Annotated in this window: 46 protein-coding genes and 1 tRNA gene; 19 read left to right on the top strand and 28 right to left on the bottom strand. The window is 67.0% G+C overall.

Annotation, left to right across the window (positions count from 1 at the left end; translation table 11 throughout):
• Positions 1-50 precede the first annotated feature (50 nt).
• Positions 51-662: an HAD family phosphatase gene (locus tag CS1GBM4_RS02940; RefSeq protein ID WP_244607012.1), complete on the top strand. Its 612-nt coding sequence runs from the start codon at positions 51-53 to the stop codon at positions 660-662.
• 96 nt (positions 663-758) lie between these two features.
• On the opposite strand, the gene CS1GBM4_RS02935 is transcribed toward CS1GBM4_RS02940, so the two are convergent.
• Positions 759-1910 carry a GGDEF domain-containing protein gene (locus CS1GBM4_RS02935; RefSeq protein WP_186417193.1) on the bottom strand — a complete coding sequence of 384 codons (1152 nt, stop codon included), beginning with the start codon at positions 1908-1910 and terminating at the stop codon, positions 759-761.
• A 58-nt stretch (positions 1911-1968) separates the two neighbouring features.
• Positions 1969-3774, bottom strand: a complete 1806-nt coding sequence (lepA, locus tag CS1GBM4_RS02930; protein WP_186417192.1) for a translation elongation factor 4 — start codon at positions 3772-3774, stop codon at positions 1969-1971.
• 158 nt (positions 3775-3932) lie between these two features.
• Here lepA and CS1GBM4_RS02925 point away from each other — a divergent pair, with 158 nt between their 5' ends.
• On the top strand, positions 3933-4451 hold the full coding sequence (locus CS1GBM4_RS02925) for a GNAT family N-acetyltransferase (protein ID WP_186417191.1): 519 nt from the start codon (positions 3933-3935) through the stop codon (positions 4449-4451).
• Positions 4452-4629: 178 nt separating this feature from the next.
• On the opposite strand, the gene CS1GBM4_RS02920 is transcribed toward CS1GBM4_RS02925, so the two are convergent.
• From CS1GBM4_RS02920 to fdxA, 3 genes are all read right to left on the bottom strand, one after another.
• On the bottom strand, positions 4630-4872 hold the full coding sequence (locus CS1GBM4_RS02920; protein WP_186417190.1) for a DUF3297 family protein: 243 nt from the start codon (positions 4870-4872) through the stop codon (positions 4630-4632).
• A 178-nt stretch (positions 4873-5050) separates the two neighbouring features.
• Positions 5051-5824, bottom strand: coding sequence for a ferredoxin--NADP reductase (locus CS1GBM4_RS02915; protein ID WP_186417189.1), 774 nt, complete (start codon positions 5822-5824; stop codon positions 5051-5053).
• A 59-nt stretch (positions 5825-5883) separates the two neighbouring features.
• Positions 5884-6213, bottom strand: coding sequence for a ferredoxin FdxA (fdxA, locus tag CS1GBM4_RS02910; RefSeq protein WP_186417188.1), 330 nt, complete (start codon positions 6211-6213; stop codon positions 5884-5886).
• 152 nt (positions 6214-6365) lie between these two features.
• On the opposite strand from fdxA, the gene CS1GBM4_RS02905 reads away from it, so the two are divergent.
• The 3 genes from CS1GBM4_RS02905 (at position 6366) to CS1GBM4_RS02895 (ending at position 11835) form a co-directional block, all read left to right on the top strand.
• On the top strand, positions 6366-7562 hold the full coding sequence (locus CS1GBM4_RS02905; protein ID WP_186417187.1) for an amidohydrolase family protein: 1197 nt from the start codon (positions 6366-6368) through the stop codon (positions 7560-7562).
• 242 nt (positions 7563-7804) lie between these two features.
• Positions 7805-8296: a (2Fe-2S)-binding protein gene (locus tag CS1GBM4_RS02900; protein ID WP_186417186.1), complete on the top strand. Its 492-nt coding sequence runs from the start codon at positions 7805-7807 to the stop codon at positions 8294-8296.
• A complete protein-coding gene (locus CS1GBM4_RS02895; RefSeq protein WP_186417185.1) occupies positions 8293-11835 on the top strand; it encodes a molybdopterin cofactor-binding domain-containing protein in 3543 nt (1180 codons plus the stop codon). Before CS1GBM4_RS02900 ends, CS1GBM4_RS02895 begins: the two co-directional genes overlap by 4 nt.
• A 510-nt stretch (positions 11836-12345) precedes the next feature.
• On the opposite strand, the gene CS1GBM4_RS02890 is transcribed toward CS1GBM4_RS02895, so the two are convergent.
• From CS1GBM4_RS02890 to CS1GBM4_RS02875, 4 genes are all read right to left on the bottom strand, one after another.
• Positions 12346-12930 carry an amino acid synthesis family protein gene (locus tag CS1GBM4_RS02890; protein WP_186417184.1) on the bottom strand — a complete coding sequence of 195 codons (585 nt, stop codon included), beginning with the start codon at positions 12928-12930 and terminating at the stop codon, positions 12346-12348.
• Positions 12927-13511, bottom strand: coding sequence for an amino acid synthesis family protein (locus tag CS1GBM4_RS02885; protein ID WP_186417183.1), 585 nt, complete (start codon positions 13509-13511; stop codon positions 12927-12929). The genes CS1GBM4_RS02890 and CS1GBM4_RS02885 overlap by 4 nt, the downstream gene beginning before the upstream one ends.
• Entirely contained in the window at positions 13504-14394 is an 891-nt protein-coding gene (locus tag CS1GBM4_RS02880; protein WP_186417182.1) for a UPF0280 family protein, read from the bottom strand. Before CS1GBM4_RS02880 ends, CS1GBM4_RS02885 begins: the two co-directional genes overlap by 8 nt.
• Before the next feature lie 276 nt (positions 14395-14670).
• Positions 14671-16155: a 6-hydroxynicotinate reductase gene (locus CS1GBM4_RS02875; protein WP_186417181.1), complete on the bottom strand. Its 1485-nt coding sequence runs from the start codon at positions 16153-16155 to the stop codon at positions 14671-14673.
• A gap of 364 nt (positions 16156-16519) precedes the next feature.
• Between CS1GBM4_RS02875 and nadC the strand changes: the two genes are divergently transcribed.
• Positions 16520-17353, top strand: a complete 834-nt coding sequence (gene nadC / locus CS1GBM4_RS02870; RefSeq protein WP_186417180.1) for a carboxylating nicotinate-nucleotide diphosphorylase — start codon at positions 16520-16522, stop codon at positions 17351-17353.
• A 7-nt stretch (positions 17354-17360) separates the two neighbouring features.
• Entirely contained in the window at positions 17361-19517 is a 2157-nt protein-coding gene (phnN, locus tag CS1GBM4_RS02860; RefSeq protein WP_210201518.1) for a phosphonate metabolism protein/1,5-bisphosphokinase (PRPP-forming) PhnN, read from the top strand.
• A gap of 109 nt (positions 19518-19626) precedes the next feature.
• Here phnN and CS1GBM4_RS02855 read toward each other — a convergent pair whose 3' ends face one another.
• Entirely contained in the window at positions 19627-20082 is a 456-nt protein-coding gene (locus CS1GBM4_RS02855; protein ID WP_186417179.1) for a MarR family transcriptional regulator, read from the bottom strand.
• A gap of 314 nt (positions 20083-20396) precedes the next feature.
• Here CS1GBM4_RS02855 and CS1GBM4_RS02850 point away from each other — a divergent pair, with 314 nt between their 5' ends.
• On the top strand, positions 20397-21641 hold the full coding sequence (locus tag CS1GBM4_RS02850; protein WP_186417178.1) for a Zn-dependent hydrolase: 1245 nt from the start codon (positions 20397-20399) through the stop codon (positions 21639-21641).
• Positions 21642-21731: 90 nt separating this feature from the next.
• Here the strand turns inward: CS1GBM4_RS02850 and CS1GBM4_RS02845 are convergent, their stop codons facing one another.
• The gene (locus tag CS1GBM4_RS02845) at positions 21732-22376 is read right to left on the bottom strand and encodes a TetR/AcrR family transcriptional regulator (RefSeq protein ID WP_186417177.1); all 645 of its coding nucleotides are present in this window, start codon (positions 22374-22376) and stop codon (positions 21732-21734) included.
• 119 nt (positions 22377-22495) lie between these two features.
• On the opposite strand from CS1GBM4_RS02845, the gene CS1GBM4_RS02840 reads away from it, so the two are divergent.
• The 3 genes from CS1GBM4_RS02840 to CS1GBM4_RS02830 are packed head-to-tail and all read left to right on the top strand — an operon-like array spanning position 22496 to position 25557.
• Positions 22496-23272 carry a cyclase family protein gene (locus CS1GBM4_RS02840; protein WP_186417267.1) on the top strand — a complete coding sequence of 259 codons (777 nt, stop codon included), beginning with the start codon at positions 22496-22498 and terminating at the stop codon, positions 23270-23272.
• A gap of 15 nt (positions 23273-23287) precedes the next feature.
• A complete protein-coding gene (locus CS1GBM4_RS02835) occupies positions 23288-24352 on the top strand; it encodes an SMP-30/gluconolactonase/LRE family protein (protein ID WP_186417176.1) in 1065 nt (354 codons plus the stop codon).
• Positions 24349-25557, top strand: coding sequence for an ABC transporter substrate-binding protein (locus CS1GBM4_RS02830; RefSeq protein WP_186417175.1), 1209 nt, complete (start codon positions 24349-24351; stop codon positions 25555-25557). The genes CS1GBM4_RS02835 and CS1GBM4_RS02830 overlap by 4 nt, the downstream gene beginning before the upstream one ends.
• Before the next feature lie 128 nt (positions 25558-25685).
• Here the strand turns inward: CS1GBM4_RS02830 and CS1GBM4_RS02825 are convergent, their stop codons facing one another.
• The 9 genes from CS1GBM4_RS02825 to CS1GBM4_RS02785 form a co-directional block, all read right to left on the bottom strand.
• Positions 25686-26930 (bottom strand): DUF1236 domain-containing protein, encoded by a 1245-nt coding sequence (locus tag CS1GBM4_RS02825; protein ID WP_186417174.1) that lies wholly within the window; start codon positions 26928-26930, stop codon positions 25686-25688.
• 602 nt (positions 26931-27532) lie between these two features.
• Positions 27533-28288: a restriction endonuclease gene (locus tag CS1GBM4_RS02820; protein ID WP_186417173.1), complete on the bottom strand. Its 756-nt coding sequence runs from the start codon at positions 28286-28288 to the stop codon at positions 27533-27535.
• A 17-nt stretch (positions 28289-28305) separates the two neighbouring features.
• Positions 28306-30159, bottom strand: a complete 1854-nt coding sequence (locus CS1GBM4_RS02815; protein ID WP_186417172.1) for a response regulator receiver domain — start codon at positions 30157-30159, stop codon at positions 28306-28308.
• Positions 30149-33136: an ATP-binding protein gene (locus tag CS1GBM4_RS02810; RefSeq protein WP_186417171.1), complete on the bottom strand. Its 2988-nt coding sequence runs from the start codon at positions 33134-33136 to the stop codon at positions 30149-30151. The genes CS1GBM4_RS02815 and CS1GBM4_RS02810 overlap by 11 nt, the downstream gene beginning before the upstream one ends.
• On the bottom strand, positions 33133-34251 hold the full coding sequence (locus CS1GBM4_RS02805; protein ID WP_244607011.1) for a DNA cytosine methyltransferase: 1119 nt from the start codon (positions 34249-34251) through the stop codon (positions 33133-33135). The genes CS1GBM4_RS02810 and CS1GBM4_RS02805 overlap by 4 nt, the downstream gene beginning before the upstream one ends.
• Positions 34252-34564: 313 nt before the next feature.
• Positions 34565-35020 (bottom strand): DNA mismatch endonuclease Vsr, encoded by a 456-nt coding sequence (vsr, locus tag CS1GBM4_RS02800; protein ID WP_186417170.1) that lies wholly within the window; start codon positions 35018-35020, stop codon positions 34565-34567.
• A gap of 60 nt (positions 35021-35080) precedes the next feature.
• Entirely contained in the window at positions 35081-35635 is a 555-nt protein-coding gene (locus tag CS1GBM4_RS02795; protein ID WP_186417169.1) for a recombinase family protein, read from the bottom strand.
• A gap of 161 nt (positions 35636-35796) precedes the next feature.
• Complete coding sequence (locus CS1GBM4_RS02790; protein WP_186417168.1) at positions 35797-37533, bottom strand: DUF3427 domain-containing protein; 1737 nt, start codon at positions 37531-37533, stop codon at positions 35797-35799.
• Positions 37534-38195: 662 nt separating this feature from the next.
• On the bottom strand, positions 38196-38768 hold the full coding sequence (locus tag CS1GBM4_RS02785) for a hypothetical protein (protein WP_186417167.1): 573 nt from the start codon (positions 38766-38768) through the stop codon (positions 38196-38198).
• Positions 38769-39089: 321 nt separating this feature from the next.
• Between CS1GBM4_RS02785 and CS1GBM4_RS02780 the strand changes: the two genes are divergently transcribed.
• From CS1GBM4_RS02780 to CS1GBM4_RS02770, 3 genes are all read left to right on the top strand, one after another.
• Positions 39090-39422, top strand: a complete 333-nt coding sequence (locus tag CS1GBM4_RS02780) for a helix-turn-helix transcriptional regulator (protein WP_186417166.1) — start codon at positions 39090-39092, stop codon at positions 39420-39422.
• A 148-nt stretch (positions 39423-39570) separates the two neighbouring features.
• Positions 39571-39978 carry a helix-turn-helix transcriptional regulator gene (locus tag CS1GBM4_RS02775; RefSeq protein WP_186417165.1) on the top strand — a complete coding sequence of 136 codons (408 nt, stop codon included), beginning with the start codon at positions 39571-39573 and terminating at the stop codon, positions 39976-39978.
• Between the two features lie 454 nt (positions 39979-40432).
• Complete coding sequence (locus CS1GBM4_RS02770) at positions 40433-41965, top strand: reverse transcriptase domain-containing protein (protein WP_186417164.1); 1533 nt, start codon at positions 40433-40435, stop codon at positions 41963-41965.
• On the opposite strand, the gene CS1GBM4_RS02765 is transcribed toward CS1GBM4_RS02770, so the two are convergent.
• The 3 genes from CS1GBM4_RS02765 to CS1GBM4_RS02755 all read right to left on the bottom strand — a co-directional run bounded on the left by CS1GBM4_RS02765 (position 41962) and on the right by CS1GBM4_RS02755 (position 44420).
• A complete protein-coding gene (locus CS1GBM4_RS02765; protein ID WP_186417163.1) occupies positions 41962-43668 on the bottom strand; it encodes a DUF6538 domain-containing protein in 1707 nt (568 codons plus the stop codon). The genes CS1GBM4_RS02770 and CS1GBM4_RS02765 overlap by 4 nt on opposite strands.
• 101 nt (positions 43669-43769) lie before the next feature.
• Positions 43770-43845: transfer RNA gene (locus tag CS1GBM4_RS02760), tRNA-Ala, on the bottom strand.
• Positions 43846-44024: 179 nt separating this feature from the next.
• Positions 44025-44420, bottom strand: coding sequence for a TIGR02300 family protein (locus CS1GBM4_RS02755; RefSeq protein WP_186417162.1), 396 nt, complete (start codon positions 44418-44420; stop codon positions 44025-44027).
• A gap of 288 nt (positions 44421-44708) precedes the next feature.
• On the opposite strand from CS1GBM4_RS02755, the gene cmk reads away from it, so the two are divergent.
• Entirely contained in the window at positions 44709-45335 is a 627-nt protein-coding gene (gene cmk / locus CS1GBM4_RS02750) for a (d)CMP kinase (protein WP_186417265.1), read from the top strand.
• Between the two features lie 249 nt (positions 45336-45584).
• Entirely contained in the window at positions 45585-46397 is an 813-nt protein-coding gene (locus CS1GBM4_RS02745; RefSeq protein WP_186417161.1) for a DUF1194 domain-containing protein, read from the top strand.
• 9 nt (positions 46398-46406) lie between these two features.
• On the opposite strand, the gene CS1GBM4_RS02740 is transcribed toward CS1GBM4_RS02745, so the two are convergent.
• Both CS1GBM4_RS02740 and CS1GBM4_RS02735 read right to left on the bottom strand, forming a co-directional pair.
• Positions 46407-47603: a multidrug effflux MFS transporter gene (locus tag CS1GBM4_RS02740; protein ID WP_186417160.1), complete on the bottom strand. Its 1197-nt coding sequence runs from the start codon at positions 47601-47603 to the stop codon at positions 46407-46409.
• Positions 47604-47814: 211 nt separating this feature from the next.
• The gene (locus tag CS1GBM4_RS02735) at positions 47815-49227 is read right to left on the bottom strand and encodes a sodium:proton antiporter (protein WP_186417159.1); all 1413 of its coding nucleotides are present in this window, start codon (positions 49225-49227) and stop codon (positions 47815-47817) included.
• A gap of 298 nt (positions 49228-49525) precedes the next feature.
• Between CS1GBM4_RS02735 and CS1GBM4_RS02730 the strand changes: the two genes are divergently transcribed.
• Together CS1GBM4_RS02730 and hrpB are read left to right on the top strand one after the other, a co-directional pair.
• Complete coding sequence (locus tag CS1GBM4_RS02730; RefSeq protein ID WP_186417158.1) at positions 49526-50314, top strand: class II glutamine amidotransferase; 789 nt, start codon at positions 49526-49528, stop codon at positions 50312-50314.
• Between the two features lie 140 nt (positions 50315-50454).
• On the top strand, positions 50455-52953 hold the full coding sequence (hrpB, locus tag CS1GBM4_RS02725) for an ATP-dependent helicase HrpB (RefSeq protein ID WP_186417157.1): 2499 nt from the start codon (positions 50455-50457) through the stop codon (positions 52951-52953).
• Between the two features lie 101 nt (positions 52954-53054).
• Here hrpB and CS1GBM4_RS02720 read toward each other — a convergent pair whose 3' ends face one another.
• A complete protein-coding gene (locus tag CS1GBM4_RS02720) occupies positions 53055-55202 on the bottom strand; it encodes a penicillin-binding protein 1A (RefSeq protein ID WP_186417156.1) in 2148 nt (715 codons plus the stop codon).
• Positions 55203-55512: 310 nt separating this feature from the next.
• Between CS1GBM4_RS02720 and CS1GBM4_RS02715 the strand changes: the two genes are divergently transcribed.
• Positions 55513-55908: a DoxX family protein gene (locus CS1GBM4_RS02715; RefSeq protein ID WP_186417155.1), complete on the top strand. Its 396-nt coding sequence runs from the start codon at positions 55513-55515 to the stop codon at positions 55906-55908.
• Positions 55909-56088: 180 nt separating this feature from the next.
• Here the strand turns inward: CS1GBM4_RS02715 and trxA are convergent, their stop codons facing one another.
• Positions 56089-56409 carry a thioredoxin gene (trxA, locus tag CS1GBM4_RS02710; protein ID WP_186417154.1) on the bottom strand — a complete coding sequence of 107 codons (321 nt, stop codon included), beginning with the start codon at positions 56407-56409 and terminating at the stop codon, positions 56089-56091.
• A gap of 88 nt (positions 56410-56497) precedes the next feature.
• Positions 56498-57134, bottom strand: a 637-nt coding sequence (locus CS1GBM4_RS02705; RefSeq protein ID WP_186417153.1) for a PD-(D/E)XK nuclease family protein, incomplete at its 5' end; no start/stop codon positions are given.

Here is a 57134-nt window from a genome sequence, read left to right as displayed (position 1 = left end):
GACGTGAGTCGCGTCGGCCGGGTCGCAGCAGAGGAATGGAGAAGCCTGTCTTGCCCGAGAATCGCAAGGTCGTGTTCGATGTCGGCAATGTCCTGCTGCGCTGGGACCCTTTCCATCTCTACCGGTCGCTCATTCCCGACGAGGCGAAGCGCGACTGGTTCCTGAAGAACGTCTGCACCGCCGCCTGGAACATCGAGCAGGATCGCGGCCGGCCATGGGCGGAGGCGGTGGCGATCCTGGTCGCGGCGCATCCCGAATGGGAAGCCGAGATCCGCGCCTATGACGAGCGCTGGCACGAGACGGTGCCGGCGACGATCGAGGACAGCGTCGCGACTCTGGCGGAGCTCAAGGCGAGGGGCGAGCAGGTCTTCGCCATCACCAATTTCTCGCGCGAGAAATGGGCGGAATGCCTGATCCGCTTCCCCTTCCTGCAGAGCTTCGACGGGGTGATCGTCTCGGCGCATGAGCGGCTGCTCAAGCCGGATCCAGCGATCTACCAGGTGCTGCTGCGGCGTTACGGACTCGCGGCGCAGGACTGCATCTTCGTCGACGACAGCGCCAGGAACGTCGACGCCGCGCGCTCCGTCGGCATGGAGGCCGTCCATTTCGTCGAGCCGATCGACCTCAGGGCGCAGCTGCGGGCGCTCGGCGCGAATCTCTAGAGACCGTTTTACCGATCAGATTGATTCAATCTGATCGGATCCGGCTCCAAGAGCGCATCCGGGCCGCGGCGTCGGCCCGGTCGCTCGGACCATGCTTCAGGCGGCGCGCCGGTCCGACGGTCCGTTCGGAGGGCCGTCGGCGACGCTCGCCCAGGCCCAGCGGCCACCCCCCGCCTGCTTGGCGGCGTAGAGGGCGCGGTCGACCTGCTCGACCAGCGAGAGGCCATCGCGGGCGTCGCCGCCATCGACCAGGAGAATGCCGGCACTGGCGCCGATGGTGACCGAGAACTCGTCGAGATCGAAGGGCTTGGCGAGGCTCGCCACGGCGCGCCGGGCGAGCAGCATCGCGGCATCGGCCTCGGCCTGCGGCGTGCCGAAGGGCAGCAGCAGCATGAACTCGTCGCCGCCCAGCCGCGCCGGGAAGCCGCCGGCGCGCGTCAGCGTCCGCAGCCGGCCGGCGACCTGGCGCAGCACCTCGTCGCCGGCGTGGTGCCCGCACTGATCGTTCACGGGCTTGAAGCGGTCGAGATCGACGGCGACGAGCGCAAAACCGTTCGCGGCGTCCCGCAGCCGGTCGAGCTCGGCGAGGAAGGCGGCGCGGTTGGGCAGGCCGGTCAGGAAATCGTGATGCGCCTGGTGGGCGAGCGCCCGCTTGGCGTCCAGCCGCTCGATGAAGGCCGTGCTGAGATGGCGCGAGGCCTCCCGCATCGTCACCCAGAAGAACAGCAGCATCGCGGCGCCGACCCGGTAGGGCAGCTCGGGCCGCATGAAGCCGGCGACGACGATCGGCGCCAGCAGGCAGGCGCCGGTGAGCAGCACGATCCAGGGACGGACCGCGGCGCGCGAGACCATGCCGACGCAGAAGGACATGGCGAGGCCGAAGGCGATCCAGGCGCCGGGGCCGTCGCCGAGCTGCAGGGCACGGAAGGACAGCGCCCCCAGCGCCACGGCGAACAGGCTGGAGCAGAGCCCATAGGCCCGCTCCCACGCGATCACGGCCTCGTCGGACAACGCCTGTCCACGCGGAAAGCGACGCAATTTCAGCAGCCGCACACCCGCCGTGAGCGCGATCAGGAGGCTGATCGCGGCATAGCCGGGGTCGCCGCTCGCCGCTGCGAGCACGACCGCGCCGATCACCGAGGTCAAGGTGATCGCTGCGACCTGCGGAAAGGCCGTATAGAGCAGGCCGACGAGCTCGCGCCGCGTGCTCGGGTGAAGCGGATCGGGCTTTGCGCGCGGCCGAAGCATGCCGGGCAGCCTAGCCGACAATGGCTAACGCACGGTAACGAGCCCGACGCGCTTTCGCTCAGCTGTCCATCTTGAGGGCGGCGATGAAGGCTTCCTGCGGGATCTCGACCTTGCCGAACTGCCGCATCTTCTTCTTGCCTTCCTTCTGCTTCTCCAGAAGCTTGCGCTTGCGGGTGGCGTCGCCGCCATAGCATTTGGCGGTGACGTCCTTGCGCAGCGCCCGGATCGTCTCGCGGGCGATGATCTTGCCGCCGATCGCGGCCTGGACGGGAATCTGGAACATGTGCGGCGGGATCAGCTCCTTGAGCTTCTCGCACATGGCGCGGCCGCGCGCCTCGGCCCTGGTGCGGTGGACCAGCATGGAGAGCGCGTCGACCGGCTCGGCATTGACCAGGATCGACATGCGCACGAGGTCGCCCTCGCGATAATCGGTGATCTGGTAGTCGAAGGAAGCGTAGCCCTTCGAAATCGATTTCAGCCTGTCGTAGAAATCGAACACCACCTCGTTGAGCGGCAGGTCGTAGACGACCTTGGCGCGCGAGCCGACATAGCCGAGATCGATCTGCAATCCGCGGCGGTCCTGGCAGAGCTTCAGCACCGAGCCGAGATAGTCGTCCGGCGTGAAGATGGTGGCGCGAATCCAGGGCTCCTCGATCGCCTCGATCTTCATCACATCCGGCATGTCGGCCGGGTTGTGCAGTTCGAGCACGGTGCCGTCGCGCAAGCGCAGATGGTAGACGACCGACGGCGCGGTCGAGATCAGGTTGAGGTTGAACTCGCGCTCCAGCCGCTCCTGGATGATCTCGAGATGCAGCAGGCCGAGGAAGCCGCAGCGGAAGCCGAAGCCGAGCGCGGCCGAGGTCTCCATCTCGTAGGAGAAGCTGGCGTCGTTGAGGCGCAGCTTCGCCATGGCGCCGCGCAGCAGCTCGAAATCGGCGGCGTCGACCGGGAAGATGCCGCAGAACACCACAGGCTGCACCGGCTTGAAGCCCGGCAGCGGCTCGGCGATCGGCTTCCTGTCGTCGGTGATGGTGTCGCCGACGGCGGTGTCGGCGACCTCCTTGATCGAGGCGGTGAAGAAGCCGACCTCGCCGGGGCCGAGCTCCTTGACCTCGAGCATCTTCGGCTTGAACACGCCGACGCGATCGACGCCGTAGCTGGCGTTGGCGCGCATCATGCGGATGGTCATGCCCTTCTTCAGCACGCCGTCGATGATGCGCACGAGCACGACGACGCCGAGATAGGCGTCGTACCAGGAATCGACCAGCATCGCCTTGAGCGGCGCCTCGGCATCGCCCTTCGGCGCCGGCAGCTTCGCGACGATCGCTTCGAGCACGCCCTCGATGTTGAGGCCGGTCTTGGCCGAGATCGGCACGGCCTCGGAGGCGTCCAGGCCGATCACGTCCTCGATCTGCTGCTTGATCCGCTCGGGATCGGCGGCCGGCAGGTCGATCTTGTTGAGGACCGTGACGATCTCGTGATTGGCGTCGAGCGCCTGGTAGACATTGGCGAGCGTCTGCGCCTCCACCCCCTGCGAGGCGTCGACGACGAGCAGCGAGCCCTCGCAGGCCGCCAGCGAGCGCGAGACCTCGTAGGCGAAGTCGACGTGCCCGGGCGTGTCCATCAGGTTCAGGATGTAGTCCTTGCCGTCCTTGGCGCGGTAGTCGAGCCGGACGGTCTGCGCCTTGATGGTGATGCCGCGCTCCTTCTCGATATCCATCGAGTCGAGGATCTGGTCGCTCATGTCGCGCGCGGCGACCGTGCCGGTCTGCTGGATCAGCCGGTCGGCGAGGGTCGACTTGCCGTGGTCGATATGCGCCACGATCGAGAAGTTGCGGATATTGTCGAAGCTGCGGGTGCTCATGCGCGCGCCATAGCAGTGCGCGCCCCCTGCGCCAAGGGTGTGGTGGCATCGCCGCGCGAGACCGCGCCACCGCTATCCACTATGATGGAATAAATCTTGCTTAATGGAACGGACCGCCAGAGCGGCGATCGGGAGACTGAGCGATGACGGAGACGGGCATGACGGCGATCGAACGGCTCGACGGCGAGGAAGCGAGGGCTGCGATCCCGGCCCTGACGGAGATCCTGCGCGACGCCGTGGCCAACGGCGCTTCGGTCGGCTTCATGGACTGGAACAGCGCCGCCGATCTCGAGCGCTTCTGGCGCGACGTCGCAGCGGAGGTCGCTGCCGGGCGCATCCTGCTCTTCATCGCCCGCGACCGGAGCGGCATCGTCGGCACGGCGCAGCTCCATCCGGTCGGCAAGCCGAACCAGCCGCACCGGGCCGAGATCGCCAAGGTGCTGGTGCATTCGCGGGCCCGGCGGCGCGGCATCGGCGAAGCGCTGATGCGCGCGGCGGAGGCCGCCGCGCTGGCGCTGGGGCGCGACCTCCTCGTGCTGGACACCGACGAGGCGGGGGCGGCGCGGCGCCTCTACAATCGCCTGGGCTGGACCGAGCTCGGCACCATCCCGCGCTATGCGCTGATGCCGGACGGGCGCGACTGCGGCTCGACCTTCTTCTACAAGCAGCTGGGTTAGCGGCCGCGGCCGCACCGTCTTTCCGGGGCGCCGCGCAGCGGCGAGCCCGGAATCCATGAACACGACAGGCCGAAGATGATCCCCCGCGCACTCCGCCCTCCAATGAAGCCGGCGTCGCGTTCATGGAATCCGGGCTCAGGCCTACGGCCTGCCCGGGAATGACGATGGGGATGCCTCCTCACTCGGCATTGCGGAAATAGGGCTCGACCGTGCCCTTGAGCTTCACCGTCATCGGATTGCCGTGGCGGTCCTTGGCATTGCCGGCGGTGAGGCGGACCCAGCCCTCGCTGACGCAGTATTCCTCGACATTGGTCTTGTCGACGCCCTTGAAGCGGACACCGATGTCCTTCGCCAGCAGCTCCTCGTTGTAATAGGGGCTGTTCGGATTGGCGGAGAGCCGGTCTGGCAGGGTGTCGGTCATGGCACTGCTCGTCGCTTGCGGTGATGTGCCGGACAGGTAGCAGGCCGCGATGCGTTCGGCAAAGCTCAACGCCGTCATCGCGAGCGCAGCGAAGCGATCCAGGCGGGGCTCGCCCGACGGCCCCTGGACTGCTTCGTCGCTACGCTCCTCGCACTGACGGAAAGCGCAGTCTTACGCCTCAGCGCTCGACGAAGGCCTTTTCGATGACGTAGTCGCCGGGCTCGCCCTGGTTGCCCTCCGCGAGACCGCGCTCGTCGAAGATCCGCTTGAGGTCGACCAGCATCTGCGGGCTGCCGCAGAGCATGAAACGGTCTCCCTCGGCATCGAACGGCGCGAGGTCGAGATCGCTGAAGAGCTGGCCCGAGGTGATCAGGTCGGTGATGCGGCCGCGATTGCGGAAGGGCTCGCGCGTCACGGTCGGGTAGTAGACGAGCTGGTTGCGGATCATCTCGCCGAGGAATTCGTCGTTCGGCAGGTCCTTGGTGATGCGCTCGCCATAGGCGAGCTCGGCGACCTGGCGGCAGCCATGCACGAGCACGACCTTCTCGTAGCGCTCATAGGTCTCGGGATCGCGGATCAGCGACAGGAAGGGCGCCAGCCCCGTGCCGGTGCCGAGCAGGAACAGCCGCCTGCCGTCCTTGAGGTTGTCGAGCACCAGCGTGCCCGTCGCCTTCTTGCCGATGATGATCGGGTCGCCGACCTGGAGATTCTGCAGGCGCGAGGTGAGCGGGCCGTCAGGAACCTTGATCGAGAAGAACTCGAGGTTCTCGTCGTAATTGGTGCTGACCACGCTGTAGGCGCGCAGGAGCGGCTTCTCGCCGACCTTGATCCCGATCATGGTGAACTGGCCGTTCTTGAAGCGGAAGCTCTGATCGCGGGTCGTCGTGAAGCTGAAGAGCGTATCGGTCCAGTGATGGACGGAGAGCACGCGCTCTTCGTAGAAATTGCTCATCTCGTCGATCCTCAGATAGTCTAGCGAAAAGTAGATTATCGGATGCCGGCCGCCAGATATCACAATGCCGGGCGTTCGGAAAGCAGGGCGATCTTGTCCGGTATTCCCTTCCAATCGTCGGCATCGGCCGGCGGCTCGCCCTTCCGGGTGATGTTCGGCCAGAGCGGCGCCAGGCGCGCATTCAGCACCAGCCAGGGCTCTGCCCCGTCGGCGCCGTCGGCGACGATCGCCTCGGCCGGGCATTCGGGCTCGCAGACGCCGCAGTCGATGCACTCGTCCGGATGGATGACCAGCATGTTCTCGCCCTCATAGAAGCAGTCGACCGGGCAGACCTCGACGCAATCCATGTATTTGCAGCGGATGCAGGCGCTCGTGACGGCGTAAGGCATGCGCGATCCTCGCTGCTTGACAGCCGGGTTCGGACAAGGCAGAAATTCATTCGTATACAAACGATATGGCGCTTCCCGCCACGCTTGTCAATCGGGCTTGCGGCGATGAGGATGGCGGCGGATTTCCAGCAACGGGCGACAGGGCGGATACGATGGCTGAACAGCAGGCGGCGACGGTCAGCAGCACCCACAAGCTGGTGGTGAAGAATATCGGCCTGATGCTCTCCGGCGACATCGAGCGCCCGATCCTGGACGCCGACACCCTCGTCGCGATCGGCGGCCGGATCGCCGCTGTCGGCCGTTTCAAGGATCTCGACGCCGAAGGCGCTGGCACCGTCATCGACGCCAACGGCACGGTGCTCTCGCCCGGGCTGATCGACAGCCATGTCCACCCGGTCGCCGGCGACTGGACGCCGCGCCAGAACCAGCTCGGCTGGATCGACTCGACCATGCATGGCGGCGTCACCACCATGATCTCGGCCGGCGAGGTGCACACGCCCGGCCGGCCCAAGGACATTGTCGGGCTGAAGGCGATGGCCATCTACGCGCAGCGCGCCTTCACCGCCTTCCGCCCCGGCGGGGTCAAGATCCATGCCGGCGCGCCGGTGATCGAGCCCGGCATGGTCGAGCAGGACTTCAAGGACCTCGCCGACGCCGGCGTGAAGCTGCTCGGCGAGGTCGGCCTGGGCGGGGTCAAGGACGGGGCGCGGGCGAAGGAGATGGTGGCCTGGGCGCGGAAATACGGCATCCAGTCGACCATCCACACCGGCGGCCCCTCGATCCCGGGCTCCGGGCTGATCGGCGCCGACGTGGTGCTGGAGGCCGACACCGACGTGGTCGGCCACATCAATGGCGGCCACACCGCTCTGCCGGACAAGGAGATCCGCTGCATCTGCGAAGGCTGCAAGCGCGGGCTCGAACTGGTCCATAACGGCAATGAGCGCGCCGCGCTCTACACGCTGCGCGTCGCCCGCGAGATGGGCGAGCTGCAGCGCGTCATCCTGGGGACGGACGGGCCGGCCGGCTCCGGCGTGCAGCCGCTCGGCATCATCCGCATGGTCTCGATGCTGTCCTCGCTCGGCGACGTCCCGGCGGAGATCGCCTTCTGCTTCGCCACCGGCAACACCGCCCGCATGCGCAGCCTCGATTGCGGGCTGATCGAGGTCGGCCGCTCAGCCGACTTCGTCTTCATGGACAAGGCCCAGCATTCCGCCGGGACGAACTTCCTCGACTCGATCCAGCTCGGCGACCTGCCGGGCATCGGCATGATCGTGATCGACGGCATCGTGCGCAGCGGCATCAGCCGCAACACGCCGCCGGCGGAGAAGCTTCCGTCGGTCCAGCACTGAACCTGGCCTAGCCGTCATTCCCGGGCGGAGCGCAGCGCAGTCCCGGGAATCTCAGGACGAGAAGCCGCAGGCTGGAGCCCCACCGGCCCGTCATGCTCGGGTCAAGCCCGAGCATGACGGGCACTTGGAAATCCCGCTTGCGGCGCGCTCCGGTTTGTCACTATTCTCATTCGTATACGAACGATCTCGGTGGCCGTGACGATCAGCACGATCAGACGCGCTTCGCCCTGCCTGGGCGAGCCATGAGGACGACGAAGCGCTTTACGCTTCGCGTCAACGGCGCGAGCCATGAGGTCGAGGGCGAAGCCCGGACGCCGCTGCTGTTCTTCCTGCGCAACGACCTTTCGCTCAACAGCCCGAAATTCGGCTGCGGCCTCGGCGAATGCGGCGCCTGCACGGTGCTGGTCGACGGACAGCCGGCGCGCGCCTGCGCCCTGCCGGTCAGGCTGGCGGAAGGACGCGACATCGTCACGCTGGAGGGGCTGGGCAGCGTCGAAGCGCCGCACCCGCTGCAGCAGGCCTTCATCGACGCGCAGGCGGCGCAGTGCGGCTATTGCATCTCCGGCATGGTGATGGCGGCGAAGGCCTTCCTCGACGCCAGGCCCGACCCGAGCGAGGCGGAGGTGCGCGAGGCGCTGCGGCACAATCTCTGCCGTTGCGGCACCCATGTCGAGATCGTCAGGGCGGTGCTGCTCGCAGCCGAGCGCAGGCGGCGGGACATGGCGGCGCCATGAGCGAGCCGCTCTCACGCAAAACGCTGCTGAAGCGCGCCGGGGTCATCGCCGTGGTGGCGCCGCGCAAGGGCGCGGCCGCCGACGCCACATCCGAGGACGGGCTCGATCTGCATGTCTGCCTGACGGCGGAAGGCCGCGTCCTCGCCTTCAGCGGCCATGTCGACCTCGGCACCGGCATCCGCACCGCGCTGGCGCAGATGGTGGCGGAGGAGCTCGATTTTCCCTTCGGCGCCGTCGAGATGGTGCTCGGCGACACCGCCGATACGCCGGACCAGGGCCCGACCATCGCCAGCGAGACGATCCAGGTCACCTCGGTCGCGATGCGGATCGCGGCGACGCAGATCCGGGCCAGGCTGATCGCGCTCGCGGCCGCGGCGCTGAGCTGCGACGAGGACGAGCTCGCGCTCGAGGACGGCGTGATCGCGCGCAAGGGCGAGACCGCCCCCGCGATCGGGCTCGCGACGCTGCTCGCCAACGAACGCATCCTGCTGCCGCTGGCGGAGAGCGCCGAGTTCAAGCAGGCGGAGCGGCACAGACTGGTCGGCCGCTCGGTCGCCCGGGTCGACATCCCGGCCAAGGTCACCGGCAGCTTCGCCTACGTCCATGATGTCCGCGTTCCCGGCATGCTGCACGGACGGGTGGTCCGCCCGCCCTATGCCGGCATGGACGCCGGCGATTTCGTCGGCAGGAGCTTGCTCGGCGTCGAGCGCGATTCGATCGCAGACGTGCCCGGCATCCGCGCGATCGTGGTCGAGGGCGATTTCATCGGCATCGTCGCCGAGCGCGAGGAGCAGGCGGCGGAAGCTGCGCTGAAGCTCAAGACGCAATGGCGCGCGTTCACGCCGCCAGACCTCTCCGATCTCGGCCAGGCGCTGCGCGCGCACCCCTCGACGCCGCGCCTGCTCGCCGAGGAGGGCGATGTCGACGGCGCGCTGGAGAGCCTGGAGAGGCGGCTCGACCGAACTTATGTCTGGCCCTACCACATGCACGGCTCGCTCGGCCCGTCCTGCGCCGTCGCCGATGTGCGCGAGGACGGCATCACCGTCTGGACCGGCAGCCAGAACCCCTATCCGCTGCAGAGCGATCTCGCCGTGCTGACCGGCCTGCCGAAGGAGCGGATCGACGTGATCCGCTTCGAGGCCGCGGGCTGCTATGGCCGCAACTGCGCCGACGACGTCGTCGCCGACGCCGTGCTGCTCTCGCGCGCGGTCGGTGCGCCGGTCCGCGTCCAGCTCACCCGAGAGCAGGAGCATCTCTGGGAGCCGAAGGGCGCGGCCCAGCTGATCGAGATCAAGGGCGGGCTCGGGCCGGGCGGCGCGCTGAAAGCCTACGATTTCCACACCTGGTACCCGTCCAACGCCGCGCCGACCCTGGCGCTGCTGCTGACCGGGCGCGTCCCGAACCAGCCGGCGACGCTCAGAATGGGCGACCGCACCGCGGTGCCGTCCTACACTTACGAAAACATGCGGCTGACGGCCTATGACATGCCGCCGATCGTGCGGGCGTCCTGGCTGCGCGGCGTCTCGGCGATGCCGAACGTGTTCGCCCATGAGAGCTATATCGACGAGCTCGCGCACGAGGCCGGGGTCGATCCGGTCGAATTCCGCCTGCGCCACATCAATGACGAGCGCGCCGCCGAGCTGGTGCGGGCGACGGCCGAGCGGGCGAACTGGCAGCCGCATGTCGGCCCGCGCATGGAGCAGGACGGCGAAATGCTGCGCGGCCGCGGCTTCGCCCAGGCGCGCTATGTCCATGGCAGCTGGCCGGGGGTCGGCGCGGCCTGGGCGGCCTGGGTCGCCGATGTCGCGGTCAACCGCACGACGGGGGAGGTCACGGTCAGCCGGGTCACCGTCGGCCAGGACACCGGCATGATGGTCAACCCCGCCGGGGTGACGCACCAGATCCACGGCAATGTGCTGCAATCGACCAGCCGGGTGCTGCGCGAGGAGGTGACCTTCTCGCAGACGACCGCCGTCGCCAGCCGCGACTGGGGCTCCTATCCGGTGCTGACCTTCCCGGAACTGCCCGCGATCGACGTCATGCTGATGGACCGCCAGCATCTGCCGCCGATGGGCGCGGGCGAGTCGGCTTCCGTTCCCAGCGCGGCCGCCATCGTGAACGCCGTCTTTGATGCGACCGGGGTGCGCTTCCGCGAATTGCCGCTGACGCCGGAGCGGGTGCTCGCCGGCCTCAACGGCACCGCGCTGCCGAAACCGCCGGCCCGCGAGCCGGCAAGACGCCTGCCCTGGTGGAGCAGGCTCGGCGCGGCCCTGGCTGGCGCCGCGAGCTTCGCCGCGGTCTCGCTCGCGATCGCACCTTCGATCGCGCCCGTCGCCCGGCCGGACCCCTCGGCCTGGTCGGCGGCGACGATCGAGCGCGGCCGGCAGCTGGCGGCGCTCGGCGCCTGCGCCAGCTGCCACACGGCCAGGAACGGCGTGCCCTATGCCGGCGGCCTCGCCCTGGAGACGCCGTTCGGCACGGTGACGACCACCAACATCACGCCCGATCCGGAGACCGGCATCGGCGGCTGGTCCTATGCCGCCTTCGAACGGGCGATGCGCGCCGGGCTGAACCGCGACGGCCGCCATCTCTATCCGGCCTTCCCCTATCCGAGCTTCGCCAGGGCGAGCGAGGCCGACCTGCAGGCACTCTACGCCTTCCTGATGTCGCAGCCGGCGGTGCGCCGCGAGAACGAGCCGAGCCGGCTGACCTTCCCCTTCAACCTGCGCCCGCTGATGGCCGGCTGGAACCTGCTGTTCAACCGCGGGAGCGTGCCGACGCCCGAGCCCACGCGCTCGGCCCAATGGAATCGCGGGCGCTATCTGGTCGACGGGCTCGGCCATTGCGGCGCCTGCCATACGCCCCGCAACGCGCTCGGCGCCGAAAAGGGCGGCAGCGCCTATCTCGCCGGGGGCGAGGCGGAGGGCTGGGAGGCGCCGGCGCTCGCCGGGCGCGCGGCCGGCCCGATGCCCTGGAGCGAGGCCGGGCTCTACGCCTATCTGCGCAACGGCAGCTCGCCTCGTCACGGCAACGCTTCCGGGCCGATGGCGTCGGTGATCGCCGAGCTGAAGGAGTTGCCCGACGCCGATATCCGGGCGATGGCCGTCTACCTGGCCTCGCTGAGCGAACAGCTGCCGGAGGCCGACGCCGCCGGGCGGGCGATGCGCATCGACGCGATGACGGCCTCCGCCGCCAACCCGGCGACGTCGGCGATCGCGCGCCTCTACGAGGGCGCCTGCGCCGCCTGCCACGAGACCGGCCGTGCCGTCCCGCTCGTCAATGCGGGCCCGGCGCTCGGCCTGTCGACGAAGCTGCACGCGGCGCGGCCGACCAACCTCGTCAACATGCTGCTCGAAGGCGGCCAGCACGGCATCGGCTCGATGCCCTCCTTCGCGACGGCCCTCGACGACCGGCAGCTCGCCGAGCTGACGGCCTATCTGCGCGGGCGCTTCGCGCCGGAGAAGCCGGCCTGGGAGGGGATCGAGGCGGCGGTGGCTAGAGCCCGTTCCGATCGGCGTGCACCGCAAGCTGATCGGTAAAACGGTCTCCAAGCTAAAAGTGAGAGACGGATTCACCGGTCAGATTGATCCAATCTGATCGGATCCGGCTCTAGAGCGCGGAAGGCTGCACGGTAGGGCGCGGACTCGCAACGCAGAATCCCTCTCCCGGATGGGAGAGGGGCAGGGGTGAGGGACCGCCGCGGATTGTTGGGGCGAAGCGGCTGCCGCTGCGCATTCTGCGCGTAGGCAGGCCCTCATCCTTGCCCTTCTTCCACACGGACTCCTCTGCGAAAGCTGGAAAGGCGCTGGAAGCCCCTCCCCCTGGTGGGGAGGGGTAGGGGTGGGGGGCGCAAAGCCAGAGCGAATTGGACGCCAATCGTGCCGTTTCGCTGCTGCAATTCGCCGGTCACCCCGTCATTCGCCCCCCATCCCCATACCCTTCCCCGCAAGGGGGAAGGGCGGAGCTCGAGCGAGCCGTGTTTCGCAGAGGAATCCACACGGGAGAAGGATTCCCCGCGCCTTCTCGTCATGGTCGGAGCAATAAGAATCTTATCGCAGCCCGTCCTCGCCCTTCGCCTCGGCATGGGTGAGCCCGCCGACGCGCGGCAGGGGCCGGCCGCCGCTCGTCAGCGCCACCGCGACGACGATCTCGCCGGCGCGGGGGGCATCCGAGACCCTGACCTCCATGCCGTCGAAATGGCTGCGGACATAGGCCGCCGCCTTGTGGCCGAGCGGAATGTCGAGCACGACGCCGAGCGAGCCGCGCTTCTTCGAGGACGGGATCAGCGCCGGCGCCTTGCCCAGCAGCTTGCGCAGGGGCGCGCCGAGCTTGGGATGCAGGATCGCGGCGGCGTGCTCGAGCTCGCCGTCCTCGCCGACGGCGGCGGCCTTGCCATAGCCCTGGACCGCCTCGCCGTCGATGCCGAGCGCGGCGAGCGCATGGCGACCGAGCAGGCCGCCGAGCTCCTCGCCGATCTCGATCAGCTCGGAGAGGTCGTCCTGATAGCTGCCGGCGAAGGGGTTGGCGATCACGGCGACCGCGGCGGCGCGCCTGATCGGCGGCGAGACGGTGCGGCCGAGCTCGCTATGGGTCTCGTCGAGGACGGTGACGATCTTGCGGATCCTCGCTTTCATCGCAGGCCGTCCTCGCCCTTGATCTCGCTCGCCTTGAGGCCGCCGACGCGGGCATGGATGCGGGGGCCCGTCGTCATCACCAGCGCGAGCAGCAATTCGTCGGCCCTGGGCGCATCGGCGATGCCGATCTCGAAGGCGTCGAAATGGCTGCGGACGTAAGACGCGTTGACATGGGTGACGGGGATGTCGAGCCGCGTGCCGGGCCCGCCGACCTTCTTGGTCGAGGGCACGATCGCCTTGGCGTCGCCGAGCAGCTCGCGCATGGCGTAGCCGCCCGGCACATGCCAGAGCGCGCCGTGCTCGAGCTCGCCGGCGGCGCCGACGATGGCACCCTTGCCGTAGCCCTGGATCGCCCTGGCGTCGCCGCCCATCGCCGCGAGCAGGCGCTGCGCCATCTGCAGACCGAAGGGCTTGAGATCATCCATGAAGCCCTGGATGTCCTCGACATAACGGCCGGCATAGGGGTTGGCGATCACGGCCAGCGCCGCGCCGCGCTTCAGCGGCACCGAAGCGGCCGGGCCGCCCTCATGGAAGATCTCCTCCACGGTCACGGCGTATTTTCGGACGGCGATCTCAGGCACGGGCCAGTCTCCTCTCAGGCTTTTCTTGAAAAATCATAGGGCTCTCCAGCGCGCGGCTCACGCCCTGGAGATGCATGGCGGCCGAGACGATCAGGCCGGCTTCGCGCAGGCGCTCCGCCTCGGCGAGGCCGGCCGCGAGCGCGGTTTCGATTTCGTCCGGTGTCAGCGGACCGACCTCGCGGGTGACCAGCCGCTCGCCGAGATCGCTGTCGCTCTGGATCGCGCTGGCCGGCAGGCGCTCGACCGCCGGGTGGCCGGGCAGGTCGATCGCATTGGCGATCACGGTCGCGGCGGCATCGGCCATGGCGGCGGTGGGCGCCAGCACCGTCACAGCCTCGGCGATCCCGAGCGAGAAGCTGCGGCCGGGATAGCCGGAGGTCGCGATGCCGGCGACGCCGTCCTCAGGCCGGATCGTCGCCGTGGCGAAGAATTCCGGCCGGTCGGGCCGTTTCATCAGCCCGATGCGGAACTGCTCGCCGGCAGACAGATACAGGGCGATGTCGCCGCCATTGTTGACATAGGCGCGCCGGAGCGGCGCGGCCCGGCTCATCACGCCGAGGATCTCCTGCGCCACCGCGCCGGCGACGGCGGCCATCGGCGTGATGAAGCCGCTGGTGGCGAAGGGGCCGACCGCCGCATGCATGCGCCGGGCGACCTGGCCGAGCGGAACCGGGCTCGTCCGGCTGACCGGCCTACGCAGCAGGGGCAGCTCGCCGCAGAGCTCGGCCAGCAGGCCGTCGAAGCGTCGGATGGCGGCCTCACGCGCGGCCTTGACCGCGTCCGGCTCGCCGACGGCCTCGATGACGAGGTCGATCGGCCCCTGCTGCAACAGCAGGCGCCGGCCATCCGGCAGTACCCGCGCGGAAGGGGCCTCGAAGCGCATCGCTAGGCCTCGCCATGCAGGCGCGGAACTGTAGCGTCTTTCCGGGGCTTCGCGCAGCGAAGAGCCCGGAACCCATGAATACGACACCGTTCCAGCTCGTCATGCTCGCCCTTGTGGCGAGCATCCACATCCCGAGCACCCCACTCGACCAGCGAAGGCGTGGATAGTCGGGACAAGCCCGACCATGACGGAAAGATTGTGGTCATGGGTTCCGGGCTCAGGCCTGCGGCCTGCCCCGGAATGACGGGTGAGCTTCCGTGCATGACCGACATCGCCCTACCCCAGCGAGCGGCGCGGCGGCTCCGGCGCCAGCGGCCAGGGGTTGTCCGGGCGCTGCGGCAGGCGCAGGCGGCCGCCGCCCTTCAGCGCCGCCAGCGGCTGGATCGCGTCCATATGGCCGCCGAGCGCCTCATAGTCGGCTTTGGTCATGGTGAATTCGAGCGGCGCGACCAGCGCCGGCGTCGGCACATAGCCGAAGGCGTTCTCGGGCAGACGCGTGACATCGACCATGAAGGTGATGCCGCCGCCCGGCCAGATATAGACCGGCGCGCCGCCGCAGCTGACATAGGTCAGCGCGTCCTTGACCGAGCGGGTCAGCCGGACCGGGTTCTCGGTGACGCCGGCGCGCAACGAACCGCCGGCGCCGCCGACGAACAGCACGGTCGAGAGCGCCGGCTCGCAATTCTCGGCGATGCGCTCGACCGGCTCGACCAGCGGCTGCGGCATCGCGCGCTCGACCGGCAGGAGGGCCTCGTCGAGCTCGTAATAGGCGGCGTGCTCGCCGGTGGTCGAAACCATCAGCAGGCGCAGCCCGGGCCAGGCGACCTTGGGGTCGAAGGGCCCGAGAATCGTGAGCGGGTCGCTGATATTGGTGCCGCCCCAGCCGGTGCCGGGCTGCGCCACCTGGAAATAGCGGCCCGGCGTCGAGCGACGGCCCTTCAGCTTGATGCCGGTCGCCGGCATGCCGAGCAGCTTGCCGGCCTGGTGCTCGGAGAGCACGCCGGTGATGTGGTCGTCGACGACCACGACCTCGTCGACCTTGCCGTGCCATTGCTTGGCGAAGATGCCGATCGTCGCCGAGCCGCAGCCGACGCGCATGCGGCTCTCGGGAATGCCGTTGACGATCGGCGGCTTGCCGGCCTGCACGATCACGGTCTCGCCGCCGTCGATCACGAGTTCGACCGCCTTGCCGTTGCTGAGCTGGAGCAGCGCGTCGCAGGTGACGCGCCCCTCCTTCTTCGAGCCGCCGGTGAGATGATGGACGCCGCCGAGCGAGAGCATCTGGGAGCCGTATTCGCCGGTGGTGACGTGGCCGATCGCCTCGCCCTCGACGCGCACCGTCGCCTGCTCGGGGCCGAGGAAGCGGTCGGTGTCGATCTTCACCTTGACGCCGCAATAGCTGAAGATGCCCTCGGTCACGACGGTGACCATGTCGACGCCGTCGACCTCGGACGAGACGATGAACGGCGCCGGCTTGTAGTCGGGATAGGTGGTGCCGGCGCCGATCGCGGTGATGAAGGTGCCCGGCTGATGCACGATCTCGCCGTCCCATTCGCGAGCACCGGCGAAGGGAACGACCTCGCCGCCATGCGCCAGCGTGCGCTCGAGCACGATATGCGGCTCCATCCGCACCAGTTCGCCGGCGACATTGCCGTAGCGGTCGCAGGCGCCGACGGCGCCCGGCTTGATGAAGCACATCACCGGGCAGGCATCGCAGCGGATCTTGTCGTCCGCGACCGGGCTCGCTTCGTCCAGCGCCATGCTTGATCCTCGCCGCGGAGCGGGCAATTCGTTTTGTTTGTGTACAAACGATACTGGCGCGCCTGCCATCCCGAGTCAAGACGGCGGAGGCGCAGCGGCGCCCGCCAGACCGAGGCCGGGCCACGGATCTGCCCGCCCCCCGGGCGCCGCTGGCCCGAGCCGAGGCGAGGGCACGGATTCTTGCATGCAAGATTATCGAGCGCCGCTTCGGACGGCTATTCTACGCGCCGCAGATGACCTGCGCATGACGCGATTGCCGGTTGCACGCACGGCCTCGATGGCGCATTGACAGCCGAATTTTCTCGCTGCTATTGTTTGCATACAAACATATTTCGAACCGCCGAGGCGGAAGTGAGAGCCTTCGATGTATGACAGCTTCGCCACGGACCGCCTGATCGACCACTGGCTGATCGAGGACATCGGCGCCTGCGACCTCACCGTCCAGGTGATGATCGAGCCCGGCGAGACCGGCCGGTTCCAGATGAACGCCCGCGAGCCGATGATCGTCGCCGGCATCGAGGTCGCGGCCCGGGTGTTCAAGCGCTACGATCCCGAGCTCAAGGTGACCCTGCGCGTCAAGGACGGCGACAGGGTCGAGAAGGGCGCGATCCTGATCGAGATCGAGGGCGCCGCCCGCAGCGTGCTCACCGCCGAGCGCACCGCGCTCAACATCGCCCAGCGCCTCTCCGGCATCGCCAACGAAACGGCGCGCTACGCCGCCGCCATCGCCGGGACGAAGGCGCGCCTGATCGACACCCGCAAGACCACGCCCGGCCTGCGGATGATGGAGAAGCACGCGGTGAGCTGCGGCGGCGGCCTCAACCACCGCCTCGGCCTCGACAATGGCGTGATGATCAAGGACAACCACATCGCCGTCTGCGGCAGCATCACCGCCGCGGTCGAGCGCGCCCGCAGGAAGCTGCCGGTGCTGACCAAGCTCGAGGTCGAGTGCGACAATCTCGGCCAGGTCGAGGAAGCCGCCAGGGCCGGCGCCGACGTGATCATGCTCGACAACATGTCGGTCGCCGACATGACCGAGGCCGTCGGCCTGATCGCCGGCCGCGCCAAAGTCGAGGCCTCCGGCGGCATCACCATCGACACGATCGGCCCGATCGCCCGGACCGGCGTCGACTACATCTCGACCAGCAAGATCACCCAGTCGGCGCCGGCGGTGGATATCGGCCTCGACGAAGCCTGAGCCGGAGATGCGGCCCGGTACCTTCTTCCTCGTCGTCGGCCCGAGCGGGGCCGGCAAGGACTCGCTGATCGACGGCGCCCGCAAGCTGCTGGAACCGACCGGCCGCTACGTCTTCGCGCGGCGCGTCGTCACCCGCCCGGCCGGCTCGCCCGGCGAGGATCACGAGGCGGCGACGGAAGAGGCCTTCGCCGCCCGCGAGGCCAAGGGCGATTTCCTGATCACCTGGGGCGCCCACGGCCTGCGCTACGGCCTGCCGGCCGAGCTAAGGCGCCTGGTCGAGACCGGGCGCAACGTCATCGCCAACGGCTCCCGCGCCACGATCGCGGCGCTCGCCGCCCGCCTGCCGCGCTTCGTCGTCGTCGAGGTCACCGCGCCGCCCGACGTGCTCGCCGCCCGCATCGCCGGGCGCGGGCGCGAGAGCGGCGAGGCGATCGAAAGGCGGCTGTCGCGCACGGTCGAGCCACGCCCCCACGGGGTCAGGGCGGCGACGATCTGCAATGACGAGAGCGTCGAGATCGGAATCGAGCGCTTCGTCGCCGCGGTCGAGGCCGCCGCCAACACGATGCGGCTGCGCCGCCTGCCGCTCTTCGCCGGGCGGGCGCATTGCGCCTATCTCCCGGCCAGGGGCGAGATCGTCAACGGCTTCGACTATCTCGGGCCGGGCCGGATCGAGATTTCGGGCGTCGGCGCGCTTTCCGTTCAGCCGAAATCGGCTGAACGAGCAGAATTCGCGCCAACTCAGAATGCCGGAGCATGGTCTGACCCCAAAAGTGGTTCCCACTTTTGGGGAACATGCTCCAGCGCCAGCATCCGCTCGGACGTGCAGGTCGTCGATTCGCCCGCGCTGCTCGCCGGCGACGAGATCGGCCTCTCGGCGGAGGCCTTCGACGAGCTCGGCCTGCCGGAAGGCAGCGAGGTCACGATCAGGCGCACGCCCTCGCCGGAGAGCCGCGCCGCGCTGACGCGCAAGATCCAGGGCGGCGAGCTCAGCGAGGAGCAGTACCACACGCTGATCCGTGACATTGTCGAGGCGCGCTATCCGGACGGCGAGGTCGCGGCCTTCCTGGTCGCGGCGACGCAGAAGCTCTCCGACGAGGAGGTCGTCGCGCTGGCGCGGGTGCGCACCCGCTTCGCCCCGACGATCAGCTGGCCCGACAGGATCGTCGTCGACAAGCACTCGATGGGCGGCATTCCCGGCAGCCGGATCACGCTGATCGTCGTGCCGATCGTCGCGGCGCACGGCGCCTTCCTGATGCCGAAGACCTCCTCGCGCGCCATCACCTCGGCGGCGGGCACGGCCGATGCGATGGAGGCGCTCGCCCGCGTCGAGCTGAACCCGGAGGAGCTGCGCGCCTGCGTCGAGGCCGCGCGCGGCTCGATCGCCTGGAACGGGCGGCTGAACCACTCCGTGGTCGACGACGTGATGAACGCGATCACCCGGCCGCTCGGCATCGATTCGAACCGCTGGTCGGTGGCATCGATCCTGTCGAAGAAGGCGACGGCGGGCTCGACCCACGTCATCGTCGACCTGCCCTATGGCCCGCGCGCCAAGCTGAAGAGCGAGGCCGAGGCCGCCGAGCTCGCGCAGCTGTTCGAGACCGTCGGCGCCGGGCTCGGCCTCGTGGTGCAGGCCTTCCCGACCGATGGCAGGGCGCCGATCGGGCGCGGCATCGGCCCGGCGCTGGAATGCCGCGATGTCGGCTGGGTGCTCGACAACGACCCGCAGGCGCCGGCCGACCTGGTCGAGAAGGCGCTGTTCTTCGCCGGCCGTATCCTCGCCTGGGACCCGGCACTCGGCTCGGTCGCGGCCGGGCGCGAGCGGGCCCGGGAGCTGCTGCGCTCCGGCGCGGCGCGGGCCGCCTTCGAGCGGATCATCGATGCGCAGGGCCGGCGCGAGCCGCCGGTCGCGCCCGGCCTGCTCGTCCATACGGTGCGCGCGCCGAGGTCGGGGGTGGTCACGGAGATCGACGGCTGGGCGGTCGCCGGCATCGCCCGGCGGGCCGGAGCGCCGTTCGACAAGGCGGCGGGCATCGATCTGCGCCGCCATCTCGGCGATGCCGTCGCGGTGGGCGATCCGCTGTTCGCCATCCATGCCAGCGCCTCGGGCGACCTCGAGGAGGCGAGGGCTCTGGCGGAGAGCTGCGACTGCTATGTGATCGGGTAGGCGCGGCGGAGGTACCCGTCATTGCGAGGAGCGCCGGCGACGAAGCAAGCCAGAAGGGTCCGCTCTGCCGCCCCTGGATTGCTTCGCTGCGCTCGCAATGACCGAGACCTCAACGCAGCTGCTTGAGCAGCGCGATCAGCGTGGCGCGCTGGTTGGTCGCGAGCGGCGCCAGCGTCACCTTGGTCACGGTCGCCGCCCTGGGCAGGAGCGCGCGGGTGTAGTCGGCGCCGGCCTGGGTGAGCTCGACGATGACGCGGCGGCCATCCTCGGGGTCGGGCTTGGTCTGCACCAGCTTGCGCTTGAGCAGCCGGTCGACCACGCCCTTGATCGTGGCGGCGTCCATCGCCGTCTGGCGGCCGAGCAGGTTCTGCGAGGAGCCACCATCCTGATAGAGCCGCGCCAGCACCGCCCATTGCGTCGGCGTCAGGTCGTTGCCCATGATCTCGTTGAAGATCGAGACATGGCGCTGCGCCGCCTGGCGCATGATGAAACCGACCTGCTCGGCGAGATCATAGGCTTCCTCGGCAGGCTCGGTCGCCTCAACCACGCGGCTCGGTCGCGGCATTGCTGATCCTCGTTCGTATACGAACGATATTCGTAGAGCATGCCGCGAGGAAGCGACAGCGGTTTTCGCGCCGAGCAGGGTCAATGCCGTCGGAATCGGTCGCGTTCTCCGGATCCGGACGATTTCCTGCAGATCCCGCGTCAGCCGACGCAGCGTCTCGCCGGTCGAGTCCGGCTGCGGCATGGCGGAACCCGCGCTGCCGCCCTCCGCCGGGAGCGGGCGGATCCATCACCAATATCGATTTGCCAGGGCCCGGCCGGCCCCTCGATTGTCATCCCGCGAAGCGGCACCGCGCCGCGCAACCGGAGGAATCCATGGGCCTGCCAGCGACCGCGCGCATCGATATCGGGCGCTTCTGGACGACGATCGAGCGCTCGGCCGAAATCGGCGTCGGCCGGCCGGGCGGGCTGTCGCGGCTGGCGCTCGGCGACGCCGACAGAGCGGTGCGCGATCTCTTCGTCGCGTGGTGCCGGCAGGCTGGGATGAGCGTGCGCATCGACGGGATCGGCAACATCTTCGCGCGCCGGGCCGGGCAGGACGACAGCCTGCCGCCGGTGGTGATGGGCAGCCATCTCGACACGCAGGTGAATGGCGGCCGGTTCGACGGCATCGCCGGCGTCCTCGGCGCGCTGGAGGTCTGCCGCACGCTCGACCAGCTCGGCCACCGCACCAGGAGGCCGCTGGAGATCGTCGACTGGACCAATGAGGAGGGCGGGCGCTTCTCGCCGCCCATGGTCGGCTCGGGCTGCTTCATCGGCGCCTATGCGCTCGACTGGGCGCTGGCGCGCCGCGACGACGACGGCAGGACGATCGGCGAGGAGCTCGACCGGATCGGCTATCGCGGCACGATGGCGACGGCGCCGCATCCGTTCGACGCCTATGTCGAATTCCATATCGAGCAGGGGCCGATCCTCGACCGCGAGGGCATGCAGGTCGGCGTGGTCACCGGCGGGTTTTCCAGCACCGGCATGCTGGTCGAGTTCCGCGGCGAGACCGCCCATACCGGCCCCTGGCCGATGGAGCGCCGCCGGAACGCGCTCGTCGCCGCGGCGCGCCTGCTGACCGCGGTCGACGATCTCGGCTGGGAGCACGCCGGCAGCGGCGGCAAGGCGACCGCCTCACGCCTGGTGGCTTGGCCGAACAAGCCCGGCATCCTCTCCGACTGGGCGCAGGCGACCTGCGATGTCCGCCATGCCGACCCGGAAACGGCCGCGGTCATGGCCGAGCGGGTGCGCCGCGCGGTGCAGGAGGCGGCGGCGCGGGCCGGCTGCACGGCCGAGATCCTCGATGTCTGGAGCTGGGGCGGCAATATGTTCGCCGAGGAGCTGATCGGGCAGGTCCGCGCCACCTCACAGGCCCTCGGCTACCGCACGCGCGACATCCTGAGCCAGGCCGGGCACGACGCCTATTTCGTCGCCCGGCATGCGCCGGCGACGATGATCTTCGCACCGTGCAAGGACGGCATCACCCACAACAACCAGGAACTGTGCACACCCGACGATCTCGAGCCCGGCCTCAACGTGCTGCTGCACACCGTGGTGGCCCGGGCGGATCGGTAGAGCGCCGTCTTTCCGGGACTTGCGCATGCCGCCGGTGAAGAGCAGCTCGCCGACCCGCGCCAAGGCGGTCTGCGGCCTGGATGATCCGGCTCAGCGGCCCCGCAGCAGGCCGTCGATCCCGGCGGCGCAGAAGCCGGTCAGCCGTTGCAGGAGGAGGTCGGCATTCTCCGCCACCGGGACGGAATCGCGCCCCGCGTCGAGCCGCATGGCACGGTCGCCCGCGGCCATGGTCATGACGAGCGCACCGACCATGAACAGATAGGCGTCGACCAGCGCGCCGACCTTCGCCTGCGGGTAGAGCCTGCCCAGTGCGGCGAGGAACTGCCGCGCCGTCGGGTCGAAATGCTCGGCGAGGACGCCGCGCGCCGCCTCGCGCGGATCGACCGCCTCGCGGGCGGTCATCATGGCGAAGGCCGCGCCCTGGACGCCTTCGGTGAAGCGCTGGCGGACGGAGGGGCCGATGAAGGCGGCGACGATCCCGCCGATCTCCAGCGTCGGCCGGGCCAGGGCCGCGCCGAGCGCCTGGGCGCGCGCCAGGGCGAGAGCATCCGCCCGGCGGGCGAAGACGGCGCGGTAGAGCGCCTCCTTCGAGCCGAAATGATAGCTCAGCTGCGAGAGCCGCACGCCGGCGGCCGCCGCGAGATCGCGCATCGAGGCGCCGTCGGCGCCGCCGCGCTCGGCGAAGAGCCGTTCGGCGGCGTCGAGAATGCGGTCGCGCGTCGGCATCGCGGACATCGTGCCCTCCGGAAATCCTTGCCGATCCGCTCTTATCAGAAAGCGGCGGGTCTGCTATAGGTCGGACGTTCGTCCAAAACGCGGACCACGAAAGCGATTCAGGGAGGACAACCGGCATGCTGCCAGGCCGCCTCGTCGACCTGTCGATTCCGCTCGAGAACGACGTCCCGGCCGATCCGCCTTTTCAGAAGGTCAGGATCGACTATCGCACGCATGAGGCGACGGCGAAGGACATCGCGGCGGCGTTTCCGGGCCTGCGTCCGGACCAGCTTCCGGACGGCATGGGCTGGGCGGTCGAGCTCGCGACGATCTCGACCCATAACGGCACCCATGTCGACGCGCCCTGGCACTACCACCCGACCCAGGATGGCGGGGCGCCGGCGCTGAGGATCGACGAATGCCCTCTCGACTGGTTCCTGCGACCGGGGGTGAAGCTCGATTTCCGCCATCTGCCCGACGGCCATGTCGTCACCCCTGCGGAGATCGATGCCGAGCTCGCGCGGATCGGCCACAGCTTGAGCCCGCTGGAGATCGTCGTCGCCAACACGCGGGCCGGCGCACGCTATGGCGCGGCCGACTATGTCGATTCCGGCTGCGGCTTCGGCCGCGAGGCGACGCTGCATCTGGTCCGGCAGGGCATCAAGGTGGTCGGCACCGATGGCTGGAGCTGGGATGCGCCGTTCAGCCACACCGCCCGCCGCTTCGCGGAGACGGGCGACGCCTCGCTGATCTGGGAGGGCCACAAGGCCGGGCGCGAGGCCGGCTACTGCCAGATCGAGAAGCTGCACAATCTCGAGGCGCTGCCGGCGACCGGCTTCACGATCAGCTGCCTGCCGGTGAAGGTCCGCGACGGCTCGGCCGGCTGGACGCGGGCCGTGGCGATCCTGCCGGGCTGAGGGCGACGACGCACCATGTGGCATCGCCCCAACCCGCTCGACGGCTTCAGCATCGACCCCGAAGCGATCCTTTACGCGGGCGAGGGCCTGCAGCGGCCGGAATGCATCCTCGCCGAGCCGGACGGCTCGCTGTGGAGCGCCGATGCGCGCGGCGGCGTGGTCCATATCCGTCCGGACGGGACGCAGAGCCTGATCGCGCAGACGGCGAGCCGCGACTTCGCCGAGGCCGGGGACGAGGAGACGCGCTTCGTCTCCGGCACCTTGCCGAACGGCCTCGCCTTCGCCCGCAACGGCGACATCCTGATCTCGAATTTCGGCACCGACCGGCTGGAGGTGATGACCCGCTCGGGCGAGACGCGCGTGCTGGTCGACGCGATCGACGGGCAGGCGATCGGCAAGATCAATTTCGTGCTGCGCGACAGCAAGGACCGGATCTGGCTCACGGTCTCGACGCGGACGACGAACTGGATGCGGGCGATGAGCCCGCATGTCCGCGACGGCTATGTCGCGCTCTATGATCGCGGGCGGCTGCGCATCGTCGCCGACGGCTTCGCCTTCACCAACGAGATCCGGCTCGATGCCAGGGAGGAATGGCTCTACGTCGCCGAGACCTGCGCCTGCCGGGTGACGCGGCTGCGCGTTGCGCCCGACGGCAGCCTGACCGGACGCGAGACCTTCGGCCCGCGCGACCACGGCGCCTTCATCGACGGCATCGCCTTCGATGCGCATGGCAATCTCTGGGGCACGCATGTGATGATCGACCGCGTCTTCGCGATCACGCCGCAGGGCGATTTGCGCATCCTGCTCGACGACGATCGCGGCAGCGCGGCCGGCAAGGCGCTGATGGCCGCCTTCGCCCGAGGCGAGGCGACGCCGGAGCTGATGCTCGCCTGCGGCGGCACGATCGCGCCCTGGTTCGCCAGCATCACCTTCGGCGGGCCCGATCTTCGCACCGTCCATATCGGCAGCCTGCGCGGCAGCCGCATCCCCTGCTTCAGATCGCCGGTCGCCGGCCTGCCGATGGCGCACTGGCACGACCGCCAGCAAGGACGAACGACATCATGGGAGGAGGTCAGATGAAGGGACTGGTTCCGGCGCTCGCCATTGCCGCCGCATGGCTCGGCGCCCTGCCCGCCGCCGCCGAGATCTCGGGCGGCGCCGTCAGGATCGGGGTGCTGACCGACATGTCGGGCGTCTATTCCGACATCACCGGCAAGGGCTCGATCACCGCGGCGCGCCTGGCGGTCGACGATTGCCTGAAGGCGGAATGCGCGGGCATGACGGTCGAGATCGTCTCGGCCGATCATCAGAACAAGGCCGATATCGGCTCGGCGATCGCCCGCGAATGGATCGACCGGCAGGGCGTCGACGTGCTCGCCGACATGTCGAACGCTTCGCTGCAGCTCGCCATCCCGCCGCTGCTGAAGGACAAGAACCGGGTCGGCCTCTTCCCCGGCGGCACGGCGCGCCTGACCGGCGACGCCTGCCAGCCCGACCATATCGTCCAGTGGATGTGGGACACCTATGTCCAGGTCGCCGGGATCGCCAACCATCTGACCAAGCCTGGCACGAAATGGTATCTGGTCACCGCCGATTACGCGCTCGGCCACCAGCTCGAAGCCGATGCCAAGACGCTCGTCACCGCCAAGGGCGGCACCTATGCCGGCTCAGTCCGGCACGCCTTCCCGGCCGTCGACCTGTCGTCGCAGCTGCTCACGGCGCAGGGCTCGGGCGCCGACCTGATCGCACTCGCCAACGCCGGCGGCGACACCGTCGCCGGAATCAAGACGGCGCGGGATTTCGGCATCGGCCAGGACAGGCAGAAGCTGGTCGCCTTCTTCCTGACCGCGATGGACGTGAAGAGCGTCGGCCTCGCCTCGGCGCAGGGCACGATCCTGACCGAGGGATTCTACTGGAACCTGGACGAGCGCACCCGCGCCTTCTCCGAGCGCTTCAAGACGGCTCACGGAGCTGTACCCTCCGCGATCCAGGCCGGCGTCTATTCCTCGGTGCGGCACTATCTCAAGGCGGTCGCGGCCGCGAAGTCGGACGACGCCAGAACGGTGATCGCCAGGATGCGGGAGCTGCCGATCGAGGACGAGGTCGTCCGCAACGCCAGGCTGCGGGAGGACGGCCGCATGGTGCACGATTTCTACGTCTTCCAGGTGAAGACGCCGGCGCAGTCGCGCAGCGAATGGGACCTCTACGACCTCGTCGCCACGATACCGGGCGAGCAGGCCTTCCGGCCGCTGGCCCAGAGCGCCTGCCCGGCGATCAAACGCTAGAGCATGCCCAAACTCTTGGAATCGATCACGCTGCATCTGGACGATTGCGTCCGAATGCAGCGTGATCTCGCAGGCGATTCGCCGGCGAGCGCCCGCGGCGGCTCGTCGGCCGCCACGGGCGCGGGTGGTCATTCGATGACGTCGACGACCTGGCGGTTCTGCGGGTCGACGATCAGGACATCGTCACCGATGAGCGCGTACTGGTAGCCGCGCAGCTGCTGGTCCTGCTGCTCGGCCTCGGGCGGCAGCGGCCGCAGGGTGATCTGCGGCGGCAGGACCGCGCCCTTCAGGCCCTCGATGCCCTGCATCTCGCCCGGCCGGGCACCCGCCAGGATCATCCGGGCGATCTCGTGCCGGTCTCCGGCCGCGGCCGCCGGGTTGGAGATCGCCCCGGTGCTGGCGGGGGCTGCGGAAGCCGAGCGGGCCGCGTTCTTGTCGACGACCTCGACGATGCGGCGGGTCCGCGGCTCGACGATCGCGACCTCCTCGCTCTCCGCCATGACGTATTGATAGCCGCGCCAATCCGGATGGCGCTCGATCAATTCGGGCGGGAGATCGTAGAAGGGCGCGCCGGCCGGCAGGACGACGCCCTCGCGGAAGACGACGGTCGACGGCCGCTGCCAGCGCCTGATATCGCGCCGGTGCTCGAACACCGCATAGACATCGGTCGTTCCAGCCCTGCCGCCGTCGCGCTCGATCACCTCGACGATGCGCCGGCTGCGCGGATCGACGATGACGATCTCCCGATCGGACACCGTGTAGCGATAGTCGCGGTATTGCGGCCGGATGGCAGCGATCTCGCTAGGCAGGGGCTGGAGCTGCACGCGCGACGGCAGCTCGGCCCCGACCGAAACGGAGACGCCGAGGTTCTGGACGGGCCGGACCTCGTTGCGCTCCACGCGCTGGCGAACCGTGTCGGCGATACGCTGATTGTCCGACTCCGCCCGGGCGGTACCCGTCGGCTGCGCGCCCGGCGCAGCGCGGTTCTCCGCCGGCTGCGGGTTGGTGGTGCCGGGCTGCGGCGCGTCCGGGCGCTGGGCGTTGAGGCCGGGGCGCTGTTGCTGGTCCTGCGGGCCCGGCGCCGGCTGCGCCGTGCTCGGCGCGCCTGAGCGGTTGTCCGGCCGCTGCGGCTGGGCGGTTTCGGGGGAACGCGGAGCGCGGCCGTCGGGCTGAGCCTGCTCGGTGGCCTTGCGGCCGTTACGCTCGTCCTGGCGCTCGCGCTGCGCCTGTTCGCGCTGCCGGGGCTGCTCGCGCTGGTGGTCCTGCAGGGCGCGCGGCGCCGGAGCCTGGTCCGCACGCTCCTTCTGGGCCTGCTCGCGCTCGCGACGCTGGGGTCCGCGTCGCTCCGGCTCCTCGCCGCGAAGCTCCTCCATCCGGGCGCCGCGCGGGGCTTCCGGCGGCCGCTCGAGGCGCTGCTGCGGACCGGCGCGCTCGCCCGGAGAGCGCGGGGCCGAATCGTCCGGCGCCGCGCGTTCAGCCCGGCTCCTCGGCTTCTCGTCCAGGGGACCACCGACAGGCTGCGCCCATGCCATTCCTGACTGGGCAGCAAAAGCGATGGCCGCGATTCCTGCGAATCGTCTCATGGGAGATCCTCCCTGCTGCTTGCGATGGTCAACCAACCGGCAAGCGCGAGGGGGGTTCCGCCGAGAGGAGCATTCGCTGGGAAGTGTCCGCCGCCGCATCGGCGAATCCGCCGCCGCGACGGACAGCCCGCGCTCCGCAGCGGAAGCCGCAGATGCGAGCGGCGCAGCGGCCTGCCCGGCGCCGGCGGATGTTCGGATCTTCGCTCAATCGGAGAGATTTGGTGGAGCCAGGCGGACGAGAACCCAGACTAGCAAAAACAGGATTTTTCAACGACTTACAAAGGCACCTAGCGCCAATATGAGCCGGATTTATGTACCAAAACGAGCGGTGCTTCTTTGCCAGAGAACGGACCTTAGCTGCGTTGCAAGCTGGTCCATGACCTAGGCGGAGCCTAACACGGCCTCCGGTCTACGGTCAGGTATTGATCAATGCCCCAAACGCCGTGCAGCTCCGCTGACCTGTTCCCCTGGTCGTCCGTCTCGATCGAGGCGATCCAAAACCAAGGTAGCCGGCAGCTGCATTGGTGACCGATGTCGTCATCGTCGTCCTCTGGCAGGGAGAGGATGTCATTGCAGGTCGTGCATTGGACATGGAAGCGACCGCATCGATCGCATTTGCCGACATGATGGATGAACGAAAGCCTCCTCGGGCCGCCTGGCACCTTAGGGTCGACTGGCAATCCCATCATGGAAATTTCGGGATAGCCGGTCCAGAATACTCGGCCGTGCCGGCAGCGCGAGTTCATGCATTTCGGCCAGTTTGCCGGGTCAAAATCCTGGATGCGATCGAGCGGCACCAGTCCGATCGTTACGGACATTTGTGCCCGCCTCTCAGCCGCCTTGGTGTGGCCGACAGGGCAGATGAGATAGCCGTGTGTGGCGCCAACGTCCTCCATCAGCCCCTGAAGCGCCTCGACGTCGGTGACGTCGACTTTCCGCTTCCGCCGTTTCGCGTCCACGATGATGCGACGCGAGCTGTCGCTATCATGACGGGCGTCGATCAGAACGTCGATCTGACGGCTGCGGCCACTTTTCCGGCCGACGATGCGTGCGTTCGGCGTGACGCATAAGTCGGTCCGGATCTGATCCGACAGTAGCCGGGCGATCATCCGTTCGTAGACCTCCCAGTCTCGCCTTGGCTGCGTCACGAAACCTCCAGCTCGTTTCAAGCCTGCTGATCTGCCGGCGCTTCCACGGCGGCGGCGGCCTTGGCGACGGCTCCGGGTTTCGCCAGCTCGCCCTTCTTCTCCGGCTGCGCGCCCTTCTTATCCTTGGGGGCCGCTTGGAAATCGAGGCCGATGCGCGTCATGGACACGCCAAGCCTTTGCACGAGGTTCAGCGCATATTCGTAGCGGAGTTGGCTCACTACGGTGGCGCTCTGGCGTATGGCGATCAGACCGCTTTCGCCCGGACCCATATGGACGAGATTGAAATCGAACGTGTCTTTGGCGAAGCGACCGTCGCCCTCCGCAAACAGCAAGGTCCATTGAGGCGCCGATGCATCGTCAGCGGGATCATTGAAGCAGAAGGCTTCCAACTGGCCTTCGACTTCCATGAACAGCACGCGGGCGCTGTTTGCCATCTCGACCGCAGTCTTCAATGTCGAGACCCGCTGCAGGCGAATGGCGGCGAAAGGCATGCAACCTGGATAGCTCCTCTTCCGGAATGCAGAGAGTTGCGAGGGCACCATGTCGCAGGCCGGCGAGGCGCAAACCCAATGGAAACCCTCGCACCTGAAGATGTGGCCCGTCGTGAGGTGCCAACCCTCGCGCTTCTTCGTGCTGACTACGGAATTGTGTTGTCCCATCGCCTTGTGACGATTGCTTTCCGTCGACAGGTCGATGTTAAAGTGGTCCTTGCAGATTGTGGCGGCATCCCCTTGCTTCCGCTCGAAGGTGATCAAGCGCTCCGCAAAATCCGCGACGTTGTCCGCCACGGGGCCGATGAAGCTCTCGGTAAGCCTTCCAACTGTCTGCTCGATCTGCCGACGTGTGTCGACGGCATCCGCATTCAGCATCCGATGATACCATCCCGCCAAAGCATGCGTGTTGCCGAGAACGGTGGCTTGCTCAGCAGTGCCACGATCATCGATTTCATGCCGCAATCGAGCCAAGTACAGTCTCGACGGGTCAGGCCGCCAATTCGCCAGTGCCTGACTGAGTTCTGTTATCGGCGGTTCGTCCTCGATCTTGCTCGCGAAGGCCACGAACACTGACTGACTCCGGACCCATTTCACATCCCCGGTCGACCAAGTGATCTCCGGAAGCCCGGGCTCGGCCTCGTATCTCATCAGCGCCTTGGCGGCGCGCGCTACAGAATACTTGAAGATGAGCCTCAGCTCGTCCAGCTGCCAGCCCGCCGAGTGGCAGACGGCATGGAGCGCCGCAAAGGGAGGCGCTCCTTTGAGGAAGGGCCGACAGGACTTGTTCATCCCCAACCGTCGGACCTCTAAGTATTGAGTGACCGCGAAGCCATCGGCAAGGCGCGCCTCGAACCCCGGATCGACGTCCTCGCGCGCGGCGATCAGCTCCTCCGCTTTCTCAATCTCCTCTTGGTTCAGGACGACGTCGTCCGGCGGAAGCATGCCGAGCAACACCTGCGGGAACACATAGTCGAGGTCCTCGCTCGTGTGGACGACCACCAGGTTGAAGTGGGGGTTAGTCATCAGGCGCCGGATAATCTTGACGGCGATGGTACCGTCGCGGGCCTTCGTCTTGTCCAACTGGAAGTCAAGGACCAGCAAATCGGATTGATGGAGGTGCGTAGCCGTGTCGATCTCGTCCTTGACGCCGACGTTCGATCCGTCGTGGATGTCGACGAGAAGGTTCCGATTATTGCCGCGTAGGCTGGCGATGACCTTTCGGACGCGATCGCGGTTGTTGCGCCAATCCTTGTTCGAGGGGCCCCCTTCAGAGAGCATCTCCTCGAAAGTCGGATAGTCGTCGTCGACTATGAGGACGGACCTGATAGGCTTGATGAACGCCTCGTCGATGAACGCCTGGTAGCTCTCAATCGCCATTTGGCAGCGCCCCCTTGAACGTGATGGCGAAGTTAGCTCCCGCCAGCGGCATGCCTTCCGGCGACGGGACATAGCGGATGCGGTGGCCGCCAGCGGCGAGGTTCGCCTTGCAGAGATAAAGGCCAACGCCCCTGCCTCCGACGGATTTCCGCGTGAAGAACAGCGTAAACAGACTCTCCTGATCCTCGGGCCGGACGCCGGGACCGTTGTCGGAGACGACGACGTCATCGCCAACTACGTCGAGGACGATCCGGCGGTCGCCGCTTGGCCGATTGCCCAGCCAGTAGATCGAGTTATTCACGAGGTTGATGAAGACGGGCATGAGCCGCGACGGCTGATCGAAGGCCCGCATCGCAGTGAACGCGGGCGTGGCCTCCAAGTTGACCACACCGCGAGCGAGCTGAAGCTTGAAGAACTTTGCGAGGTACTCGTGGATCTCCGCGCCGGTGACCCATCGCTGTATCCTCATTCCCGCCAACCGCAGGGGCGTCAGGAAACGAAGTTGGTCGGTCAAGCCCTCGTAACCGAACGCGATATCGCGTACAGCTTGGGTCTCGGCCACTTCTGGCGGCAGAGCTCGCAGGCCGCCACCGATCATTTCCTCATAGTCTTGCATCTCATGGCCCGCGATCTCGACCGCAATCCCAAGTTGGGCCAGTGAATTGAGGCGGTCGAGCTCCGTCCGGAGCTCGCGGTTCTCGTCCGCGCCGAAAGACGCGAGGTGCTCCAAGTCGATGCTCTCACTCAGGTTTTCCAACGCGGCGACGTAGGGTTCGAACATCTGGGCGTTCGTCTCAACATGCCGATCCTTGAGCTCGTCGAGTGCGCGCCGCGCCGTCGGGTAGTCGATTTCGCCGCGGTCGAACTTCGCCAGGATCGGGCCGCTGTCCGAGGAGAACTCCTTGTTCCGCTCCGCATACAGCTTCTTCAGACGGTCGAACTCCGATTGCTGCAGAGCGCCGATGCTTCTGCGCCATGACTGGATGCGGCCCTTCACCTGGGCGTCGTGCCGCTCCACCTGCCGGGCGAGGAGGTCGCGCGGGTTCTTCGGATTTAAGCGTTCGACCTCGCGTTCGAGGGTCTCTTCCAGCTTCGCCAGCGTCGCCTGCACCGACTGCACACCGTCGCGATAGGAAACATATCGCTCTTCCAGCGAGCTCGTGAGGTCCTTCGGACGTGGAGGCAGCTTTAGGTCGGCGAGGCGGTCGCGGTACCCTTCGAGCGCCTGCTGGACCTCGAGTATGTCCCGATCATTCGCGATCTGCATGCGGACCACGAAGTCGTCGACTTCCTTTCGTAAGGCCGGTACCGCGGCGCTTTGGTTCCGGAGCATTGAGCGGAACTTCCGACCATGCTTCTGTTGGAGCTTCTTTCTCTCCTCCGCGGCTTTCCGTCCTTTGTTCTCGGCACGGATTTCGGGAAGTTGCTCCTGACGGATCGTCGAGTCGGTACCAAAAAATCGACGTGCCGTCGCAAGGAGGATGTTGGAAACGACCGCCTTCAGCGACTTCGCCGCCCGGTTGTCCAGCAAGCCTTCGCGTCCCGCCTTGTCCTTCAAATTTGGATTGCCGTCGCGTGTGATTGCGATTCGGCCGAACATCTGGCGATGGTTCCAGAAATAGCGGCCCGCGTGCTTGCTTCTACGATGCTCAATTTCAAAGAAATCGTTGTCGGTTCGGCCATAAGGCAACACGCGCAGGCCGTCACGGAAGATCATGAAGCCCGAATAACGTTGTGCAAGTTCTTCATATCGTGTGTATTCAGCGAGAGGAAGCGTGGTGTTGAGCTTCTCGAATTCCATCGCGGCGATGTAGATGTGGAAGACGCCAACATCCGCGTCAGCCCTCCGTGAGAGTCTCACATCCAATGGAGGTTCGATCGTTACCGTCTCCTCCAGCCAGCTTCCAAATGCCTTTATCTTACCTTGGAAATTGCCATCGACATCCACGAAACCGTCGATGATATGCTCCATACCGTCGAGAGCTCGACGGTCGAATTGCTTGTCTAAGCCTACGACTTGATGCGGCTTATCGCCCGTCCAAGCCCGGACTTGATAGGTGAAGTCCGGTCGTTTCACGATCGTCGCCGGATTGGCCGGATCGACGAAGGGATCTACGAAACTCGAAAGCGTCTCGAAGAACCTGTCACGAGCGGAACTCGCTGTCGCGTCGCCTTCCGGCTTGTAGATCTGAACGGTGAGATCGTAGTTGATGTCGCCGACTAGCATCGCCGTGCCATGATCCGACGACCCGTCGCTCACTGGCCACATGGCGAGGTGCCGAGGTCCGATCGACTGTACCTTCAAGGCATCCAGGATTACCTGGGAGGGTGGAAGGCTTGGCGCCTCTTCCCGCTCACGGCCCTGCTGCCGGTGGAGTTCGTCCATTGCCTCCCAAGCAGCCACTATGCGGCCGGCATGGGCGGCATCTTTGCCTTCGCCCGTCACGTTCGAGCGCAGAGCTTCGATCATACCCGGAAGGGTGGGCCAAAGATCGCTTAATTCACCCAGTTCGAGATGCGGGACGGCGATGTCGGAGAAGTTCAGGAAGGGGTTCTCAAACAGTCGCCAATCGAGAAGCGCGGCGAGGAACGGCGAATTGCGCCGTTTGGAGACGAGCAAAAGCAAGGGACCGAGGTTGGCGCAGGACAACCTGCCAATACCCTTCTGGCCGAGCTTGGGCCGAACGGGTAGCCCGTTCCGGTCCTCGACCGGAACCGGGGTGCCGGCCACCTTCGACTCGGTGCCGATCACGAGCCACTTGTCGATGAAGTCGGCCTTGCTCATGCCGTGGCCGTCGTCGAGCAACGCGGCGACCGGAGAAGCGCCGTCGTAGATCTCCAGCGAGACAGAACGCGCGTAGGCGTCGAACGAATTCTTCCATAGCTCCGAGATCGCGGTTGGCGTGTCCGCGATCTGTTCGCGGCCAAGATGGTCGACGGTCCGTGCCCGAGCCTGAAAGCTTGCGGTCTCGATCACGCCGATACCAAGGCTTCTTGGTCGCGCGCGGGCTGCCGATCGGCGCCCTTTTCGAGCAACTTGGTCACATGCCGGATCAACGTCTCGCCGAGCTTTACCGGCACCGCGTTGCCGATCTGCGTACCCGCCGCCATGAGACCGCCTTTGAAGACATAATCGTCGGGAAAGGTTTGGATGCGCGCGGCCTGTCGCGCAGTGATACCGTGCGGGAGCGTGGGATGCACGAACCGCCCCTTCGAGGGGTTGATGCACGCCGTCGTCATCGTCGGTGCGGGATAGGCCGGGTTGATGCGCCCGTAAACGTCGCTGTGCCCGTCGTGCTCGCGGTGGCAGTCCAGCTGCCTGCCCGAGTCGGCTCTGCTTCCGCCGTTCTTGGGCGTCCTCTCGAAGGCAGCCACCAGATCGGCATTGTGGTTCATGTGGACGTCGTTCGGATCGTTTTCCAGCGCCGGGCCGAACACGTCCTTGCAGGCGACCCAAAACGGCAGAGCTGTGTCGGCGTCCGTATCGTCGGGAGAGCGGTGAGTTCGCACCGGCGGCCAGGCGAAGCCACCTCGGTCGATTTCGGCATCAACCCCCAGGATGAAGACGCGCTTTCTGCGCTGGGGGATGCCGAAGTCGCGCGCGTCGATGGTGATCGGGTCGTAGAGGTGGTATCCGGTTTCGCGAGCGTGCGCACGGATAGCCGCGACGTGTTCGGCGTGGCGAGGCCAGAGCATACCCGGGACATTCTCCATCAGGAACGCCCTCGGTCGCAGGCGATGAACGAAAGAGAAGTAGACGTTCACCAACCCATTGCGCTCATCTCCGACACCGGAATTGTTCAACCTGTGCGTAGAGAAGCCCTGGCACGGCGGTCCCCCAAGCAGGAGATCGCAACGCTCGCCATCCGGAAGCGCCGCTACCATTACGTCGGCCAAGCCAGGCGTCGTAATATCCTCTTCTAGGAGGATTGTCCCACTGGCATCCTGGCAAAGGTTGTATCGATATGTCGATGCCGCATGACGATCACGCTCGACAGCCAGTCGCACTTTGAGGCCCGCCTGGCGCGCCGCCAGCGAAAAACCGCCCGCCCCTGCGAACAAATCGATACAGTTCAGAGTCACGGCGCTCACGTCATTTTGCCCGAATCAGCGCGTTCGGCTACAGACGTTGCGCATTGTCATTTTTGATTTGGCAAGAAATCGTTGCCTTGCGCGCAGCCCAATTGCGGGCGACGCGATCTTTGACGCGGGCCTGCGGCGGTGTTGGCCCGACTACGGACACAGCATGTGCTACCAAGCACGCCTGCTCGCGACTGCATTTGAAGCCCCCCGGCCGCCCGTCAGGCCACTCCGAGCGACAAGCCTCGCCTGCCCGCGCGGAGACCCTTCCGCTATGATGAAGTTGTAGGTTGAAAGGGCCGGCTGACGCAACTTGAACGAAGGTTTAGGGTTTCGAACTCCCCACCGAGCTGAGGGCTCTTGAGATCAACAACCGTAGCGCTGCCGGATTACGGGTCTCGCACTCCCAGATTACAGCGACCCGAAAGCTACGTTTTCGCAGGCTTCGGATCGCCCGGGCATCGCGACCTCGGTTGGACGCGAACTTGGCAGCCCAGAAGGAAGAGTTCGTCATCGGAACAGTAGCCCGGCGGCAGTTCGTGTGATGATGCCAGAAGCATCCGTTCACGAACACAACCCACCCCCCGCTCTTGTTCGCAAAGTCCGGCGAGCCGGGCAACGAGCGCACGTTCCGACGATATGACAGCCCCATGGAACGCAAGCACGATGCGACCCTTTGTTCGGCGGACGTTGCCTGCGTGCGAACGCGCCCCATCCATTCGCTGCGCTTGGGGTCGGTCGGCTTTTCGGCCTTTATCTCTACAGATATGGCGGGCTCCATTGGCGCAAGGCGAACAGTCGCGCAATTGCTCTTTGATCGCTTTTTGAAACCGGTTTCAATTTATCGGGCCGCCTCCCGCAACACCCGATGAACCGACGCCTTGCCTATGGCAAGAGCGGTCGCGATCTCGCCCATGCTCCGACCTTCAGCTCGCAGCTTGGCGATTTCCTTCGCCTTGGCCTGAGCCGTGGGCTTTCGTCCCTTATACTTCCCTTCAGCCTTTGCCTTCGCGACCCCCTCGCGCTGGCGCTCCAACATCATCTCCCGCTCAAACTGCGCGACGGACGCCAACACATTGACCATGAGGCGGCCGGTCGGCGTGTTGGTGTCGACGCCCATTGCAAGGATGCGCAACCCGACGCCTTTGGCTTCCAGTGCCAGGATGATCTGGCCGAGGTGAATGACTGAACGCGCGAGCCTGTCGAGCTTGGTCACGACCAAAACGTCGCCTTCGCGGAGGAACTCAAGCGCGCGCTCCAGCTCTGACCGACGCCCGACCGAGCTTGCCTGCTCCTGAAATATCCTCTCGCAGCCTTGCAGTTGGAGATCGCGCAACTGCGCCTCTAGCCCGGCTTCTTGCTCCAGCGTGCTCGTGCGCGCGTATCCGACCAACATAGCGCAGTTCGTTCCGTTAGACTCTTTAAACCTTAGAAACGATCGGTCCAAAAGTCAAACACAACTTCAACGGAACCGCCTTTGGCAGACCGTCACCATCCCGCTGGGGCAAGGTCTACCGGAACGGCAAGTGGGCACTTCACCATCAGGGGCCGGAGGCGTCAGATGCCTGCGGAGCTTGCTCGTAGCTCCACATTAGAGATCAGCGCCGTCAATTCAGCTTCTGGAACCTTACCGAACTCGCCGCCGATCCACTTGCATCCAAAGCGAAGCTGCTCAAGCACGGCTGTCTCGACCGCGTAGGCCTCTCGACCGGTAGGAAACAGGCGCTCAGTAACAAGCCGCCAACGGAGCGCGCAACCCGGTGGCAGGCCGGATGAAAGGTCCTCGATGCGGCGAGCAACATCATTCGAAAGTCCTACTTTCACTATTCGGTGCCCCGGCTCCAGGGCCGGAAATGCCGCCGCCACCGGTCCTTCGAGAACCAGCAAATAGACGCTAGTTGGCCCTTCCAGTCGCTCCACAGTGTGGCTTCCGGCGACGGGTGGAGGTCCTCGGCGCCAGCTGGGAGGCAAGGGCGCTCCAATATGTGTTGGAACGACAGTCATAAACGTCCAGCGCACCTGCACTGGCTTTGTGTCGCTGACCTCTATGGGAGCTCCCAAGCCCGCATAGCTGAAAGGCGCGCGATCGGCGGCACGCCAGAATATGTGAACGGGGTAGTCACCACCGAGGAGGTCATTAATTTCACGCTGGCCAAGCGCGGTTTCAGACTTGCTGAACCAGATGAAATCCTTGCCGTCCCACCTGTTAGGATAGTCGTGCCCGGTTCGGCCGCTGATCCCTACGTTAGCAAACAGATAGAATTCGCCAGAGGCACGCGTGTAGCCTGTTAACCAGGCTCCCTTCCGTTGTGCTGGGGTTAAGCCAATACAGTCAGCCACGTCGTCCCTGGAATAAAGACGACCGACTTCGAAGTGCCGGATATGCGGAACAGCACGCTGTGCGGGCAACAGTGAAGCTTGCTCTAAGAGGCGCCAATACTTACGCGGACGCCCGAAGCTCCCCGCTGAACGGGGTACGAAGCCAAGCGATGCGCAAAACGCGCGATAGCTTCGCTCCAGATGAGCTTCTTGCCTCGGGTCATGGTGCAGAAGGTCGGAAATGGCAGCGTTTGTTTCGCGGCCGTCCTTGCCGTCGTTCGCGGCGTGCCGCTTGACGTTATTCCGTTTGTAACCGAGCAATCGCGATGGAGCGAACGCGATGCGGCTGCCGACACGGTAAGGAAGGAAGCAGGTTCCCCGTTCTACAAAGCCCAGATAAGCTTGTCGGTCCGCATGAAGGGGATCGGCGCGGATTGCTTCGAGATGAGCAAGGTTTTCAGCTAGATCCTCGATCTTACCGACCAACTCGATTTCGTCCGTGTCGCGGGTACTTTTAGCAGCTCCTACCACGGGGAATGGCGCTGTGTGCGCGTAACGTGCCCACGTACGTATCGATCGCGGATCCCACACGACGCGGAGCTTTTCTATGTGTTCGGATAGTTCTGGTCGGAGAGAGATCTTAAACACATCAACGGGCTTTCCGCCTCCTGGCGTATCGCTGCTATAGGGGCACTTCCAATCGACTATGCGCGTTTCGACGAACTCCGCGTCGTACAGACCCACGAAGAGAGAATTGCGCCGATCTGGAGATACGAACGATGCCCAGATTTTGCCCGTACGAAACAGCGGCTGACCAGCTTCTTGAGTGCTCTGATAGAGATCAAACTTGTCTCGATCCCTTTTCCACAGATCGTGAAGTGATTGCCCGCCCAGACCAGGTTTTGTGTGGTGCCGAAGGAGGCGAACATCACCTGGAGCGATGCCCGCGTTCAGGAGCAGGTCGTTAAAGAGCATTGGCGTTCAGACTTGCGACCGCTCCCTAGCCGTTCAGCGAAAGCCGCTCGGTGAGCTGTCACAACATGACGGAGATTTCGCTTCTGCTCAACAGTGCAACGGCACTGTGCACTGGGAGCTGTGGTGCGTGAAACCGGAGCATGGCAAGACTATCTGGTGCCAGTAACGTCCTGCGGATACTCATCCAGAAGCCGACGGCCCGATAAGCGGAATTCATGATCACCAGGCGGAACTCTGTGCCAAGACGACCCGTCGGGCTCTTATCCACCGCTGGAACAGCCTAACCGAGCATGCAGAGCCAGGGGCATGACCGGCAGGGGCGCGGTACGATGAGGACGACCGCAATCTTCCAAACGAGGCAAGTCCTTTCGAGCAAGCTCGCCGTTGACGTCGACGAATTTCTGCATAAGCCATCACAAACCTCGCGAGCGGCGACGGGGCGACAGGGTTAATCGCGAATGCCATCGTCTGACTGACGACGTTGGAAGTAGCCGCCGAGACCACATCCCAAGTCCCCAAGGAACATCCAAGCCTTTGCTTGGCCGGTAAGGTCACGTATGACCGTGCTCGACGTGGCTGCTGGCGCGATTGCATGCAGTCTTGGCTGGCTCCTTCCGCTTGCCTCGGTCCGCCATGCAGCGCTAGCTGCGGTCGCGGCAATGTCAGCAGAACGTTCGCCAGACGCTGTCCATGTCGCGGACCTCCTCTTCCAAAAAGGTCAGGTCTGGCCGGCCCGCAGAGATAACTCGCTGGAACCCATTGCGGCCGCCGAAGCTGTTCCTTGAGCTGATTTCGCCGCAGACGACTGGCACGCCGGCCGTTTTGCTCACTCGCAGGCTCCTGAACTCACCGCTGCGGGGATCTTTGAGGCGATCCCTGATCACAGCCTTTGCCTTCGTGATCCATGCCTCGTTCATTAGCCCGGCCTCAGCCGCGTTCTGCTGCTGCCGCTGGAGTTCCTGCCGCTCACGTTCTGCTCTTACTGAGCTCTCGGCTCGCGCTTCGACCTCGCGAGCCCTTGCCAAAATCGGCTGCAGCAGGGGAAAGCAAGCAGCTAAGGCTTCAGGCGGCAGCCGCCGAAGCTCCTTGCGCGCAATATCAGTGCGTTCGCCAGCATGTCGTAGCAAGTCGTCCATCCCCGCGACGAAGCTCGAAGTGACTTCGGCGACCGTTTTGGTGCTTTGATAAAGGCCGCTTGCTTCGGCCCGTCCGACACTGCGGCCGATGGCCTGCACGTCGTCGTCTCTCAGCACTTCCGGACATTGTGCATGTGCGCCGCCCGTGAGAGCGCATAGGATGGCGATGAGCGTTAGGCGCACTCTTGCCCTCTTTCCTCTCTGGGGCTCACGTGTCGTGGTTGGCTCCCGGCGCACGGCCAACGCAAATGCAGCTTTGCAACCGGGTGCAAACAGATAGCCCGCACTGACACTAAGCCGCGCATCTCGGGCTCGGCATAAATTATCCGTACTATAATACGGAATTTACCGATGCTTAGCGCAATCTGATCCGTGGTCAAGCCCGATTGCGCCGCCCAGTGTCCCGCCATGGCGGGCGACATGAAATTGACACTCGCGGCGCGCCTGAGGGATGCCCGCCGGCAAGCGAAGCTCTCTCAGGAAGAACTGGCGGAGAAGGTCGGCCGGTCAGTCGATGGCATTTCGAACATCGAGCGCGGGATCAACCTCCCTTCGCTCGACACCCTGATCGACATTTGCCGCGCCCTATCGATCAGCGCTGCCGTACTTGTCGAGGAGCTACAATCGCCGGCGAAGTCTCCGGAGCGCCAGGAGCTGGACTGGCGGCTGAGGTCTCTCTGCCATGACCTGCCGGAACGCGACCTGCCTCTGGCGATAGACCTGATCGCAGCGGTTCGCCGCCGGAGCTCTTGAGGAATGCAGGATCGGCGCACCGTTTCGTCGAAGATCAGCCCAATCCGTTGCCGTGAGTGTAAGGCTGGCGTCAGCACTGCGAACTTCCTCAGAGAAATCCGCCCAGATTACAGACGCTCGATCATCAAAGGCGGAACTCGGTGACGTTATGAACCCCGATCACGCAGCCGAACTCGGTAACCGGCTGAAAGAAGCGCGCCAGGTCCGGGGCCTGACCCAAAAGCAGCTCGGTCGGCATGTAGGCGTTACAGCGCAAAGCATCTCGAACTATGAGGCGGGAGGAAAGGCAACTCCGTCGCTCGCTACCCTCTTGAAGATTACGGCCGCGTTGAATGTTCCGCCTTCGCAGTTGCTGGACAACTTGGCCGATCTCAGCCGCGCCCCCAGAAGCCAGCGCTACGCAGACCAAAACGCCATCATGCGCCAACTCAGCGCGCTGACCGATCCGCAGATGCAGACGCTCAGAGCGCTGCTCGAGACGCTGACGAAACATGGTTGGGGGAAGCCCATTGCACGCACCCGGCGCCGGCCGAATGCTACGAACGCTGGGCCGTGACCGTTTGGGCAGCCGATCTGCGCGTGGCGGATTGTCGCAGACTACAAAAATTCGACATAGAAATGCACCTACCAGATATAATCTCTGCTTGATCCTGTTACCTGCGTCGTCCTTCTGCCGCGTCTTGGTCGATGATCCGGGCGATGCGCCCGCCACGCGTTGATCTCCGTTGCAGATGTCGAAAGAGCGCTGATCTGGCTTCGCGCCGCTCGAATTCCGGTGATGACAAGGTCGATGCCGAAGACCGGACCATGGTCCACGGGGTGTCGTCCATCAGCGTGCGGCAGTGCACCCGGGTGCAAAATGGACTTCGCTCAAGCCGAGCATATAGGCGGTCGTTTGATCTCCCATTTTGCGGCTTCGGGGGCCACTTGCGGACCTCAAAAGCGGTGCCATCCTTCGCGCACTAGCGGTGCCGGCAGTGGCACCTATTCACGTCGAGCGAAGGAACGGCATGACGAACTGCGAGACCGAACCGGTTGGGAAAGCCCGCGCCCAGGTCAACAAGATGCGGCAACGCATCCGAGCAGCGGTCGAAGCCGGGCGGCATTATGACGCCAAGAGCCTCGCTAGGAAGCTGTTCCTCTCGCATGCCGCGAAAGTTCTGGCCTGCCATGAGGCGCTGGCGAGCTGGCCGCCGTATGAGCGCGGCAGGTTGCCGAGCTTGGATACGCTTGTCAGCCGCATCGATGATTTCGATAACGACGATCAGCGAGTACGGGTCATCCAACAGCCCAAGGGCGGTGGGCGGTTTCGCGATACGTTCGACTACTCGGTGCTCGACCGCGCGCGGCAGCGCTGGGTTAAGCTGAGCTTCGAGCCGTTGGCGTGCTTCCACGTAAACCAGTCCGGCGTTACGGGCTCCGGCCCCTCCGCGCTCATGGATCGCATCCGGAGCATCGTGACATCTGGCGAATATCGCTACGCAGCAGAGTTCGACATCAAGAACTGCTTCCAGAGCATCCAGAACATGGAAGCTCTCAGGGCGGAGTGGAACCTGCCAAACTGGGCGATCCAGCAGATCGTGACCCTCAAGGGAAAGGAGGACAAGGGACTGATCACCGACAGGAAGGGAAGAGCCCTCACAGGCTCATCTTCTTCTACTGGGACTTTGACGACGCGGGGCCTTCCGCAGGGAGCGTCCACCTCCCCGCTCTTCGCCTACAGCTTGAACCGGCCGGTGCTGGAGGCTCTGGAGAGCGCGCATGGGCATGAGGCCGTGGTGTTCAATCACTGCGACAACTTCCTCGTCCTGGGCATTTCACGGGAAGCCGTGGAACGGACGCATCAAACCCTGACTACGTTGCTCTCGGAGCATCCGGTTGGTCCGCTTGCGCTGCACATCAAGACGGCTCCGACCCCGTTGGGTCGGGGCATTACCTTTCTCGGCTATCGGATCAGGAAGAGTTCCGGTGCCCCTGTCATCTCAATCGACAGAGAGCGAAAAGAGCACTTCTTCGAGGCGGTCCGCGCCAAGCTTCATCACGCCAAAGTGGCCTCGATCTCACGCCAGGCCCTCTACCTGGTCGACGTGCAGCACTACGTCGAAGGCTGGGTCTCGGCCTATTCAGCGGCATCCAATGACATTGTCGAGGTCGTCAGGACGCTTGATCGGATATTCGTGACTTGGCGCAATCGAGCGCCGATCTGCTCAGCGATGCATCGCCTGGCCAGTAAGCTCCCTCCGCAGGATGCGCTTGAGCAAAATGTGCTGCTTGGGCCGGCCCGAACGCGAGTGCGAGCCAGGATCACCGGAACGCTGACTGACGACGTTATGCAGGTGCCGCGAAACTACTCCATCAGACAGACACAGCAGAGCCTGCGTTCCCGAGGTGCGACAGGGCGCAGGACCGGGGAAGGCTCTCCCAGACGGTTGCCCACGTCGAAGGATGGCCTGGGCGGCGGCCTTCTGACGATCCCGGCAGGCTTCTCCATCCGGCGCTTAAAGCAACTGTTGGAGGCGACGAAAGGCGGTGCGCCTGCTTAGAGATGATCAAGCTTCAAGCCGGGATAGGTCACCTTGGCGATCTCTCGCGCCAGCGTGCTCGGCCTCGTGCCGGAGCCATAGTCGTCCTCGGTGCTGCCGCTGGACCAGCCGCCCAGCTCCCGGACACGGTCCTGCGGGATTTCCGCCTCGCGCAGGCCGTCGCGGAAGGTATGGCGGAACGAGTGAAAGTTCTTGCGGGCGTCCTTGATCTCGACCTTGTCGAGGAAATTGGCGAACCACTTGCTGAAATTGTCAGAGATGTAGCCGGTGCTGGCCGTCGACAGCTCGGGGAAGAGACGGGCCCCGGGCGGCTGCTTCGCCCTCACGACGGCGACATGGTCGAGGAAGCCGAGCCGCTTCAACTCGGGGTGGATCGGTACGAAGCGGTGACCGGCTGCGGTCTTCACCCGCTTCACGCCGTCTTCGTCGGCGCGGATCAGGATGATGTCGGTTCCGTCCTCGATGGCAATATCGTCCTCTGTGAGCTGGCAGATTTCGTTGAGGCGCATTCCTGAATAGAGCGCGACCAACGGGACCCAGAAGCGGCCCCTGCGCGGCCGATTGGGTCCAGGCCGACTATACCCCGCCCCGTCGTTGACACAGCCGCTGTAGAGCGGCGCTGCGAAAATGGCGTTGAGATCAGCGACAGTGAAGGGCAGCCGCTTGTCCTTCCGCTTCACGCCATCGCTGGCGAGGCGCAGGCCCGTAGCGGGGTTCTTCTCGATCAAGCCCTCGGCCACCGCATAGTCGAGCAGTGAGACGAAGGCGCTCATGTAGCTGTTGGCCGTCGTGACCGACATGGGCGCAAGCCGTTTTTCCTCGGCAGTACGCGCGACCTCCAGCGCCGTCTTGCCCTTGAACTTCTTCGTCGTGCTGGCTGGCAGCACCTTCAAGATGTCGAGGAGCTTGCGGGCCTTGTCGCGGTCGATGGCAGTGAGCAGGGTGTTCTTGCCGATGACCTCCTTGAAGAGCCGCCGCTGGGCATCGAGCTTCATCTCGGTCTTGCGGGAGGGGCGCGGCTTGCTCGGATCGCGGTCATAACGCTTGATCAGGTCGGAGAGCGTGGCGGTCGAGATTGCAACCGGTTGCAACGTCGTCGCAGCCGAGAGGCCGTGGAATGTCTGGTCGAGGACAACGCCCCTTCCGCCGGTGGTGCGATTGAGTAGGCGCCGCTGATTTTCGATCATCCCAGCGTGAATGGCGCGGTTCAGCTTCGCACGCCACGGCGCCGACTGACCCTCGACCGCCTCGGCGATCCCCGCCTCGGTGAGGAGCTTGTCGACCTCCGCGTTAACGCTGGTCGAGACCTCGTCCCACTGCTCGATAAAAGCGAGGTCCTCGGTCCGCGCCTGGATCAAATCCCCGTCGTTGAGATCAACGGCTCGGCTGGCGTTGCGCTTCTCCTGCTCGACAAACCAGCGCGTGGCCAGCGCCCAGACCTGTTCCTCAGTGAGTTCGACCGGTTTTGCCTTGCCGGCCTGCCCGGCAAGGCGCTGCGCGAGGGCATGGCGAGCACCATCGAACTCGGCCTCGACCTTGATCCTTGCAATCCGAACCAGGCGCTTGGCTTCGGCTGAGTCGGAGGTTTTAAGCGAGCGTCTGATCTCCCCCTTGCCGATGATCGGCCTTAGCGCGTCGGGCACCCGGACCCGGAGCCACCAAATATTTCCACGCAGGAGGAGGTGTTCGGAGCGGCGCGCCATCAGGGTTCGCTGTGCGTTGTGGACCAGCAATGTGGACCAAACAGCACGCCAAGCCGCTGCAATCAAACGATTTTTCGGGAGATCAACGACTTAGAAGGAGATGGTGGAGCCAGGCGGAATCGAACCGCCGACCTCTTGAATGCCATTCAAGCGCTCTCCCAACTGAGCTATGGCCCCACTCGGCCGGCCTTCTTGGGGAAAGGCCGGAAATCGTCGCGGACGTGAAGGCTCTCCTGAGCCCGTCCGCACCCGCCGCCGCAGCGGCGAAGCGCTCTATAGGCAAGCTTGCGCCAAGACACAAGCACTGATGTCACGTTCTCGTCGCGCTTTTTTGGGGAGCGCGATCTCGACGCGGCTCAGGCGTCCTCGTCGCCCTCGATGTCGCCGTCGATCAGGTCGGAGACGTCGTCGTCGCCTTCCTCGTCCTCTTCTAGGAAGGTGTCGTCGTCGTTGGCGACGCCGTCATCCTCGATCTCGATGTCGTCGTCGCTGGTGACCACCGGCTCCTTCTCGGCCGCCTCCGCATCGGCGTCGTCGAGAGAGACGAGCTCGACCGCGCTGTCGGCGACGTCGACCTCGTCCTCCTCGTCGCTCGGCTTGGGCGCCGGCGCGGCCTTGGCCTGCGGCTCGAACAGCGAGCGCGGATAGGACTGGCCGGTATAGGGCGAGACGATCGGATCCTTGTTCAGATCGTAGAATTTGCGTCCCGTGACCGGGCAAACGCGCTTGGTGCCAAGTTCCGGTTTCGCCACGGCGTCGGACCTTCAAGTTGGTGCTGAGATCGAAAAAAGCAGGGGCGTCCGTTAGTCGGGCCGGGCGTCCCTGTCAAATCCTGATTTGACCATGGCGCGGGCCCGCCTCCCCCGCTGCAAAACCGCTTCGCATCGGCGCGTCCTGTGCTTTAGAAGTCTGCCTCGACGTCGAGCCCGTCCCGACCAGGTCGACCCGGCCTGATCGAATCCGGCTCCAGCCCGTGACGAGAGGCCCGAACCGTGCCAGCCCCGCAGCCGACCGCCGCCCCGATCGAGATGGCCGACCGGCTGGTCATCGCCGTCGACGGGCCGGCGGCTTCCGGCAAGGGCACGCTGGCGCGCCGGCTCGCCGCGCATTACGGCCTGCCCTATCTCGACACCGGCCTGCTCTACCGCATGGTCGCCCGCACCATGCTCGACGCCGGCGAGCCACTCGACGATGCCCAGGCCGCCGCGAGCTCGGCCGCCGGCTTCGACGATGCCGCCATCGACGAGACGCGGCTGCGCGGCCGCGCGATCGGCGAGGCGGCCTCGGTGGTGGCGGCGATCCCCGCCGTCAGGCGGGCCCTGATCGACCGGCAGCGCCGCTTCGCCGCGGCGGATGCCGGCGCCGTGCTCGACGGACGCGACATCGGCACGGTGATCTGTCCGGACGCGACGGTGAAGCTCTTCGTCACCGCGACCCCGGAGGTCCGTGCCGCGCGCCGCCACAAGGAGCTGGCGGGCCGCGGCGAGACTGCGAGCTTCGACGGCATCCTGGCCGATATCCGCCGGCGCGACGCCAGGGACTCGGGCCGCGGCGACGCGCCGCTCAAGGCCGCGGAGGACGCCGTCCTGCTCGACACGTCGGCGCTCGGCGTCGAGGAGGCCTTCCAGGCGGCGCTCGCCATCGTGGAAAGCCGACGGCAGCGCTGAGCCTGCACAGCTTTCATGCTTGGCGCGGATCGAAACTGGGCGCAGACTTCGCCGACGATCGTCCGAGGCCTGCCGTCGTCCCGAGATCCGTCTCGTTCCGGCGTCACGCTTCGGCGGCAGGGCGGGATGGGTGGCGGCCGGCTTTCCGCGGCGCTCCTGTCCTGAGTCTCGACGGGAGGCGGATCGAGCTTTCAGGAGGATGCGCGGAGCCTCCCCTCGAAGCACCCGGCTCCGACGACGGAGGTGAGGATGCGGCCCTGGCTGTTCGCTCTCTTTTGTCTCGCCGCCGGGCTCTGGCCGGCCTCGGCGCCCGACGCGCAGCCGGCCAGCCCGCCGCAGGAGGAGGTCGACGTCGCCCTGGTGCTGGCGGTCGACGTCTCCTACTCGATGGACCTCGACGAGCTCGCTTTGCAGCGCAGCGGCTATATCGAGGCGTTCCGGTCGAAGGAGCTGCACGAGGCGATCGCCAAGGGAGCGATCGGCAAGATCGCCGTGACCTATTTCGAATGGGCGGGCGGCGACTTCCAGCACATCGTCAGGCCCTGGACGATCATCGAGAGCCCACAAACGGCGCTCGCCTTCGCCGAGGAGCTCGGCGAAGCCCCGACGCGGCGCGGCCGGCGCACCTCGATCTCGGGCGCGATCGATCTCGGCCTCGCCCTGCTCGAGAGCAGCAATGTCGCGGCGATGCGCCGGGTCATCGACATCTCGGGCGACGGCGCCAACAATGACGGTCGCCCGGTGACGCAGGCGCGCGACGCCGCCCGCGACAAGGGCGTCGCCATCAACGGCCTGCCGGTGATGCTGAAGCAGGCGAGCTATTTCGACATCGACAATCTCGACGTCTATTACGAGGACTGCGTCGTCACCGGCGTCGGCGCCTTCGTGATCCCGATCCGCGAGCGCAAGCAATTCGCCGACGCGACCCGGACCAAGCTGGTCCGGGAGATCGCCGAGATGCCGGCGGGAGCCGAGCCCCTGATCCAGAGGGCGCAGGCGCAGCCTCCCCGCGTCTCCTGCCTGCAGGGCGAGCGGCAATGGCGCGACCGGATGGGGAATTGAGCGGCCGGATCAGACCTTCCCGGCCCGGATTCCGGCGCTGGCGTGAAAGAGGACGAGCGTCGCCACGCCGATCAGCGCCATGACGATGGGCAGGGGCAATGCGCTGCCCTTCAGCAGATGGCCGACGAGCAGGCCGACGCAGGCCGAGAGCAGCATCTGGCAGAGCCCGGTCAGCGAGGAGGCCGCCCCGGCGCGGTCCGGGAACGGCATCATCGCCGAGGCCTGGGCCTGGGGCATGGTCAGGCCGACGCCGCAGGCATAGAGCGCCATCGGCACGACGACGCCGAGCGGCCCGCCGAGGCCGGTGGCGACGCCCAGCAGCATGGCGAGCCCGCCGCCGGCCAGGCACGCCACCCCGAGCGCGATGACGCCGTCGAGGCCGCGCCGGCCGACCAGGCGCTGCGCGATGATCGTGCCGAGGATGTAGCCGAGCACGCCGAAGCCGAAGGAGAGCCCATAGGCCGGCGCCGACAGGCCGTAGACGCCCATCAGCACGAAGGACGAGCCGGAGATGAAGGCGAACAGGCCGGCATAGGCCAGAGCGGTCAGGGCGACATAGATCCGGTAGGCCCGGTTCTGCAGCAGCAGGCGGAAACCGCGGACGATGGCGAGCAGCGAGAAGCGCTCGGGCGAGCGCTGCCGCAGGGTCTCCGGCAGCATCGTCATGACGACGGCGAGGATGGCGAGCGCGAAGACCAGCGAGGCCAGGAAGGTCGAGCGCCAGCCGAAAGCGGTCTGGAGCACGCCGCCGAGCACCGGTGCGACCGCTGGCACGAGCCCCATGATCGTGCCCATGCGCGCGAGCTCGCGGCCGGCCCGCGGACCTTCATAGAGGTCGCGCACCATGGCGCGGCCGAGCACGATCGGCCCGGAGGCGCCGACCGCCTGGGCGAACCGGGCGCCGATCAGCGCCTCGATCGACGGCGCGAAGGCGCAGGCGAGCGTGGTGACGCTGAACAGACACAGCCCGGCGATCAGCACCGGGCTGCGGCCGAGCCGGTCGGAGAGCGGGCCCCAGACGATCTGGCCGGCGGCGAAGCCGAACAGGAAGGCCGACAGCGTCGCCTGTGCACCCGAGACGTCGGTCGCCATCACCCGCACGATCTCGGGCAGGGAGGGCAGATAGAAGTCGGTCGAGAGCGGGCCGAGCGCCGTCAGCATGGCGAGGACGGCGGTCATCGCCAAGGTATCGGGACGCAAGGTCATGACGAGGGTCTCTGATCGATCGCCGCGGTTTAGACCATGTCGGCCCAGGACGGAACCGCACCGTCAGTCCGGGGCGGCCGCAGGCCGAGCCCGGAACCATGGCCACGACGATGGCCGGGAAGGCGATGGTCGTGCGCCTGTTCGGCAGGGACGGCGGATATGGGTTCCGGGCTCTTCGCTGCGCGAAGCCCCGGAATGACAGCCCGATGCCTCAGCGGAAGAAGATCAGCGTCTGCAGCAGGAAGAGCGGGATCAGGATCGCGCCCGACCAGAGCATGTAGCCGAAGAAGCTCGGCATCGCGACCTTCCGGTCCTTGGCGATGGCGTAGACCATGAAGTTGGGGGCGTTGCCGATATAGGTATTGGCGCCCATGAAGACGGCGCCCGCCGAGATCGCGGTCAGCGTCAGGGCGCCGGCCGTCATCAGCATCTGCGGATTGCCGCCGGCGAGCTCGAAGAAGACGAGATAGGTCGGGGCGTTGTCGAGGAAGGAGGAGAGGCCGCCGGTCAGCCAGAAATAGGCGAGGTTGTTGGCGCTGCCGTCGGCATGGCTGACCAGCGCCACCAGCGGGGCGAAGGCGCCGTCGCGCCCGGCCTGAAGCATGGCCAGGACCGGGATGATGCAGGCGAAGATGCCGGCGAAGAGCTTGGCAACCTCCTTGATCGGCCCCCAGGAAAACTCGTTGCCGGCGCGCACCGGCTTCGGCGTCAGGACGAGCGAGAGCCCGGCGAGTCCGAGCAGGACGATGTCGCGCACGAGGTTCTGCAGCTCGACATGAACCCCATAGATGTCGAAGACAACGCCCGGCTTCCAGTTCGCCGACATCAGGATGGCGAGGATGACGCCGCCGAGCAGGAGGATGTTGACCTTGCCGAACAGCTTGATGGCGCGATCCGGCGTCGGGTCGCGCAGCGGCGGATAGGTCTCCTCCTTGCGGAAGTAATAGGTGTCGAGCCCGTAGAACAGCGCCAGCAGGACGGCGACGGCGAACAGCGTCTCCGGCAGCAGATGCGTCGTCGTCCAGAAGAACGAGACGCCGCGCAGGAAGCCGAGGAAGAGCGGCGGGTCGCCGAGCGGCGTCAGCGAGCCGCCGATATTCGAGACCAGGAAGATGAAGAAGACGACGACGTGGACGTTGAAGCGCCGGTTGTCGTTGGCGCGCAGCACCGGGCGGATCATGATGATCGAGGCGCCGGTGGTGCCGACGAAGCTCGCCATCAGCGTTCCGATCGCGAGCAGCGCCGTGTTCGTGGCCGGGGTGCCGTGCAGGTTGCCGGTGATGAGGATGCCGCCGGCGATGGTGAAGAGCGCGAAGAGCAGGATGATGAAGGGGATGTATTCGAGCAGTGCCGTGTGCAGCAGCGCGCCGAGCGCCGGATCGACGCCGCGGAAGACAAGCAGCGGCACCACCACAAGCACGGCCCAGAAGGCCGCGAACTTGCCGTAGTTCAGCTCCCAGAAATGCGGAAACAGCACCGGCCCGAGGGCGATCGAGAGCAGCATGCCGGCGAAGGGCAGGGCCCAGGCGACGCCCATGCTCGCGCCGCCGATATCGCCGGCAGCGAAGGCGGCCTCGGGGAGGAGAAGGAACAGGAGCGCCGCGCCGGCGAGCTTCGTCAGCATGAAAAATCGGCCCCTTCCCTGCCCGCTTGCCGCGGGACGTCGTCGCCACCCTCGTCGCGACGGTTATAGCAAGGGCGTGCAGCCCGCAATCGCGCGGCCGCTCCAGGCGCCCATGGTCACGAGGGTTCCCGAGACCGAGGATCCCGGTCCCGACAATCTTTCGGGCTGGAGCCGGAGCGGCGCGGCCTCGCCGCTCGTGCGGATGCCCCCTGGGAGAGATGTATTATTATGCCGGCGTTCACCCTCGTGGACTATTTTTCCCTTGCGGCGTCTCGTCCGCGGCTGATTCGGGACCATCATGTGCCGTTTCCTCGCCTATGCCGGCGCGCCCGTCTTCCTCGAGGACTTCATCGCCTCGCCCTGCCATTCGCTGATCCACCAGTCGCTGCATGCCGAGGAGGCCAAGACCGGCACCAATGGCGACGGCTTCGGCGTCGGCTGGTATGGCGAGCGGGCCGAGCCCGGCCAGTACCGCGAGATCAGACCGGCCTGGTCTGACGAGAACCTGCTCTCGATCGCGCGCCTGGTGCGCTCGCACCTGTTCTTCGCCCATGTGCGAGCGGCCACCGGCACGGCCTCGACGCGGGCGAACTGCCACCCCTTCGTCCATGGCCGGCACCTGTTCATGCATAACGGCCAGGTCGGCGGCTATGCGTTGATCAAGCGCAGGCTCGAGAGCCTGATCCCCGACGCGCTCTACGAAGCCCGCGTCGGCACCACCGATTCCGAGGCGCTGTTCCTGCTGGCGCTGGCGCGCATCGCCGAGGGCGCCACGCCCGGGGAGGCCCTGGCCGGCGCGCTCGGCGACGCGCTTGCGCTGATGCACGAGGCCGGCGTGCGCGAGCCCCTGCGCTGCGCCGCGGCGCTCGCCGACGGCGAGACGATCCATGCGGTGCGCTGGTCCTCCGACGCCAGGCCGCCGACGCTCTATCTCTGCGATCGCGGCGACGCCGTCGTCATCGCCTCCGAGCCGGTCGACGCCGCCCGCGACTGCTGGCAGGCCCTGCCCTGCAACAGCCTGGTGTCGGTCAGGGCCGGCACGGTCCAGATGATGCCCTTCGAGGTCGGGTTGCGGCAGGCGGCCTGAGACGGCGCCTCGGAGCCACTCCCGTCATTGCGGGGCAGGCGGGAGCCCCGGAATGACGGGGCCTTTTCCGCGCAGGGCTGGTGAGAGATCGGCCTGAGCCGGCTTGCGCCGCGCCGCCGCCTGCGCCACATCGCGCCGGCATGCGCGCTTTCGACACGCCCCTCCCGATCGACGCCGTTCTCGCTCCGCTCGCCGCGGCGCTGCGCGAGCGGCCGAACGCCGTGCTCGTCGCCCCGCCCGGCGCCGGCAAGACGACGCGCGTGCCGCTCGCCCTGCTCGACGAGCCCTGGGCGAAAGGCGGCAAGCTGATCGTGCTGGAGCCGCGGCGGCTGGCGGCACGCGGCGCCGCCGGCCGCATGGCGCAGACGCTGGGCGAGCGCGTCGGCGAAACGGTCGGCCTGCGCGTCCGACTCGGCTCGAAGATCGGGCCGAAGACGCGGGTCGAGGTCGTCACCGAGGGCGTCTTCGCACGGATGATCCTCGACGATCCCGCGCTCGACGGCGTCGCCGCCGTGCTGTTCGACGAGTTCCACGAGCGCTCGCTCGACGCCGATTTCGGCCTGGCGCTGGCGCTCGATGCCCAGGCCGGGCTGCGCGAGACCTTACGCATCCTGGTGATGTCGGCGACGCTCGACGGCGCGCGCGTCGCGAGGCTGCTCGGCGACGCCCCGGTGATCGAGAGCGAGGGCCGGGCCCATCCGGTCGAAACGCGCTATCTCGGCCGCGATCCGCAGAAGCGGATCGAGGATCAGGTCACGCAGGCGGTGCTGCAGGCGCTGAACGAGCAGAGCGGCTCGCTGCTCGTCTTCCTGCCGGGCCAAGGCGAGATCAGGCGGGTCGAGGAGCGCCTGCGCGAGACGATCCGCGATCCGGCGATCGAGATCGCGCCGCTCTACGGCGCGCTGGATCAGGCGGCGCAGGACCGCGCCGTGCTGCCGGCGCCCAGGGGCAGACGCAAGGTCGTGCTCGCGACCTCGATCGCCGAGACCTCGCTGACGATCGAGGGCGTGCGCGTCGTCATCGATTCGGGCCTCGCCCGCGTACCGCTCTACGAGCCCGATATCGGCGTCACCCGGCTCGTCACCCAGCGCGCCAGCCGGGCGGCCTGCGACCAGCGCCGCGGCCGCGCCGGCCGCATCGAGCCCGGCATCTGCTACCGGCTCTGGGAAGAGGCGGCCAACGGCGCGCTCGAGGCTTTCGCCCGCCCGGAGATCCTCTCGGCCGATCTCGCCCCGCTCCTGCTCGACTGCGCCGCCTGGGGCGTGTCCGACCCGACACGGCTGGCCTTCCTCGATCCGCCGCCGGCGCCGGCGCTGAAGGAGGCGCGGGCGCTGCTGGAGAGCCTCGACGCGCTCGCTCCCGACGGGCGCATCACAGCCGGCGGCAAGGCGCTGCAGGCGCTGCCGTTGCCGCCGCGGCTGGCGCATATGGTCGTCGGCGCGGCCGCATATCGCCAGGCCGGGCCTGCCGCGCTCCTGGCCGGGCTGCTGGTCGAGCGCGGGCTCGGCGGCGAGGCGATCGATCTCGCCGAGCGGTTGGAACGCTTCGGGCGCGAACGCGGCGGCCGCGCCGGCGATATGCGTCGCCTGGCCGAAGGCTGGGCGAGGCAGGCCGCGAGCAGGGTATCGGCGGGGGGGGACCAGCCGCTCTCGCCCGGCTTCCTCCTGGCCCTCGCCTTCCCCGACCGCGTCGCCAAGGCACGCCAGCCCGGCTCGGGCCAGTATCTGCTCGCCAATGGCCGGGGCGCCGCGCTCGATCCGGGCCAGCGGCTGGCGCGCGAGCCCTATCTCGTCGTGGGCGAGATGACGGGAAGCGCGCAGCAGGCCCGCATCCTCAGCGCCGCGGCGATCAGCGAAGCCGAGATCGCCGCGCTCGCCGCCTCCGGCCTGGTCCGGATCGCGCTGACGGAGCGCAGCGAGACCGTGTTCGACCGGCCGACGCGCGCGCTGCGGGCGCGGGCCGCCCGGACCTATGGGGCGCTGGTGCTGGCCGAGCGGCCCTTGCCGGTCGCGGCTTCGCCGGAGAATGCCGAAGTGCTGGCGAGGGGGATCGCCGCGCTCGGCATCGATCTGCTGCCCTGGAGCAGGGGACAGGTGCAATTGCGCGAGCGCGTCGGCTTCCTGCGGGCAGCGGAGGGAGACGGGAGCGGTTGGCCCGACCTGTCCGATCGCGGGCTCGCCGAAACCGCCGGGGACTGGCTCGCGCCGCACATCGTCGGACGGAGCTCGCTGGCGGCGATCGCCCCGGGAGACCTCGATGCGGCGCTGGCGACCCTCCTACCCTGGGAGTTGAAGCGACGGCTCGACGCGGAGGCGCCGACGCATTTCACCGCACCGACCGGCTCCCAGCTCGCCGTGGACTACGGCGCCGAGGCCGGGCCGACGATCTCGGTGCGGGTGCAGGAACTGTTCGGGCTGGCGCAGCACCCGTCGCTCGCCGGCGGACGCGTGCCGCTGGTGCTGGAGCTCCTGTCGCCCGCGCACCGGCCGATCCAGGTGACGCGCGACCTGCCGGGTTTCTGGCGCGGCTCCTGGGCCGCGGTGAAAGCCGAGATGAAGGGACGCTATCCGCGCCATCCCTGGCCGGACGATCCGGCCGCCGCGCCCCCGACGACCCGGGCCAAGCCGCGCGGGACGTAGAAGCTACAACGTCACTGCGAGCGTAACGAAGCGATCCAGGGGACGTAGCGCGCTGCCGCTCCTGGATTGCGTCGTCGCTATGCTCCTCGCAATGACGGCTGCTACCCGCCGAACAGGCGCTCGAAGAAGTTCTTCTCCTGCGCCGGCGGCGGCGTCCAGGCGCGATCGCCGGAGGCGGCGGGCTGGGTCCGCGGCGAGGCCGCGACGCCGGCGACCGGCTCGCCCGTGTCGAAGATCGATTTCGGCGCCGACTGCCAGAGCCCGCCCGGCAGCGGCACCGGCTGCTGGCCGACATGGGCGGCCTTCATGTACTTGCCCCAGATCTCGGCGGGCAGGCCGGAGCCGGTGACGCGCTTCATCGCCGAATTGTCGTCGTTGCCGACCCAGACGGCGGTGACGAGGCGGCCGGTGAAGCCGACGAACCAGGCGTCGCGATAATCCTGCGTCGTGCCCGACTTGCCGCCGACCTCCCAGCCGGGAATGCTGACCTTGCTGCCGGTGCCGCCGGTCATCACCGCATGGAACATCGAATTCATCATCGCGAGCGTCTGCGGCTGGATCACCGGGCCGAAATTGTTCGCCTTGCGGGCGTAGATGACCTTGCCGCTCGTCGATTTGACCTCGCGGATCACATAGGGCAGCACCGACTGGCCGCCATTGGCGAAGCTGGCATAGGCCGCGCTCATCTCCAGCGGCGTCACTTCCGAGGTGCCGAGCGACAGCGACGGATTGGCCTGCAAGGACGAGTTGATGCCGAGGCGCTGGGCCGTGCGCACGACCTCGCGCGGCGTCACCTCCTGGATCAGGCGTGCCACGACGGTGTTCAGCGAATGGGCAAAGGCGGTCTGCAGCGTCACCGGGCCGCGGAAGCTGCGGGAGAAATTCTCCGGCTCCCAGCCCTTGATCGAGACCGGGGAATCGTCGCGGATCGTGTCCGGCGTCATGCCCTTCTCGATCGCGGTGAGATAGACGAAGGGCTTGAAGGAGGAGCCCGGCTGGCGATGCGCGGCCGTGGCGCGGTTGAACTGGCTCTTGGTGTAGTCGCGCCCGCCGATCAGCGCGCGGATCGCGCCGTCCGGCGCCAGCGAGACCACCGCGCCCTGCGAGGCGTTGAGCTTGCCTCCCTGCGCCGCGAGCGCCTCGACCAGGATCGTCTCGGCACTGGACTGCAGCCTGGTGTCGACAGTGGTCAGGACCGTGACGTCGCCCTCGATCGCGCCGATGAAATCGTCGAGCACGTCCATGACATAGTCGGCGGCGTAGTTGACCGAGCCGGCGCCGACGCGCTCCGGCACCTCGGCCGGCGCCCCGAGCGCGGTCTTGGCCGTGGCCTGCGAGATCAGCCCCTGCTCGGCCATCGCCGAGATCACCAGCTGGGCGCGCTTCTCCGCCGCCTCGGGATTGCGGTTCGGCGCGAGCCGCGAGGGCGCCTGGACCAGGCCGGCGAGCATCGCCGCCTCGGCGACCGAGACCGAGCGGGCCGATTTGTTGAAATAGCGCTGAGCCGCCGCCTCGACGCCATAGGCGCCCGAGCCGAAATAGACCCGGTTGAGGTAGAGCTCGAGGATCTGGTCCTTGGTGTAGGTCCGTTCCAGCCAGAGCGAGAGGATCGCCTCCTGGATCTTGCGCGCGGCGGTGCGCTCCTGGGTCAGGAACAGGTTCTTGGCGAGCTGCTGGGTCAGGGTCGAGCCGCCCTGGACGCCGCCGCGCCTGGTCAGGTTGTTGACGACGGCGCGGGTCAGGCCGATCGGATCGATGCCGAAATGCTCGTAGAAGCGCCGGTCCTCGATCGCGACGAAGGCCTTGGGCAGATAGGGCGGCACCTCGCCGATGGTGATGGTGCGCCCGCCGGTCTCGCCGCGATTGGCGAGCAGCGTGCCGTCGGCGGCGAGAATGGCGATGTTCGGCGGCCGCTTCGGCACGGTGAGCTGGTCGATCGGCGGCAATTGCGCCGCGTGATAGGCGATGACGCCGCCGAGGCCGAGCACGGCCCAGAGCCCAAGGACGACGCCCCAGTAGAAGATCCGGCCGAGAAAGGAGCCGCGCCTGCGGCGCTGCTTGCGGCCCTTGCCGCGCTCGTTCTGCTGGCGGCGCGGTTGCTGGCGCGGTGCCACCGGGTTCCTTCCTCCGCGATAGGGGCGGTCCTCCGCAGACAGGCGCAGATAGCCGTCGTCGCGCTCGTAGTCGTCGCGCGCACGCTCGAAAGACGGCTCGCGCCGCTCACCGCCTCGTCTCGACCGGTCGTTCATCCCGCCCCGTTCAGGCCCCGCCACCGTGCTGCGATCGGCAGCACGACGATGTCCAGACAGGATTCAAACATGGCGCTTTTAAGGGGTGGTTAAGCCCGATTCCGGCGATTTTTCCACAATGGTGAACGAAAGGCCGGCTGTTGCGGATTTGCCGCCCGGCGATTTTGCGGCATCGCAAACGAAAACGTGACTTGATCGACGCTTCTTGCGCAGAGACAAGCCCAGCGCGGCAAGAACGGCATTCTTCGCCTGCAACCCCAATCACTTAGCGAAATTTTCCAATTCGACACCGGACGGAAGGCAGCTGCCCATGCAGGCTCTCAACACCCTCAACCGCTTTGCGCCCCATGCGCTCGGACTGCTGCGCATCGCGGCCGCGCTGATCTTCATCCTCCACGGCACGCAGAAGCTGTTCGGCTTCCCGGCCCTGCCGCAGAGCGGATTGCCGGCGCTGTTCACGCTGTTCTGGTTCGGCGCGATCCTCGAGGCCGCCGGCGGCCTGCTGATCCTGATCGGCCTGTGGACGCGGCCCGTCGCCTTCATCCTCTCGGGCGAGATGGCCTATGCCTACTGGGTGTTCCATGCGCCGCGCAGCGCCTATCCGCTGCTGAACGGCGGCGATGCCGCGATCCTCTACTGCTTCGTCTTCTTCTATCTGGTCTTCGCCGGCGCCGGCGCCTTCGCGCTCGACAATCGCTCGAAGTAAGGTTGCCCTTCAACCTCTCGCGTCATTCCGGCTGGAGCGGAACGCCGGAATCAATAGGCTCAGCGCCCTGCGATGGATTGCGATCGGCGCCGCCGACGCGGCCTGTCCGGACCGAGGCCGACATGAAAAAGGCCCCGCCTCCAGAAGAGGCGGGGCCCGAAGCAATCGCGCCTAAGCGGATCAGACGGAGGCCGAAATCCAGCGCGAGAGATCGCTCTTGGGGGCGGCGCCGACCTTCTGCGAGGCCAGCTTGCCGTCCTTGAACAGCATCAGCGTCGGGATCGAGCGGATGCCGAACTGGGCCGGGATCTGCTGGTTCTCGTCGACATTCATCTTGACGATCTTGACCTTGCCATTGAGCTCGCCGGCGATCTCCTCGAGCGCCGGGCCGATCATCCGGCAAGGGCCGCACCATTCGGCCCAGAAATCGACCACCACCGGCTCGGCGGATTTGAGGACATCGGCCTCGAAGCTCGCATCGGTCACTTTGGTCGTCGCCATGGCTTTCCGCCTTTCGATTCGCGCGCGGCAACAACGCCGCCATTCATCGCCGAAGCTATGAACGGGCGGGCACAGGGTCAAGGCTGGCTCACCGTCCGGTGAAGCGGGGCTGATCCGTCATAGACGCCAGGGCGGCATCGAGCAGATCGGGGCCGGGTTCGAGCGGCTTCAGGCCCGCCGTGTAGATCGCCACCGCCCGGATGCGGCGGCCCGGATAGATCTCCCCGACCAGCCGGCGATAGACCGCGAGCTGCGCCAGCGTCGAGGCGGGCAGCGCGGCGGCGTCCCGCGGGGGGCGGGCGGCCGTCTTGAAATCGGCGATCACCACCTCGTCCGCACCGACGGCGAGCCGGTCGATCCGGCCCTGCACCGGTCGGGCGGCGCCGTCCGCGAGCGTGATCTCCCCGGCGATCGGCACCTCGGCCAGGCTGCCGGGGCCGAACAGCCCGCCGAATTCCGGCGCGGCGATGAGCGCCAGCGCATCCTCGACAAGTCCAGTGCGACGCTCTTCCGGCAGAGAGCCGCCGCGCGCCTCGGCCAGAGCCCGGGCGGTGCCGGCGCGCCGCTCCGCTGGCACCTCGGGCAGAAGCTGCAACAGCAGATGCGCGAGCCGGCCGGCGGCGGCGGCACCGGCGAGGAAAGGCCCGTCATGCGGGCGCTCCTGGGCATCGGCGGCGGCGAGCGCGCTCGACGGCCGCAGCGGCGGCGCCGGCTCGGCCTCGGCG

This window comes from Allobosea sp. CS1GBMeth4 (assembly GCF_900185715.1).
Classification (GTDB): Bacteria; Pseudomonadota; Alphaproteobacteria; order Rhizobiales; family Beijerinckiaceae; genus Allobosea.
This window is presented reverse-complemented; position numbering and strand designations above follow the sequence as displayed.

Excerpts from the sequence above, each read along its gene's own strand:
- phnN (WP_210201518.1), top strand. The coding sequence starts at position 17,361 with ATGCGGCCCGGTACCTTCTTCCTCGTCGTCGGCCCGAGCGGGGCCGGC.
- CS1GBM4_RS02780 (WP_186417166.1), top strand. The coding sequence starts at position 39,090 with ATGAAATTGACACTCGCGGCGCGCCTGAGGGATGCCCGCCGGCAAGCG.
- CS1GBM4_RS02745 (WP_186417161.1), top strand. The coding sequence starts at position 45,585 with ATGCGGCCCTGGCTGTTCGCTCTCTTTTGTCTCGCCGCCGGGCTCTGG.
- CS1GBM4_RS02845 (WP_186417177.1), bottom strand. The coding sequence starts at position 22,376 with ATGTCCGCGATGCCGACGCGCGACCGCATTCTCGACGCCGCCGAACGG.
- CS1GBM4_RS02920 (WP_186417190.1), bottom strand. The coding sequence starts at position 4,872 with ATGACCGACACCCTGCCAGACCGGCTCTCCGCCAATCCGAACAGCCCC.
- nadC (WP_186417180.1), top strand. The coding sequence starts at position 16,520 with ATGTATGACAGCTTCGCCACGGACCGCCTGATCGACCACTGGCTGATC.
- CS1GBM4_RS02795 (WP_186417169.1), bottom strand. The coding sequence starts at position 35,635 with ATGTTGGTCGGATACGCGCGCACGAGCACGCTGGAGCAAGAAGCCGGG.
- trxA (WP_186417154.1), bottom strand. The coding sequence starts at position 56,409 with ATGGCGACGACCAAAGTGACCGATGCGAGCTTCGAGGCCGATGTCCTC.
- CS1GBM4_RS02730 (WP_186417158.1), top strand. The coding sequence starts at position 49,526 with ATGTGCCGTTTCCTCGCCTATGCCGGCGCGCCCGTCTTCCTCGAGGAC.
- CS1GBM4_RS02825 (WP_186417174.1), bottom strand. The coding sequence starts at position 26,930 with ATGGAGGAGCTTCGCGGCGAGGAGCCGGAGCGACGCGGACCCCAGCGT.
- CS1GBM4_RS02715 (WP_186417155.1), top strand. The coding sequence starts at position 55,513 with ATGCAGGCTCTCAACACCCTCAACCGCTTTGCGCCCCATGCGCTCGGA.
- CS1GBM4_RS02720 (WP_186417156.1), bottom strand. The coding sequence starts at position 55,202 with ATGAACGACCGGTCGAGACGAGGCGGTGAGCGGCGCGAGCCGTCTTTC.
- CS1GBM4_RS02835 (WP_186417176.1), top strand. The coding sequence starts at position 23,288 with ATGTGGCATCGCCCCAACCCGCTCGACGGCTTCAGCATCGACCCCGAA.
- CS1GBM4_RS02855 (WP_186417179.1), bottom strand. The coding sequence starts at position 20,082 with ATGCCGCGACCGAGCCGCGTGGTTGAGGCGACCGAGCCTGCCGAGGAA.
- CS1GBM4_RS02765 (WP_186417163.1), bottom strand. The coding sequence starts at position 43,668 with ATGGCGCGCCGCTCCGAACACCTCCTCCTGCGTGGAAATATTTGGTGG.
- CS1GBM4_RS02900 (WP_186417186.1), top strand. The coding sequence starts at position 7,805 with ATGAGGACGACGAAGCGCTTTACGCTTCGCGTCAACGGCGCGAGCCAT.
- CS1GBM4_RS02925 (WP_186417191.1), top strand. The coding sequence starts at position 3,933 with ATGACGGCGATCGAACGGCTCGACGGCGAGGAAGCGAGGGCTGCGATC.
- hrpB (WP_186417157.1), top strand. The coding sequence starts at position 50,455 with ATGCGCGCTTTCGACACGCCCCTCCCGATCGACGCCGTTCTCGCTCCG.
- vsr (WP_186417170.1), bottom strand. The coding sequence starts at position 35,020 with ATGGAGCCCGCCATATCTGTAGAGATAAAGGCCGAAAAGCCGACCGAC.
- CS1GBM4_RS02770 (WP_186417164.1), top strand. The coding sequence starts at position 40,433 with ATGACGAACTGCGAGACCGAACCGGTTGGGAAAGCCCGCGCCCAGGTC.
- CS1GBM4_RS02775 (WP_186417165.1), top strand. The coding sequence starts at position 39,571 with ATGAACCCCGATCACGCAGCCGAACTCGGTAACCGGCTGAAAGAAGCG.
- CS1GBM4_RS02905 (WP_186417187.1), top strand. The coding sequence starts at position 6,366 with ATGGCTGAACAGCAGGCGGCGACGGTCAGCAGCACCCACAAGCTGGTG.
- CS1GBM4_RS02915 (WP_186417189.1), bottom strand. The coding sequence starts at position 5,824 with ATGAGCAATTTCTACGAAGAGCGCGTGCTCTCCGTCCATCACTGGACC.
- CS1GBM4_RS02875 (WP_186417181.1), bottom strand. The coding sequence starts at position 16,155 with ATGGCGCTGGACGAAGCGAGCCCGGTCGCGGACGACAAGATCCGCTGC.
- lepA (WP_186417192.1), bottom strand. The coding sequence starts at position 3,774 with ATGAGCACCCGCAGCTTCGACAATATCCGCAACTTCTCGATCGTGGCG.
- CS1GBM4_RS02790 (WP_186417168.1), bottom strand. The coding sequence starts at position 37,533 with ATGCTCTTTAACGACCTGCTCCTGAACGCGGGCATCGCTCCAGGTGAT.
- fdxA (WP_186417188.1), bottom strand. The coding sequence starts at position 6,213 with ATGCCTTACGCCGTCACGAGCGCCTGCATCCGCTGCAAATACATGGAT.
- CS1GBM4_RS02735 (WP_186417159.1), bottom strand. The coding sequence starts at position 49,227 with ATGCTGACGAAGCTCGCCGGCGCGGCGCTCCTGTTCCTTCTCCTCCCC.
- CS1GBM4_RS02830 (WP_186417175.1), top strand. The coding sequence starts at position 24,349 with ATGAAGGGACTGGTTCCGGCGCTCGCCATTGCCGCCGCATGGCTCGGC.
- CS1GBM4_RS02740 (WP_186417160.1), bottom strand. The coding sequence starts at position 47,603 with ATGACCTTGCGTCCCGATACCTTGGCGATGACCGCCGTCCTCGCCATG.
- CS1GBM4_RS02935 (WP_186417193.1), bottom strand. The coding sequence starts at position 1,910 with ATGCTTCGGCCGCGCGCAAAGCCCGATCCGCTTCACCCGAGCACGCGG.
- CS1GBM4_RS02880 (WP_186417182.1), bottom strand. The coding sequence starts at position 14,394 with ATGCGCTTCGAGGCCCCTTCCGCGCGGGTACTGCCGGATGGCCGGCGC.
- CS1GBM4_RS02890 (WP_186417184.1), bottom strand. The coding sequence starts at position 12,930 with ATGAAAGCGAGGATCCGCAAGATCGTCACCGTCCTCGACGAGACCCAT.
- CS1GBM4_RS02895 (WP_186417185.1), top strand. The coding sequence starts at position 8,293 with ATGAGCGAGCCGCTCTCACGCAAAACGCTGCTGAAGCGCGCCGGGGTC.
- CS1GBM4_RS02815 (WP_186417172.1), bottom strand. The coding sequence starts at position 30,159 with ATGGCGATTGAGAGCTACCAGGCGTTCATCGACGAGGCGTTCATCAAG.
- CS1GBM4_RS02850 (WP_186417178.1), top strand. The coding sequence starts at position 20,397 with ATGGGCCTGCCAGCGACCGCGCGCATCGATATCGGGCGCTTCTGGACG.